The sequence below is a fragment of the Pseudoxanthomonas helianthi genome (assembly GCF_017939625.1).
GTDB classification, from domain to species: Bacteria; Pseudomonadota; Gammaproteobacteria; order Xanthomonadales; family Xanthomonadaceae; genus Pseudoxanthomonas_A; species Pseudoxanthomonas_A helianthi.
The window spans coordinates 821205-878875 of the sequence record NZ_JAGKTC010000001.1 but is presented as its reverse complement, the minus strand read 5'-3'; the positions used below and the strand labels follow the sequence as shown (position 1 = coordinate 878875).

Below are 57671 nucleotides of genomic sequence, written 5' to 3'. Positions count from 1 at the left end.
GGCGGCGCGCCTGCTCGACCGAGCGCAGGCCCTGGCGCCGCGCCGTCACCAGCAGGCGTTCGCCCATGACGAAGTGCAGCCAACCCACGTCCTGCTCGCAGCGTGCGTAGGACAGTTGCGAGTTGTCGACCCCGCCATGCTGCCAATCGACCAGCGCGCCGTGCGCCAGTCCGTCCTCCAGGTACAGGTTGGCATGGGCGTCATGGGTCAGCAGCGCTTCCTTGGCCGAATCGGGCAGGTCCAGTTGCTGCTCGATCACCCGCGCAGTGCGCGCATCGCCCTGGTTGAAGTGCAGCCACAGCCAGCCCGGCTGCCCGGCGCCGAGTTCGGCGGCATCGATGGCGGCGATGTCGAGAGGCTCGGCGCGGCCCTCGACGTCGAATCGGAAGGCCCAGACCAGCCCGGGCAGGCCCTTGAACGGCGGGATGTCGTGGACGGGCAACGGCATGTGGGCGTCAGGGAGTCAAGGCAAGGTTGCAAAAATATGCCGGTCGCATGTCAGTCGGATGACGGCCGGATTCGTGCAATCGCTACAATGAACTCCTGTCGAGTAGGGACTTTCGTTTGTCTGCGTTGAGCGATCCGACCCTGGAAACCTTGCTGCTGCCGTTCGCCACGGGTGCGCTCGCGTGGCCGGATGCGCCGGTGTTGTTCCTGCGCGCACGCGACGGATGGGCGTTACGCCAGTTCCCGTTGCAGCGGCTGGTCTGCGAACAGGGTTTCAAACCCGACGCGGATGCATTGGTCCGGGGCGGACTTGAAGTCGTCGAAACCATGTCGCCGTCGCAGGGCTCTTCGCTGGTGCTGGTCCTGCCACCACGCCAGCGCGACGAAATGCGCGCGCTGTTCGCACGCGCCGTTTCATTGGCGGCGCCCGGCGGCATCGTCGTCGCCTGCATGGCCAACGACGAGGGAGCGAAGTCGGGCGAAGGCGATCTGCAGAAGCTGACAGGACTCGGCGGCAAGCTGACCAAGAACCATTGCCGCGTGTTCTGGACGCCGCCGTTGCATGGCGTGCCGGATGCGGAATTGCTCGCGCAGTGGTTGCAGCTCGACGCGCCGCGTTCGATCCTCGATGGCCGTTTCATCAGCCGCCCGGGCGTGTTCGCGTGGGATCGCATCGATGCAGCGTCGGTGCTGCTGGCCGAATGCCTGCCGGTGGATTTCACCGGCGTCGGAGCGGATCTTGGCTCGGGCTACGGTTTCCTGTCCTCGGAAGTTCTGTCGCACAACGAAAACGTGTCGGCATTGCACCTATACGAAGCCGAGGCGCGAGCGCTGGATTGCGCGAAGAGCAATCTGGCGCCGTTCGCCGATACCACCGATCTGGATTTCCGCTGGCACGACGTCACCACGGGCTTGCCGCAGGCATACGATTTCATCGTGACCAACCCGCCCTTTCATGCGACGCAGAAGGCCGGTCGCCCCGACATAGGCCAGCGCTTCATCGCCGTGGCGGCACAGGCGCTGAAGCCGGGCGGTCGCCTTTGTCTGGTCGCCAACCGCCATCTGCCCTACGAACAGACGCTCGGGGCGAATTTCGGCAGCGTGCGCGTGGCAGCCCAACGCGATGGCTTCAAGGCCATAGAAGCGGTGAAGTCGCGATGAAGCTGGTCAAGCACATCGCCAACCTTGGCTACGGCAGCCGCAAGCAGGTCGAATGGCTGTTCCGCGAAGGCCGGGTCACCGATGCGGCGGGCGAGGTGCTGTACGCCGACGACAAAGTCGGGCACGACTTCATCCGCATCGACGGCGAGCCGCTCGACCCCGCGCCGGGTCTGGTACTGATGCTGCACAAGCCGACGGGTTACACCTGTTCGACCAAGGACACCGGTCGCCTGATCTACGACCTGCTGCCGCCGCGGTTCCGCGAGCGTTCGCCGGTCGTCTCCCCGGTCGGCCGGCTCGATCGCGATACCAGCGGCTTGTTGTTGATGACCGACGATGGCGCGCTGCTGCACCGGATCGTGTCGCCGAAATCGAAACTGCCGAAGGTGTACGAAGCGACGCTGGCCAACGATCTGCGCGGCGACGAAGCCGGTATCTTCGCCAGCGGCACATTGATGCTGGAATCGGAAACCATGCCCTTGCTGCCCGCAGGACTCGAGATCGTTTCACCTCGGCAAGCGCGACTGACCCTGCACGAAGGCCGCTACCACCAGGTACGGCGCATGTTCGCGGCGGTCGGCAACCATGTGACGGCTCTGCATCGCAGCGCCATCGGCGGTATCGCGCTGGACGGACTGGAGGAAGGCCGTTGGCGTTTGCTGGATGCCGGCGACCTGCGTCGCCTGTTCGGAGAACCCGCATGAGTCTGCCCGCGTTGCCGTTCGTACCCGAGGCGGTGATCTTCGACATGGACGGGCTGATGCTCGACAGCGAGCGCGCGATGCTGCGCAGCTGGACTGCGGCGGCGGCCGAAACCGGCCGCGACATCGATCCATCGCAATGGCTGCGCATGGTTGGCCATGGCGATGCGGTTTGCCTGACAATTCTGGAGGAGCGGATGTCCGCGGTGCAGGCGCGCGAGCTGATGGCGCGCTGCCAGGCCCTGTACGAGATGGAAATGGAAGCGGGCCTGCCGTTGCGCCCGGGCGTGCTGGAGTTGCTGCAATGGCTGGCCCAGCGTGGCATCCGTTGCGGCGTCGCCACTTCGACCCATCGCCCGCGCGCGCCGCGCAAATTGCAGGCGGCGGGGCTGGCGGACTATTTCGATGCGATCGCCACCGGCAACGACGTGACCAAGTCCAAGCCCGCGCCGGACATCTACCTGCTCGCCGCGCAGCGGCTGGGCGTGGCGCCGGCGCGTTGCCTGGCGCTGGAGGACTCGCCGACCGGCGTGCGCGCGGCGCTGGCTGCCGGGATGCACGCGGTGCAGGTGCCCGACCTGGTCGCGCCCGACGAGGAAGTGCGCGCATGGGGCCACACCATCATCGCCTCGCTGCACGACGTACGCGACATGCTGGAGCGCCGCCTCGCCGCATGAGGCCTGCGTGAGCGGTTCGGCCACGAATGCCTAAGCAATCGCAGCCATGGCCGCTCCCACGACGTTCGAATCAGTCTTCGAACAGCTTGTGCCAACCGGCGTGACCGAGTCCGTCCAGCGTGCGCAGGTTGCGTTCGACGATCGCGTCGGGGTCGGGGAAGGCTTCCACCGCGCGATCCACGCTGGCTTCGCGCAGCAGGTGCAAGGTAGGGAAGGGCGCGCGGTTGGTGTAGTTGCCGATGTCGTCGGGTGCGGTGCCGGCGAACTGGTAGTCCGGATGGAAGCTGGCTACTTGCAACACGCCCTGCAGGTCCAGCGCCTCGACCGCGGCGTCGGCGTTGTCGAGGAAATCGTTGTAGTCGAGGAAATCCGTCAGCACGTCCGGATGCACGATCAGGGTGGTGTCGACTTGTTCCGGATCGGTGTCGCGCAGCAGCACCAGTTCCTCGGCCAACTGTTCCAGCAGGGCTTCGGGCGTGGTGGCGTCGCTGAGCACGAAGCGTACCTGCTGCTTGACGTACACCGCCTTGGCGAAGGGGCACAGGTTCAGGCCGATCACCGCGCGCTCCAGCCAGCGGCGGGTCAGTTCGATGGGGTCGGGGGCGTCGGTCATGGCGTACAAGCGTAGCCGAAGCGGTTGCGATGGATAATGGGCGCATGCCCGCTACTCCATCCCGACGCGCCGCCATCGCGCTGATGCTGTTGGCCGTGGCCCTGTTCGCCTTCATGGACGCGGGGCTGAAGCTGCTGTCCGCACGCTACCCGCCGCTGCAGGTCGCGGCCTTGCGTGGCCTGTCGTCGTTGCCGCTGGTGCTGGTGTGGGCCGTGGCCAGTGCGCCATTGCGGTCTCTGTGCCGCGTGCATTGGCCCTTGCACTTGCTGCGCGGGATATTGAGCGTGGCGATGATGGTCGGTTTCGTCTACGGCATCAGCCGGTTGCCGATGACCACGACCTATGCGATCACCTTCGTCGCACCGCTGCTGGTAACCGCGATGGCAGGACCCTTGCTTGGCGAAAAGGTCGGATTGGGGCGCTGGATTGCGATCGGCATCGGCGTGCTCGGCATGCTCGTGGTGCTGCGGCCGACCGGCGAGGGCATGCTGACCCTGGCCGGGTTGTCGGTGCTGCTGGGCGCGGCCTGCTACGCCGGCAACGTGATCACCGTACGCATGCTGGCGCAACGCGACAGCACCCAGGCGATGGTGCTGTGGATGCTGGTGCTGTTGTCGCTGGGCGCGAGCCTGCTGGCATGGCCTTCGTGGCAGCCGCTGCAATGGCGCGACGGCTGGATCATCGCCGCGGTCGGGCTGTGCGGCACCTTGGCGCAGGTGGCGTTGACCGAGGCGTTCCGCCGCGGCGAAGCCTCGCTGATTGCCCCGCTGGAATACACGGCGCTGGTCTGGGTGGCGATGCTGGACGTCGCCTTGTGGGGCGTACTGCCCGCCGCACCGACCTGGGTCGGGGCGGCGATCATCGTGGCCAGCGGGCTGTACCTGCTGACCCGCGAACGCGTGCATGCGGAAGCGGAGCATCCCTGATGCCGTTGCTGCTGGTCCCGCTGATCGTCCTGTTGCTGCTGCTGGCATGGCTGCTGTTGCTGCCGCTGTCCCTGTGGCAGCGCTATCGCCTCGGCAAGATGCGACGGCGCGCGTTGCCATGGCTGGTGAAGCTCAATGCCTGGCTGCTGCTGTTTTCCACGCTGCTGTTCGGGTTGGGCATGCTGGTGACCGAGCATTGGTGGCCGGGCGCATTGCGCCATGCGGCCATCGGCCTGGGCGCGGGTTTGCTGCTGGGCTGCATGGGCCTGTGGTCGAGCCGGTTCGAACGTACCCCGCAAGGCCTGTATTACACGCCGAACGCGTGGCTGACATTGTTGCTGACCCTCGTCGTGGCCGCGCGTATCGCCATGGGTTTCGTCGAGCTGTGGCGTCGCTGGCGAGGCAGCGAAACGCTGGCCGTGCTGCCCTCCTTCGAGCATGCCAGCCTGTTCGCGGTCGCCGGCCTGCTGATCGGGTATTACCTGGCCTACCAGTGGGGTTTGCGCTGGCGCCTGCGCCGATGAAGGCCTCGCTTTTGTAGAGTCGAGCTTGCTCGACTGCCTTTCGCTCCTGTCGCGCGGAAGCAGAAGCAGTCGAGCAAGCTCGACTCTACAAGAGCGGGAAGATGCCGTTACGGCGTTCCTGGCGACATCTGCGCAAATGAAAAGCGGCGGAACCGAAGTTCCGCCGCCGTATTCTTGCCGCTTCGCCTGATATCAGAAGCGCGCGCCGAGGCCGATGCCGACCGTCCACGGGTCGTAGGTCATTTCCTCGCCGCTCTTCTCGCCGGCCACGTTGATGTCCGACTTGCCCTTCATGTAGCGCACGTCGGTACGCGCGAACCAGGTCGGGCTGATGTTGATGTCCAGGCCGGCGGTGGCGATGCCGCCCTTCGCCGTGTCGACGCCGACATGCAGGCCGTCGCTGCCGGCGATCTTCTCGCCGCTGTAGTTGGACTCGTAGTAACCCAGGCCCAGGAACGGACGGAAGGTGTTCGACGGCGCGCCGAAGTGGTACTGGCCGCTCAGCGCGATCGGCTGCGAGTCGATGGTGCCGATCTTGCCGGCGTCGCCGCGCACGCGGTGGTTGAACTTGTCCGCGGCGCCCCACAGCTCCACGGCGATGTTCGGGGTGGCGTACCAGCTGGCGCTGACGGTCGGGGCGACGTCGCCGTCGATGTCGATGCGGGAACCGGGGATCGGATCGGAATCCGGTTGCAGGATCGTGGCGCTGCCGACCACGGCGAAACGCTTGGAAGCGGCGTCGCCGTTGTCCTGCGCGAACGCGGCCGGAGCCAGCGCAAGGGCGGAAACGACAGCGAGACCCAGCGGGCGGAGCGAAGCCGAAAGGAAAGTCATGGGGGTTCTCCTCGTTGTTTGTTGGATGGCCCGGGGAGTGGGCGGCGACACCGTATTGGCGCGCGCATGAACCGTTGCCGGCGCGCGCATGCGTGATTCAGTTACGGGCTCAGGCGGGATTCATCGGCGTCAAAAAGAGCTGCCGGAAAGCCTTCAATGGCAAGGACTTGGCGTGATGATCCATCGCACAGCCATCGCCGCCATTTGGCGAACGCGTTCAGCATTCGACATGGGCGGAGTGTTGCCGCACCCGTGTCGGCAAGGGCGCGCGTCGCGTATCGTTCGTCGCCAGACTTCTAGGAGAACAAGATGAGTCCTACCGGCATCGCCCTGGCGATTTTCATCGGCATGCTGTTGCCGCTGCAGGCCCTGGTCAATGCGGCGCTCGGCAAGCAGAGCTTTGGCGCGCTGTTCGCTTCGCTGTGCTCGTTCGGGGTCGGGACGGTGGCATTGCTGTTGTGGTGGCTGTGCACGCGGCCCTCGTTCGAAGCGGCCACGTTGGCGCGGGTGCCCTGGTGGGCCTGGGCAGGCGGGCTGATCGGTGCGGTGTACGTCGCGTCGGCAACCCTGCTGGTGCCACGACTGGGTGCGGCGGCGCTGATCTGCCTGGTGGTGTTCGGCCAGATCGTCGGCTCGCTGCTGCTCGACCATTTCGGCGTGCTGCATGCGCGCCAGCCGGTCGATGCGGTGAAGCTGGGCGGCGCCCTGCTGGTGCTGGTCGGCGCAGTGCTGGTGGTGAAGCCATGGCGGGCCGCAGGCGGCTGATGCCTGCGACGGAGCTTCTCCAGAGCCTGCCGCCCCGGGTAGCCGCGGGTTGCCGCGTGTTGGTGCTGGGCTCGATGCCCGGAGCCGCGTCGTTGGCGCAGGCGCAGTATTACGCGCATCCGCGCAACCGGTTCTGGCCGCTGATGTCGGCGCTCTGCGGCTTCCCGGCGGGACTCGACTACGCGCAACGCCTGGCCGCGTTGCAGCAGGCCGGCGTCGGCCTGTGGGACGTGATCGGGCAATGCCATCGTCGCGGCAGCCTGGATGCCGACATCGTCCCCGGCAGCGAAATCGCCAACGCCCTGCCGTCGCTGTGGCGCGCGCACCCGGACCTGCGCGCGATCGCATTCAATGGCGGCAAGGCGGCGCAGGCTTTCGCGCGGCATTTCCCGCAAGGCTTGCCCGACGGGGTCGATGCCCTGGCGTTGCCCTCGACCAGCCCGGCCAACGCGTCGTATTCGTTCGAACGCCTGCGCATCGCGTGGGAACCGCTGCGCGCTTACCTGCGTTGACGATGCGGCGGCGTATTGCGACGCCGTTGCATCGGTAACCAAGGGCATACCAAAGCAGGGCCAATCACCGGATGCCGCAACGCATCATGCGCGTCGCCTGCGACCATCGGCGCAATGGGCGTTCATGGCGCTTGGCGCATCGCATCCGGATGTTCAGAATAGCGGTTCGTTCCCGCTACCCGGAGTTGCCGCATGGCCGAAATCAAGGAAGCCCGTGTTCCCGACATCGGCGATTACAGCGACGTCCCGGTCATCGAGGTCCTGGTCGCGGTCGGCGATACGGTGAAGAAGGACCAGGGCCTGGTCACGCTGGAATCGGACAAGGCGACGATGGAAGTGCCGTCGTCGGTGGCCGGCGTGGTCAAGGAACTGAAGGTCAAGCTCGGCGACACGCTGTCCGAAGGCAGCGTGGTCGCGCTGATCGAAGCCGCCGAGGGCGCGGCTGCCCCGGCACCGGCCAAGGCTGCGGAAGCGCCGGCGCCGAAGCCGGCTTCCGAAACCGGCGCGACGGTCCAGCCGGTCGCGGCCGATGCCGCGCCGGACAAGCTGACCCAGCGCGAAATCGCCCAGGAAGATGCCGCGCCCGTCGCGTCGCGCACGCTGGACAACAAGCCCGGCATCGACCCGGAGGCCGCGCCGCCGCAAAGCCCGCCGGTCGAATTCAATGCCGACCGCGTGCTGCCGGCCAAGGTGCCACATGCCAGCCCGGCGGTGCGCGTGTTCGCGCGCGAACTCGGCGTGGACCTGTCGAAGGTGACCGGCAGCGAGCGCGGCGGCCGCATCAGCAAGGAAGACGTGCAGAAGTACGTCAAGGCCGCGCTGGCCGGTGGCGGCGCGGTGGGAGCGGCTACCGCCGCGGCACCCGCGGGCGGCGGACTCAGCCTGCTGCCCTGGCCGAAGGTCGACTTCGCCAAGTTCGGCGAGGTCGAGGTCAAGCCGCTGTCGCGCATCAAGAAGATTTCCGGCGCCAACCTCGCGCGCAACTGGGCGATGATCCCGCACGTCACCCAGCACGACCACGCCGACATCACCGAACTGGAAGCGCTGCGCGTGCAGCTCAACAAGGAGAACGAGAAGGCCGGCATCAAGCTGACCATGCTCGCCTTCCTGCTCAAGGCCAGCGCTTCGGCATTGAAGAAGTACCCGGACTTCAACGCCTCGCTCGACGCCAGCGGCGAGAACCTGACGCTGAAGAAATATTTCCACATCGGCTTCGCCGCCGACACGCCGAACGGCCTGGTCGTGCCGGTGATCCGCGACGTGGACAAGAAGGGCGTGATCGAACTCGCCGCGGAAATGGGCGAACTGTCCAAGAAGGCCCGCGACGGCAAGCTCGGCCCGGCCGAAATGTCCGGCGGCTGCTTCAGCATCAGCTCGCTCGGCGGCATCGGCGGCACCGCGTTCACCCCGATCGTCAACGCGCCGGAAGTCGCGATCCTCGGCGTGTCGAAGTCCTCGATCCAGCCGGTCTGGGACGGCAAGGCCTTCCAGCCACGCCTGCTGCTGCCGCTGTCGCTGAGCTACGACCACCGCGTCATCGACGGCGCCGCGGCCGCGCGTTTCACCGCCTACCTGGCCCAGGTACTGGGCGACATGCGCCGCGTGCTGCTGTAACCACAAGGAGACGCGGACATGGCAACGATTGAAGTGAAGGTTCCCGACATCGGCGATTACGGCGACGTGCCGGTGATCGAAATCCTGGTCGCGGTCGGCGACACGGTGAAGAAAGACCAGGGCCTGGTCACGCTTGAGTCGGACAAGGCGACGATGGAAGTGCCGTCGTCGGCGGCCGGCGTGGTCAAGGAACTGAAGGTCAAGCTCGGCGACACGTTGTCCGAAGGCAGCGTGGTCGCGATCCTCGAAACCGAAGGCGCGGGCGCCGCGCCTGCCGCGCCGAAGGCGGAAGCGCCCAAGGCAGCTGCTCCGGCTGCGGCTCCCGCTGCGCCGGCGCCAGCCGCCGCAACGCCCGCGCCCGCAGGCGGTGGCGGCAGCGTCGAGGTCAAGGTCCCCGACATCGGCGACTACAGCGACGTGCCGGTGATCGAAGTGCTGGTCAAGGCCGGCGACACGGTCAAGAAGGACCAGGGCCTGGTCACGCTGGAATCGGACAAGGCGACGATGGAAGTGCCCTCGTCGGCCGCCGGCGTGGTCAAGGAAGTGAAAGTGAAGGTCGGCGATACCTTGTCGGAAGGCAGCGTGGTGGCGATCGTCGAAACCGGCGCTTCCGCCGCGGACGTTCCGGCCAGCAAGCCGCCGGTCGCGCCGTCGCATCGCGCGCCGGCCGAACCGCCCGCGCCTAAACCGGCGCTGTCCACCGGCAAGCCGGCCGACATCGAATGCCGCATCGTCGTGCTCGGCGCCGGTCCCGGCGGCTATACCGCCGCGTTCCGGGCCGCCGACCTCGGTTTGGACACCGTGCTGATCGAACGCTATGCGGCGCTCGGCGGCGTCTGCCTCAACGTCGGTTGCATTCCGTCGAAGGCGCTGCTGCACGCGGCCGCGCTGATCGACGAAACCGCGCATTCGGCCGACATCGGCGTCGAGTTCGCCAAGCCGAAGATCGATCTGGACAAGCTGCGCAGCTTCAAGCAGGACAAGGTCGTCAGCCAGCTGACCAAGGGCCTGGCCGGCATGGCCAAGCAGCGCAAGGTGCGCGTGGTGCAGGGCGTGGGCACCTTCGTGTCGCCGAACGAAATCGAGATCGTCGGCGCCGACGGCAAGACCCAGCTGTTGCGCTTCGAGCAATGCATCATCGCCGCCGGTTCGCAGGCGGTGAAGCTGCCGAACTTCCCGTGGGACGATCCGCGCATCATGGACTCCACCGATGCGCTGCAGTTGCAGGAGGTACCGAAGAAGCTGCTGGTCGTCGGCGGCGGCATCATCGGCCTGGAAATGGCTACCGTGTACCGCGCGCTGGGCAGCGAAGTGACCGTGGTCGAGTTCATGGACCAGCTGATGCCGGGCGCCGACAAGGACCTGGTCAAGCCGCTGGCCGACCGCTTGAAGAAGCAGGGCGTGCTGGTCTACCTGAAGACCAAGGCAGCGACGGTCAAGGCCGACAAGAAGGGCATCACCGTCGGCTTCGAAAGCGCGACCGAAGGCCAGAAGCCGGAGCTGGAATCCGGCACCTGGGACCGCGTGCTGGTCGCCGTGGGCCGCGCGCCGAACGGCAAGAAGATCGGCGCCGACAAGGCCGGCGTGCAGGTCACCGATCGCGGCTTCATCCCGGTCGACAAGCAGATGCGCACCAACGTGCCGAACATCTTCGCCATCGGCGATATCGTCGGCAACCCGATGCTGGCGCACAAGGCCACGCACGAGGGCAAGCTGGCCGCCGAAGTCGCCGCCGGCGAGAAGAAGGGATGGGTCGCGCGGGTGATTCCGTCGGTGGCCTATACCGATCCGGAAGTGGCCTGGGTCGGCGTCACCGAAACCGAAGCCAAGGCCAAGGGCCTGAAGGTCGGCGTGGGCAAGTTCCCGTGGGTGGCCAGCGGCCGCGCCATCGGCATCGGCCGCACCGAGGGCTTCACCAAGCTGGTGTTCGACGAGGACACCCATCGCATCATCGGCGGCGCCATCGTCGGCGTGCATGCGGGCGACCTGATCAGCGAGCTGGCGCTGGCCATTGAGATGGGCTGCGAAGCGGAGGACATCGGTCACACCATCCACCCGCATCCGACGCTGGGCGAATCGGTGGGCATGGCGGCCGAGGTCTACGACGGCACCATCACGGATTTGTACATTCCGAAGAAGAAGTGAGCACGGGAATGCGGTAAATCCGAACGCGCCGGCCTGCGATTCCGGCGCGTTCGTTTTGCGGGGATAGCCGTTGTGGGAGCGACCTTGGTCGCGAATGCTTTGGCTCCTGTCCAATTTTCCCGAAAGCATTCGCGACCAAGGCCGCTCCCACAGCCGCGTCGGTAGCTTGTCGGCCAGCCGGGCCCCCAGCATGATGCGCGGACCATCCCGTCCCGGAGTGCCCATGCGTATCCGTCTGCTTGCTCCCGTCCTGGCGCTGGCCTGCGCCTTTCCCGCCGCTGCCGCCGATACCGTCGTGGTCGATGCCGCGCGGATGATCGACGTGGTCGGCGGTCGCGTCGTCGACAGGCCGCAGGTCGTGATCGTCGATGGGCGTATCAGCGCGGTCGGCCGCCAGGGCGATGCGGTGCCCGAAGGCGCGCGGCGCATCGACCTGGGCGACCGCACCCTGCTGCCGGGTCTGATCGACATGCATGTGCACCTGACTTCCGACCCGACGATCAGCGGCTATCGCGAACTCGAGTTCACCGACAATTTCTGGACCGTGGTGGGCGTGGCGAATTCGAAGAAGACCGTCGAAGCCGGCTTCACCACCGTGCGCAACGTCGGCTCGGAGAACTACGACGACGTGGCGCTGAAGCAGGCGATCGACCGCGGCTACGTGCCTGGCCCGCGCATCGTGCCGGCGACCTACGCGATCGGCGCGACCGGCGGACACTGCGACACCACCGAGTTGCCGCCGTCGATGCAGGTACCCAGTCCAGCGGTGGCCGACGGCGCCCAGGCGATCCGCGCGGTGGTGCGCAAGCTGCGCAAGTATGGCGCCGAGGTGATCAAGTTCTGCGCGACCGGCGGCGTGCTGTCCAAGACCGATTCGGTCGGCGGGCAGCAGTACACGCTGGAGGAGATGAAGGCGCTGGTCGAGGAAGCGCACCAGCTCGGCATGAAGGTCGCGGTGCATGCGCACGGCACCGCAGGCATCAACGACGCGATCCGCGCCGGCGCCGACACCATCGAGCATTGCAGCCTGGCCGACGCCGAGTCGTTCAAGCTGGCCAAGCAACACGGCACCTGGTTCTCGATGGACGTCTACAACGACGATTACATCCTGTCCGAAGGCGAGAAGAACGGCGTGTTCGCCGAATCGCTGGAGAAGGAACGGCAGATCGGTCGCAAGCAGCGCGAGACCTTCAAGGCGGCGAACGCGGCCGGGGTGAAGATGGTGTTCGGCAGCGACGGCGGCGTATATCCCAACGGCGACAACGGCAAGCAGTTCGCCAAGATGGTGGAGTGGGGCATGACCCCGATGCAGGCGATCCAGGCAGCCACGGTCAATGCCGCCGAGGCGCTGGGCCGGCCCGGCGACGTCGGCGCGATCCAGCCCGGCCGCTACGGCGACCTGATCGCGGTCGACGGCAACCCGCTGGACGACGTCGGCCTGCTGGCCCGGGTCGCCTTCGTGATGAAGGGCGGACAGGTGGTCAAGGCCGCTCCATAAGAGCCTGTTCAATGCCCTCGCTTTTGCCCGTCATCCCGGCTTTCGCCGGGATGGCGGGCATTTTGGGCAGGTCCAGACCGGCAAGAAGAAGCCCCGGCGGGGCCGGGGCTTCGGGGAAGGTCTGCGGCGGGGCATTCGGACGAGGAAGTAGAGCGGCAGACCTTGGTCTGACTGACCGGCCCATCCCGGGGAAGTTCCCGTCCAGGGAAGGGCTTTTCCTGAACAGGGCAGCCTCCCTTCGCCGGGATCGGCCCGAGTGCCGAAATCCGGCCGAGAACCGCACCAAAAACGGTCGTTTACGACCATTGGCGGTTGCCGCTCAAATTTAACGGCTGTTATACTTTCGCGGCTCGGCGAGGCGCCTCTACCGGCCTTGTCTCACTCCACTCACCGGGTTTCGCGTGTGCTGAATTCCGTCGCCGCGGGCCGGCGGCTGGCATTGCGCGCGGTGGGTTGCCAACTGGTCGCGGTGATGCTGGTGGCGCTGGCCTTCCTCTTGCAGGGCCCGGGCGCCGCGCTGGCGGCCGCGATCGGCGGGTCGGGGGTCGCGCTGGGCAACGCTCTGGCTGCGCAGGTCGCGCTGGGCGGGGGCGTGGTGGTGGCAGGGGCGGCGTTCGCCCGGTTGCTGGCCGCCACGCTGCTGAAATGGCTGGTGGCAATAACGGTATTGGCCATCGCATTGGCTGTCTGGCGCCTGGCGCCGCTGCCGATGCTGGCGGGATTCGCGGCCGCGCTGGTCGTGTATCCGATCTCTTTGAACCTTTTGCGTCAGGGTTGAACGTGAGCGCTGAAAACACGACCGAAGCCGCCCCGGGCGGTTCGACCGAATACATCAACCACCACCTGCATCACCTGCAGTGGAAGGTGGGCGACAGCACGTTCATGACCTTGAACATCGACACGCTGTTCTTCACCCTGCTGCTATCGGCGCTGTTCGTGTTCTTCTTCCTGCGCACCTCGCGCAAGGCCACCGCCGGCGTGCCGGGCAAGTTCCAGACCTTCGTCGAGATCGTCGTCGGTTTCGTCGATGGCCTGGTCCGCGAAACCTTCCACGGCCACAGCAAGCTGATCGCGCCGCTGTCGATCACCATCTTCTGCCTCGTGTTCATGATGAACTTCATGGACATGGTGCCGGTCGACTTCCTGCCGTGGGCATGGGCCGCCGGCCACGAGGCCGCCGGCCACGATCCGGCGCACGCCTACCTGCGCGTGGTGCCCACCGCCGACCTCAACACCACGCTGGGCCTGGCCCTGGCCGTGTTCCTGCTGATCCAGGTGTTCGGCATCTCGCACAAGGGCGTCGGCGGCTTCACCAAGGAAATCTTCACCGCGCCGTTCCATGCCGAAGGCACCGTGATGAAGATCGTGCTGGCGCCGGCCAACTTCCTGCTGCGCATCATCGAGGAAGGCGTGCGTCCGCTCAGCCTGTCGCTGCGACTGTTCGGCAACATGTACGCCGGCGAGCTGATCTTCATCCTGATCGCGCTGATGACCCTCGGTTCCTCGCTGGCCAGCTTCGCCACCTGGCCGATGGGCATCATGCAGTTCGTGGCCGGCTTCGGCTGGACCGCGTTCCACATCCTGGTCATCACCCTGCAGGCCTTCATTTTCATGATGCTGACGGTGGTCTACCTCAGCATGTCGGCCGAAAGCCACTGATTTCACGAATCCTGTTTTTACGAAATCTGTTCACCTTCCCATCCACCTAGCAACGCAATCGGATCCAACCGGAGTACACCATGGAAAACGCAGCCCTCATCGCTGAAGTGTTGAAGTTCACGGTCATCGCGGCCGGCCTGCTGATCGGCCTGGGCGCCCTCGGCACCGCCATCGGCTTCGCCATCCTCGGCGGCAAGTTCCTCGAAGGCGCGGCGCGCCAGCCGGAACTGACCCCGATGCTGCAGACCAAGATGTTCATCGTCGCCGGCCTGCTCGACGCCGTGCCGATGATCGGCGTCGCCATCGCGCTGCTGCTGCTGTTCGCCAACCCGCTGCTGGCCTCGATCACCGGCTGATCCGGGCTCGTACCGAGCAAGCGATTCAGGCATAGCCGGCGACATCCTGTCGCCGGCACCAGGAGCAAGTCATGCTACCCAACCTCACTCTCGTCATTCAGGGCCTCGCGTTCTTCGCGGTGGCGTGGCTGGTGATGAAGTTCGGCTGGCCGCACATCATCGCGGCCATCGAAGAACGCCAGCAGAAGATCGCCGAAGGCCTCGCCGCGGCCGACAGCGCGCAGAAGAACCTCGCCCAGGCCGAAGAGAAGGTCGCCGAGGAACTGAAGCACGCCCGCGCCAAGGCCAACGAGATCATCGAACAGGCCCACCAGCGCGCCAACCAGATCGTCGACGCGGCCAAGAACGAAGCCATCGCCGAAGCCAACCGGCAGAAGGCGCTGGCCCAGGCCGAGATCGACGCCGCCGCGAACCGCGCCAAGGAAGACCTGCGCAAGCAGGTGTCCCTGCTGGCCGTGACCGGCGCCGAGAAGCTGCTCAAGCGCGAAATCGACGCCAACGCCCACAAGGCGCTGCTCGACGAGCTGGCGGCCGAGATCTGAACAGGACGACCTGATCGATGAGCCAGGCCCTCACCCTCGCACGTCCCTATGCCCGCGCCGCGTTCGCGGTGGCCAGGGATGAAGGCAAGTTCGCCGCGTGGTCCGATGCGCTCGGTCTGTCCGCGCGCATCGCCGCCGATCCGCGTGTCGCCGCGCTGCTGCTGAATCCGGAACTGGACGACGCCGGCGCGGTCGCCCTGCTGTCGTCCGAAGGCGCCGGCGAGTCGTACGCGCGCTTCCTCGGCCTGGTCGCGGAAAACCGCCGCCTGCCGCAGCTGCCGGAAATCGCCGCGCTGTACGAAGAACTGCGCGCCGATGCCGAACGCGTGGTCAAGGCCACGGTGACTTCGGCCGCCGCGCTGCCCGCCGGCGAGCTGGACGCGATCAAGGCCGCGTTGAAGCAGCGCTTCGGCCGCGAAGTCGAGGTCGCCACGGCGATCGACGATTCGCTGATCGGCGGCGCGGTGATCGATGCCGGCGACGTGGTCATCGACGGCTCGCTGAAAGGCAAGCTGGCCCGACTGCAGACCGCGCTCGCCAACTAATCCATTTGAACCGCGGCCGGCGACGGCCGCACCAGGGAAACCAAAGCAATGGCTACCACGCTCAACCCCTCCGAAATCAGCGAACTGATCAAGACCCGCATCGAGAAGGTCAAGCTCGCCGCCGAGGCCCGCAACGAAGGCACCGTGACCAGCGTGTCCGACGGCATCGTGCGCATCTTCGGCCTGGCCGACGTGATGCAGGGCGAAATGATCGAGCTGCCGGAAAACACCTACGCGCTGGCGCTGAACCTGGAGCGCGACTCGGTCGGCGCCGTGGTCCTGGGCGACTACGAGCACCTGCGCGAAGGCGACGTGGCCAAGACCACCGGCCGCATCCTCGAAGTGCCGGTCGGCAACGAACTGCTCGGCCGCGTGGTCAACGCGCTGGGCGAGCCGATCGACGGCAAGGGCCCGATCGACGCCAAGGCGACCGCGCCGGTGGAGCGCGTGGCCCCGGGCGTGATCTGGCGCAAGTCGGTGTCGCAGCCGGTGCAGACCGGCTACAAGTCGGTCGACTCGATGATCCCGATCGGCCGCGGCCAGCGCGAGCTGATCATCGGCGACCGCCAGACCGGCAAGACCGCGCTGGCCGTCGACGCCATCATCAACCAGAAGGGCACCGGCATTAAGTGCGTGTACGTGGCGATCGGCCAGAAGGCCTCGTCCGTCGCCAACGTCGTGCGCCGCCTGGAAGAGAACGGCGCGCTGGCCCACACCATCGTCGTGGCCGCCACCGCTTCCGAATCGGCCGCGATGCAGTACATCAGCGCCTACTCCGGCTGCACCATGGGCGAGTTCTTCCTCGACCGCGGCGAAGACGCGCTGATCGTCTACGACGACCTGTCCAAGCAGGCCGTGGCCTACCGCCAGATCTCGCTGCTGCTGAAGCGCCCGCCGGGCCGCGAAGCCTACCCGGGCGACGTGTTCTACCTGCACAGCCGCCTGCTGGAACGCGCCGCGCGCGTGTCCGAGGACTACGTGGAGAAGGCGACCAACGGCGCGGTGAAGGGCAAGACCGGTTCGCTGACCGCGCTGCCGATCATCGAAACCCAGGCCGGCGACGTGTCCGCGTTCGTGCCGACCAACGTGATCTCGATCACCGACGGCCAGATCTTCCTGGAAACCGACCTGTTCAACGCCGGCATCCGCCCGGCTGTGAACGCCGGCATCTCGGTGTCGCGCGTCGGTGGCGCGGCCCAGACCAAGATCATCAAGAAGCTGTCGGGCGGCATCCGCATCGCGCTGGCCCAGTACCGCGAGCTGGCGGCGTTCGCCCAGTTCGCCTCGGACCTGGACGAAGCCACCCGCAAGCAGCTCGAGCGCGGCCAGCGCGTCACCGAGCTGATGAAGCAGAAGCAGTACGCGCCGATGTCGATCGCCCACCAGGCGCTGTCGATCTACGCGGTCAACGAGGGTTACCTCGACGACGTGCCGGTCGGCAAGATCCTGGCGTTCGAAGAAGCGCTGCACGCCCACTTCGACAACACCCTGGGCGACGTGGTCGGCAAGATCAACTCGACCGGCGACTGGAACGACGAGCTGGAAGGCGCGTTCAAGAAGGGCATCGCGGACTTCAAGGCGACCGGCAGCTGGTAAGAGCATCGTAGAGCGGGGCTTGCCCCGCTTTCCGGAAACAGCAGCGGGGCGAGCCCCGCTCTACGGGAACAAGAAATGGCTGGCGGCAGAGAAATCAAAACCAAGATCAAGAGCGTGCAGAACACCCGCAAGGTGACCCGCGCGCTGGAAATGGTCTCGGCTTCGAAGATCCGCAAGGCGCAGGACCGGATGAAGGCCTCGCGCCCGTACGCGCGCGCGATGAAGCAGGTGATCGGCCACCTGGCCCAGGCCAATTCCGAGTATCGCCATCCGTACCTGGTCGAGCGCGAAGAGATCAAACGCGTCGGCTACATCATCGTGTCGTCCGATCGCGGCCTCGCCGGCGGCCTGAACAACAACCTGTTCCGCAAGGTGCTCGGCGACGTGCGCCAGTGGCAGGACAAGGGTGCGGGCGTCGACGTGGTCACCATCGGCCAGAAGGCTTCGACCTTCTTCCGCCGGATCAGGGTCGACATGCTGGCCAGCGTCACCCACCTGGGCGACCAGCCGCACGTCGACCAGCTGGTCGGCGTGATCAAGGTGATGCTGGATGCGTACGAAAGCGGCAAGGTCGACCGCGTGTACCTGGTGTACAACGATTTCGTCAACACCATGACCCAGCGCGCGGCGTTCGACCAGCTGCTGCCGCTGCCGCCGCACAACCACCTCGACACCAAGCACGACTGGGACTACATCTACGAACCCGATGCGCAGACCGTGCTGGAGCACGTGCTGACCCGCTACATCGAGTCGCTGGTGTACCAGGCGGTGCTGGAGAACGTGGCTTCGGAACACGCGGCGCGCATGGTGGCGATGAAGGCCGCCAGCGACAACGCCAGCAAACTGATCGACACGCTGAACCTGGTCTACAACAAGGCCCGCCAGGCGGCGATCACGCAAGAGATTTCGGAAATCGTCGGCGGCGCGGCAGCGGTCTGACGCGCACGGTCAACAGAATTCATCTAGAGGAATGCAGCAATGAGTCAGGGCAAGATCGTTCAGATCATCGGCGCCGTCGTCGACGTCGAATTCCCGCGCAACGAAGTGCCGAAGGTGTACGACGCGCTGAAGGTGCAGGGCACCGCTATCACCCTGGAAGTGCAGCAGCAGCTCGGTGACGGCGTCGTGCGCACCATCGCGCTCGGTTCCACCGACGGCCTGAAGCGCAACCTGGTGGCCGACAACACCGGCAAGGCGATCTCGGTGCCGGTCGGCACCGGCACGCTGGGCCGCATCCTCGACGTGCTCGGCAACGCCATCGACGAAGCCGGCCCGGTCAAGGCTTCCGACCATTGGGAAATCCACCGCAGCGCGCCTTCGTACGCCGACCAGTCCTCGGCCACCGAGCTGCTGGAAACCGGCATCAAGGTCATCGACCTGATCTGCCCGTTCGCCAAGGGCGGCAAGGTCGGCCTGTTCGGCGGCGCCGGCGTCGGCAAGACCGTCAACATGATGGAACTGATCAACAACATCGCCAAGGCGCACAGCGGCCTGTCGGTGTTCGCCGGCGTGGGCGAGCGTACCCGCGAAGGCAACGACTTCTACCACGAGATGATCGAGTCCGGCGTCGTCAACGAAGAGAAGCCGGAAGAGTCGAAGGTGGCGATGGTCTACGGCCAGATGAACGAGCCGCCGGGCAACCGCCTGCGCGTCGCGCTGACCGGCCTGACCCTGGCCGAGTACTTCCGCGACGAGAAGGACGCTTCGGGCAAGGGCCGCGACGTGCTGCTGTTCGTCGACAACATCTACCGCTACACCCTGGCCGGCACCGAAGTGTCGGCGCTGCTGGGCCGCATGCCGTCGGCGGTGGGTTACCAGCCGACCCTGGCCGAGGAAATGGGCGTGCTGCAGGAACGCATTACCTCGACCAAGACCGGTTCGATCACCTCGATCCAGGCCGTGTACGTGCCCGCGGACGACCTGACCGACCCGTCGCCGGCGACCACCTTCGCCCACCTGGATTCCACGGTGACGCTGAGCCGCAACATCGCCGCGCTGGGCATCTACCCGGCGGTCGATCCGCTGGACTCGACCAGCCGCCAGATGGACCCGAACGTCGTCGGCCACGAGCACTACGACACCGCGCAGCGCGTCCAGCAGACCTTGCAGAAGTACAAGGAATTGAAGGACATCATCGCGATCCTGGGCATGGACGAACTGTCGGAAGAAGACAAGCAGGCCGTGTCGCGCGCGCGCAAGATCGAGCGCTTCTTCAGCCAGCCGTTCCACGTGGCCGAAGTGTTCACCGGCTCGCCGGGCAAGTACGTGTCGCTGAAGGACACCATCCGCGGCTTCAAGGGCATCGTCGACGGCGAATACGACCACCTGCCGGAGCAGGCCTTCTACATGGTCGGCACCATCGAGGAAGCCGTCGAGAAGGCGAAGAAGCTGGCCGAGAAGGCGTAATAGCGGTAGGGCGGGTCATGACCCGCCGCAGGTTCACGCATGGCGGGTCATGACCCGCCCTACGCAGGAATGAATCAAGACATGGCATCCACCATCCGTTGCGACATCGTCAGCGCCGAACAGGAAATCTTCCATGGCGAAGCGACCCTGATCGTCGCCACAGGCGAAATGGGCGAACTCGGCATCGCGCCGAAGCACGCCCCGCTGATCACCCGCCTGAAGCCGGGCAAGGTGGTGGTGACCACGCCTGCCGGCGAACACCTCGACTTCGCCATTTCCGGCGGCATTCTCGAAGTGCAGCCGCAGCTGGTCACCGTGCTGGCCGACACCGCCGTGCGTGCACAGGACATCGATGAAGCCGCCGTGCGCGCCGCGAAGGAAGAAGCCGAGCGCATCCTCGCCGGCCGCGGCGAAGCGATGGAAGTCGCCGAAGCCCAGGCCAAGCTGGTCGAGGCCACCGTGCAGTTGCAGGCGCTGGAACGCCTGCGCAAGACGCTCAAGCACTGATGTATCCGGCCATGCGCACTTCCCGAGTGCGCAAAGCCCCCTGAAAACGCCGGCCTCTGTGTCGGCGTTTTTCTTTGCGCCGGGCTTCCGAAAGCCCGTATTTGCGCAAATTCACACTTTGCGCGTTCGTCAAACATGTCATTGAAATTACGGGTGTTTCAGCAAGCAGTTGATTTAACTGAACTCTAGCCAACAGTTGGTCCATTGGTTGGACCATTGCTGCACCGCAGAATGCAAATCCCTAATGACTGGTGCCGAAATGAGCACCGGAACCGGCGGTCCGGGGCCCTGGATTTAGAACGTTCCAAATCCAGAGTTGGATCGAACCAATACGCCGTCGGCAACCGCACACCGCCCGTCAACCGCTTTGGGGAATTCCATTATGTCCACGTCCACCCGACTGCAATACAGCCCCCTCGCCGCCGCGCTGTTCCTGGCGATGGCGGCCGCCCTGCCCGCCGCCGCGCAGGACGCGCCAGCGCAAGGTCCGAACCAGAACGAAGAATCGGCGAAAGGGGAAGCCAAGACCCTCGACACGGTCGCCGTCACCGGCTCGCGCATCAAGCGCGCCCAAGTCGAGGGACCGGCGCCGGTCACCGTGATCACCGCCGACCAGATCAAGAAGGAAGGCTTCGCCACCGCCTATGACGCGTTGGCCTCGCTGACCGAGTTCACTGGCCAGGTACAGGGCCAGGAAGGTTGGGGCTCCGCCAGCAACTCCCATCCGCTGAACCTGCGCGGCATGGGCCCGGGTCGCAGCCTGCTGCTGATCGACGGCCATCGCGCCCCGGACTATCCGGGCCAGACCGGCCCCATCTGGGACGTCAAGAGCTTCCAGAGTTACAACAACATTCCCGCCGCCGCCATCGAACGCATCGAAATCCTGGCCAGCGGCGCGTCGGCCATCTACGGTTCCGACGCCGTGGCTGGCGTGGTCAACGTGGTGTTGAAGAAAAACTTCGAGGGCAACGAAATCCGCCTGAAGGGCGGTGCGTCCACCCGCGGCGGCCGTAGCCTGTTCGACTTCTCGTATACCGGGGGCGCCAGCGGCGACAAGTGGAACCTGGTGTATGCGCTGCAGTTCGTGAAGCGCGACCCGCTGTTCGCCGGCGAACGCGATTTCACCAACAGCCCGAACGATGCGAATATCCAGGCATGGAGCGCGGAACAGCTCGCCCGCGGCAATCGCTACAACACCTCCTACGACATCGCGCGCATCAGCCGTACCGACACCGGCCAGCGCATCTCGCCGGCGGGCCTGGACTGTTCGGTCTACGGCACCGGCAGCACGTTGGAAGACTATCGCCAGTGGAACGGCTCGACGCTGGGCCCGGCCATGGGCAAATACTGCTCGCAGGGCGACTTCTTCAACAACTGGACCATCCTCAACGGCGAAAACAACAAGTCCCTGTACGTGCGCGGCAGCTACGACTTCACCGACAAACTGCAGGGCTACGCCACCGTATCGGCGAATGCGAACACCATCACCAATAGTGTGGGCGACTTCGCCCTGGGCTATTGGCCCGGCGTGACCTGGTATGACGCCGGCATCGGCGCGGTGGTGGAAGGCAAGCGCTTCTTCACCCGCAGGGAGATCGGAGACGCGCTGACCCGCAACAAGGAGCGCGCTTACGACGTGACCCTGGGCCTGCAGGGCACGCTGGGTCGTTTCGACTGGGATGCTGCGTACAACCACTCCGAATTCAAGCTGGACAAGTACTACCCGGCGGTAGTGCATGCCCGCATGAACGAGTACTACCTGGGGCCGCAACTGGGCGTGGATGCCGCCAGCGGCCAGCCGATCCACCGGGTAGATCTCAACAAGTTCTTCGCCCCGATCAATCAGGACATCTGGAAGCAGATTTCCACCACCGGCCACGACCACAACCTCACCAAGGCGGACCAGTTCCAGTTCACGTTCTCCGGCGACCTGTTCGAAGGCTGGGCCGGCCCGATCGGTTTCGCCGCGACGGCCGAAGCCGCGAAGCAGAGTTTCCGCCTGACCCCCGACCCGAACACCTACGTGGTCGGCAGCGGCGTCTTCAGCGGCGCCACCGGCAACGTGTGGAACACGCCGTACAAGGCCCCGCATTACGGTTATCTGCTCGGCGATGGTTCGCGCAATCGCTGGGCCGTGGGCACCGAGTTCCGCGTGCCGTTGTGGTCGCAAGCCACCGCCACGCTGGCCGCGCGCTACGACGACTACAGCCAGACCGTCAGCAAGGCCAAGACCACCTACATGGCCGGCCTGGAATGGCGTCCGACCGACAATCTGCTGCTGCGCGGCAGCTATGCCACCAGCTTCCGCGCACCGGAAATGTACCAGGTGTATTCGAAGGGCAGCGAAGGCCTGGCGCAGCGCGTCGATGCGCTGCGCTGCATCCAGAACGGCGACTTCAACCCCGAGCCGGGTTGCATCGCGGTCAACGGCGACAACGAAGACCCGGCCGTCAGCAACTGGTACGACATCATGATCAAGAGCCAGGGCTCGCCCTTGCTCGAGTACGAAGAAGGCGAATCCTTCACCTACGGGTTCGTCTGGGACGTCATGGACAACTGGTCGCTCAGCGCCGACTACTGGAACATCGAGCTGAAGAACGCCATCAGCACCGTTGGCGAAGACGAAGTGATCGCCGCCGAAGCCGGCTGCATCACCGGCAAGACCGTCGACAACACGACCTACCTGAACCCGAACACCGGTTCCGCACCGGACGGCGATTACTGCGCCAGCATGATCGCGCGCGTGCATCGCAACGGCCCGAACAATGCCATCACCATGGTGGAAGTCGGCCCGTTCAACAAGGCCGGCATGCGTCGTGAAGGCATCGACGTGTCTACCCGCTATCGCTGGGAAACCGACCTCGGCAACTTCACCTTCGCGTTCAACTACACCAACCTGCTGAAGGCCTCCGAACGCGCTTCGGAGGCCAGCGCGTGGTCGGATGGAAAGGACGGTGCGCACCATGGCAGCGACCTGCACACCAAGACCCGTGCCAGCATCGCTTGGGACAAGGACAAGTGGAACGCCATGCTGTTCGCGACCCGCTTGCCGCAGCGCCGCAGCGGCAACTTCGATCGCAACGGCTACCTGCCGGCGCAGGTGGTCGCCAACCTGACTGCGGGCTATCAGATCACCGACAACATGGGCGTCAACTTTGCCGTCAGCAACCTGACGGACAAGGTCTACAACGATCCGGCCGCGGGGGACTACGTGTACTACCGTGGGAACCCGACCGGCCGCGAAGTGTCGCTGGAGTACGTGTACAAGTTCGATTGATGTTGGACGCGGTGGCCACTTCCCTGGAGTGGCCACCGTTTTTTACGGGACCCGGTCTGCCTGGGTCCCTGCGGTTGCAAGTCCGGAAACTCCTGCTGTCCGTTTCGTCATCTGCCCGGGTGCATTTGCGCGTCCGGCCTTTCCATGTACGAAGTCTGCCTGGAGTAACAAGAAAATGACTTTCTCTCCGCCATCGCGGTCGATCTGCCGCGCATTCCTCTTCGCCCTTGTCGCATGCTGCGCCTTGCCCGCAGCGGCCACCAACTTCGCTCTCAACAAGTCCGCGACCGGTTCAACGGCCTGCGCAAGTTCCGAAGGGCCGGATAAAGCCGTCAACGGCAGCGTTTCCGGCGGCAACAGCGATAAGTTCTGCACGAATGCAGCGACGAAATACCTGCGGGTCGATCTGGGTGCGTCGCAGACGTTCTCGCACTTCGTGGTCAAGCACGCCGGCGCCGGCGGCGAACCCGCAAGCTTCAACACCAGGGACTACAACATCCAGGTGTCCAGCACTGGCAAGAGCAACTCATGGACCACCGTGGCCACGGTCAACGGCAACTCCGCCAACGTCACCACCACCAGCATCTCGGCGGTGACCGCGCGTTACGTGCGGCTGAACGTCACCGCCCCCGAGCAGGGCACGGGGGCGGTCGCGCGCATCTACGAATTCGAGGTGTACGACGTACTGCCGCCGCCCCCAGCCCCGGAAACGATCGTGCAGGTGTTCGACCAGATCCCGCAGTTCGGTATCTACCGCAGTACCGACCCAAGTTGGTACACGCCGCCGTCCGGCGTGCTGATGTGGAACCACGGCACCGAGTTCGCGCGCAAGCTCTCGGCAACGGAGAAGGCCCAGCTGGGCGCCGACCTCGCCCTGCGCATCACCTACCACGGCCAGTGCGACGAATACGACCGCTTCGCTTCGGTGTTCTTCATCAGCACCCAGCTCGGACTGACGCCGTCGGTCACCACACCGCGCGTGACCCTGGTGGACTTCATCTCGCCCTTCAGCAATGCGTGGCAGGGCAGCTATTCGACGCGTGTGTACCCCAACGCGCCGATCTGGCCATATCTGGACGCCATGAACGACCCCAACCGGGATATCTGGGTGGGCATCAGCGGCGGCTCCAACCCGCAGTACGGCAGCGACGCGTGCCAGCAACGCGGGATCACCGACCCGACCATCGCCGAAGTCGGCTTCAAATACTCGCTGTCGCTGGTGTCGACGCAAGCGGCGGGCACCGCGGGCGATCGTGACGTGATCAGCCTGCTGTCGCGTTCAGAAGAGAAGGACGACAACATCACGACCGCGCCGGCCAACACCACGTCCCAGCTCAACCTGGCGACGCTTGCGATCAACATCGCCGGTTATGGCCCCGACAGCGGTGGCCAGGAATACGCCAAGGCGAACATCACGATCTATCGCAACGGCGTCTCGCTGGCGATGTTCAACACCGGCGTCGACTGCTCTTCGCTGGCGGTCTACAGCCCGCGCGGCAATCCGGGCATCTTCCAGAACAACCTGACCACCAATCCGCGCAGCTGGTGCCCGGGCGGCGTGATCCAGACCCGCTACTACGATCTCGGCGCGGTGAACGGAACCGCTCAGAACATTTCGGTCAGAGTCGGTAACCCGTCGCCGTGGACGGCGCAATCCTTGTACCGGACCAGCTTGAGCATTCTGGAACACTGATCCGGGGGCGACGTGTCGAGGAAGGCCCCTCTGCGGGGGCCTTTCCTTTGTAACGGCATGCGTGGTCCAGCGCCCGGAACGGACGATTCCGACGTCGTCATGAGCTGGCGACCAACTTTTCTGCGCGCAGCTCGCGGGCTTCTGACGATGGAAGGCGCCACCAGGCCCCGTGTTCACTATTGTGAAAGTCCAATCAAACTTGCGCAATTCTGCGTTCCGCTGCCGGAGCGAAATTGTCATCAAAATTACAAGAACTTCGGCAAGCGGTTGATTTAACTTGACTTTAACGAACGTCTGGTCCATTGGCTGGACCATTGCTGCGCTGCAGAATGCAAATGCCCCCTGAGTGATGCCGAAATTGACGCCGGAACCGGCGATTCGGGTCCTGGGTTTAGAACGTTCCAAACTCGGGATTTAGATCGAAACAATATCGCCGGCGACCGCCCGCATCGTCATCGTCCTTGGGAATTCGTCATGTCCACGTCCACCCGACTGCAATACAGCCCCCTCGCCGCCGCATTGTTCCTGGCGATGGCGGCCGCCATGCCCGCCGCCGCGCAGGACGCGCCAGCGCAAGATCCGAACCAGCAGAAAACCGAATCCGCCAAGAGCGAGGCCAAGACCCTCGACACGGTCGCCGTGACCGGTTCGCGCATCAAGCGCTCCGAGATCGAGGGCCCGGCACCGGTTACCGTCATCACCGGCGAGCAGATGAAGAAGGAGGGCTTCGCCACCGTCTACGACGCGTTGCAGACGATCACCGAAGCGATCGGCAACGTCGAGCAGGACTACAACTGGGGCCAGTCCTCGGTCAACGCCAGCCCGCTCAACCTGCGCAACCTCGGTCCCGGCCGCAGCCTGCTGCTGATCAACGGACATCGCGTCGCCGACTATCCGATGCCCTACCAGGGCAAGAGCAACTTCGCCAACTTCAACAACATTCCGTCCGGCATCGTCGAGCGCATCGAAGTGCTGTCGGGCAGCGCCTCGGCCATTTACGGTTCCGACGCGATGGGCGGCGTGGTCAACGTGATCCTCAAGGAAAGCGCCGACGAGCACCAGTTGCGGATCCGGCTGGGCGACGCGACCCGCGGCGGACGCAAGACCGCCGATGTGGTGCTGTCGGGCGGCTTCTCCGGCGACAAGTGGAACCTGGTCTACAACCTGCAGCATTTCGATCGCGGCGAGCTGCTGGCCGGCGACCGTCCGTTCATGGACAGCGAAGACGACAAGCCGTACCTGCGGTGGGGACCGGGCGAGCGCCACTTCGGCATCGCCAGCCTGACGCCGTATACCGGTATCCGCCTGACCGACCTGGACAATATCGGACCGACCGGCCGTACCAACATCGGAATGCCTGCAGGCGCGTGCAGTCAGTACGGCAATCTGTACTACGCGGCCGAACGCCTGGGTTACGACCGCAACACCAACACCGAATACCACGACGGCCAGTATTGCGCGCAGCGCGTCTTCCAGAACTGGGCCCTGCGCACCGGTAGCCAGGACGACTCGCTGTACCTGCACGGCACCTACGATTTCAGCGACAGCCTGCAAGGCTGGGCCAACCTGGGCGTGTGGAAATCGACCGGCCGTTTCAACAGCTTCCTCGATGCGTTCGGTAGCGGGGCCTACTGGGATCCGCGCGCCAATGGCGGCGCCGGCGGCTCGCGCGAGATGGTGAAATGGTTCTCGCCGCAGGAATTCGGCGGACGCAACAAGATCCTGACCTTGTCGGACGAGCTGGCCCTGGACTTCAGCGCAGGCGTGAAGGGCACTCTCGCCGACCGCTTCGATTGGGAAGCGTCGGTGGGTCGCGCAACTTATGAAGTGAAGGAGTCGTTCCCGGTGTACAACCAGGGCGACATGTTCGATTACTTCATGGGCGCGCAGCAGGGTACGCAAGCGAATGTGCGTAATCCCGCCGTCAAACTCGGGGAGGAGGGCGATTACCGCGATTTGCCGATCTATTCGCCCGACTACAACAAGCTGTGGAACCCGATCTCGCCCGGCGACTTCGCCACGTTCACCGATCGTGGCGAGAAGAAGGCGCGTTCGTGGCTGACCCAGGCGCAATTCACGATCAGCGGCGACCTGTTCGAAGGTTGGGCCGGCCCGATCGGCTTCGCCGGCGTGCTGGAAGCCGGCAAGCAGGGCTACAAGCTCACTCCGGAACCGAAGACCCTGAACTGCGACGCCGACTGCTGGTACACGCCGTTCGGCAACATCGAACAGGGCGGCGGCGAACGCAACCGTTATGCCGCGGGCGTCGAATTCCGCGTTCCGTTGCTGGAGACGCTGACCGCCAATATCGCCGGCCGCTACGACAAGTACGACGCGGTGCGCAGTGGCGCGAAGTTCACTTACCAGACCGGCCTCGAATGGCGCCCGTTCGACACCCTGCTGGTCCGCGGCAGTTACGGCACCTCGTTCCGTGCGCCGGACATGCACTTCGTCTATGCCAAGGCCAGTTCGGGCATTTCCGACTTCACCGACTATGTCGCCTGCGCAAAGGATCCCGCGCACCCGGCCGGCCAGTGCCCGCGCGACAGCTACAAGATCGAAGACGCCGTGGTCAACCGCGGTGGTACGCCGGACTTGAAGTACGAAGAAGGCAAGTCGTGGACCGCCGGTTTCGTCTGGGACGCCTTCACCAATTTCTCGGTGACCGCGGACTACTGGAGCGTGCAGATCGACAACATCATCGACACCATCGACGTCGACGAGTTGCTGAAGACCGAGGCCTACTGCACCCAGAACGGCTTCACGCCGGACGGCGCGCCGTTGGCGGTGCCGCCGACCGCGGAATGGTGTGCGGAAGCGACGAGCCGCATCCATCGCAACGGGCCTGCAAACGTGGCGGGTAATGTCACCGTTGACATCAATCCGATCAATCGCGCGGAAACCCAGGTCGAAGGCTTCGACGTCTCGGCACGCTACCGCTTGCCGGATACCCGCATCGGCGATTGGAGCTTCGGTCTGAACTACACCGACATGCTGACCTACAAGTCGCGCCGCACGGTGACCGAGCCGCTGGAAAACACCCGCAAGGACCAGAACCCTCGTACCAAGCTCACCTTGAGCGCCAACTGGACGTGGGAGAAGTGGAACGCGACGCTTCTGATGTACCAGAAGTCCGGCGGCCGCATCAACAACTGGGGTGGCTGCATGCCGCTGGCCGATGGCAACACCGACCTGAGCTATATCGACAACGATACCTGCCAGGACACGAGGGCGGGCAGCCCGACCTTCGGCCAGACCTCGTCGCGGGTCTATGCTCATCGCGAACCGCGTCGCTACTTCAACGGCAGCGTCGGCTACCAGTTCACCGACGATCTGAAGGTCAACTTCTACGTCTCCAACATCTTCGACAAGATCTACGGAGACAAGTGGTGCGGTGATTTCGCGTACTGCATCGACGATCCGGTCGGTCGCGAAGTCGCGCTGGAGCTGGTTGCGAAGTTCAAGTAATCGGCAACGTCTCGGCAACAAGTCCACGGCCCCCTTCCGCAGATGCGGAAGGGGGCCCGGATCGGGATCGAAAAATCCTTCCCCAATCAAATTGGTAGAGGAATGGTCTTCGGTTGTCGGCAGGATTCGCCAGCCTATGCGATGGAGCCTGCCCGGAGTTTGCGCAAGTTGTTCTCCCGCGCACCAAGCCATCCCGCGATCTCGGCGCTTCGCCGCGAAGCAATTCTCTGATTCCACAACGACTTAATCGCAATCGGCGCGTCGTAGTCGCGAATTGCTGCGGCGCAGGATGCATTCCCTCCGCAAATGATGTCGAAATAACATTTGGCGGGGTTGTCAGGCTTTGAAAATTGGAACGTTCTAAATCCGGAATTTGAACGTTCAAATGATGCGGTCACAGGGCTCGCAAGAAAGGAAAACACGCATGAAGGTAAGGGTCCAGCACAGGGTCAAGTTCGGCATGCCAGGTACGGTACGTCGCATGGCGGGGCTGATCGGTCTGCTGGCCGCGATGGCGTGTCCGGCGCAAGCCGGCGACCTGGCGGCCGAGGTCAATACCTTCATCGGCACTCAGGACGAAGGCAACACCTATCCCGGTGCATCGGCACCCTTCGGCTTGATCCAGGTCGGGCCGATCACCGATCACTACGCCGGCTATCGCTATACCGACGCGAAGATCCGCGGCTTCGGCCATTCCTTCGTTTCCGGCGCGGGTTGCTGGGAGCAGGGTGGCGACGTGTCGGTGTTGCCGGTGACCGGCAGCATCGGGCCGGGCGGCGCGTTCGACACCAGCAAGAAGGCCGAGTCGTTCGATTACAAGAAATACGCATCCGCCTACACCCATGAAGGCGAAATCGGCCGGGCCGGCTACTACAAGGTGCGGCTGACCGACTACGGCGGCATCGACGCGGAAACCACCGCGCTGACCCGTGCCGGCGCCGAGCGCTACACCTTCGCGGCGGACCAGAAGACCGGGCACATCCTGGTCAATCCGGGCCAGGCCAACGAGAAGCACGAAGTCGTCGGCAGCGTGATCGACGTGGTCGGCGACCGCGTGGTCGAAGGCAAGCTGGTCACCAAGAGTTTCTGCGGCGGGCATCAGTACACCACCTGGTTCCGCATCGAGTTCGATCGCCCGTTCAAGGCCTTCGGCACCTGGGACAAGGAAGGTGCGGTTCCAGGTTCGCGCCACAGCATGGGCGAACAGTGGCAGGTGGCCAACGGCGCGTGGCTGAGCTTCGACCTGGGCAAGTCGCGCAGCGTGACCGCGGTTTCCGCGATCTCGCACGTCGATGCGGAAGGCGCGCGCAAGAACCTGACCGCCGACGGCAAGCGCAACGGCAAGCTGGTCGCGTTCGACGCGATGCGCCAGCAGGCGCAGGACGCGTGGCGCAAGGAGCTGTCGGGCGTGCGCGTGCAGGGCGGCAGCGCCGACGATCGCTCCGTGTTCTATACCGCGCTGTACCACGCGCTGCTGCAGCCGATGACCGGCAGCGATGCCGACGGCCGCTATCGCGGCTACGACGACAAGATCCACGTCGCCGACGGCTGGACCTATTACGAGTATTTCTCGCTCTGGGACACCTACCGTTCGCAGAACCAGTTGCTGGCCCTGCTGCGACCGCAGCGTGCGCGCGACATCGCGCGTTCGGTGCTGGCGATCCAGGAGCAGGGCGGCTGGCTGCCGCGCTGGGGCTATGCGAATTTCGACACCAACATCATGACCGGCGATCCGGTGACGCCGTGGCTGGTGGACCTGTGGCGCTTCGGCGCGCTGCAGGGACGCGAGCAGCAGGCGTGGGCGGCGCTGTGGCAGAACGCCTCGGGCCGTCCGCCGATGGGTTCGCGCGCGCAGGGCCGCGCCGGCAACGACAGCTACCTCGCCAACGGCTATGTCGAATACGACCGTGCGTACCCGTCGAAGGGCATGGATGTCGACCAGCACCACGGCGGGTCGGCGACGCTCGAATACGCACTGGGCGATTGCGCGCTGGCGCAGATGGCCACGGCATTGGGGCACGAGAAGGAAGCGGCGTTGCTGCATCAGCGCGGCCGCAACTGGCGCAAGGTCTGGGATGCGGATACGGTAGATGCGGAGCTCGGTTTCAAGGGTTTCCCGCGTCCGCGCATCGAAGGCGGCGCGTTCTACTCGCCTCCGCAGGGCGGCTACAGCCCGCGCTCCAATCACGGTTTCCACGAAGGCACCGCGTGGCAGTACCAGTGGCTGACCCAGCAGGACGTGCCCGGTTTCGTCGAAGCGGTCGGCGGCAAGGACAATGCGCTCAAGCGCCTCGACGCGTTCTTCGCCTACGACGATCTGGTCAAGGATCCGGCCAATGCCGCGCGCAAGGACTGGGTGGTCGGGCCATACAGCTACTACAACCAGTATCGCTACAACCCGAACAACGAACCCGACCTGCACGCGCCGTGGATGTACACGCTGCTCGGCCAGCCGTGGAAGACCGCGACCGTGCTGCGCGCGGCGCAGCGCCTGTTCACCAATGCGCCCAACGGCGTCACCGGCAACGATGATCTGGGCACGATGTCGGCGTGGTACCTGTTCAGCGCGGTCGGCCTGTACCCCGCGGTGCCGGGCTCGGGCCAGTTCCTGCTGCACACGCCGCGCTTCGAACGCGTCGAACTCGACCTGGGCAACGGCAAGACCCTGCGGCTCGAGGCCCCCGGCGCCGATGGCGGCAAACTGCAGTATGTCCGGTCGGTGCAGTTCGACGGCGTCGATTACACTCCGGTCTGGCTGGACTGGTCGCGCCTGAGCCAGGGCGGCACGGTCCGCTTCGATCTTGGCGCGGAAGCGCCGACGACCGGTTGGGGTACCGCGCAGGCCGACTTGCCCGCGCCGCTGTGCGCGGCGCCGGGCGCGGGTGCGCGGTGATGCGGACGGACAGCGGCGCGAATCGACGGGGGTAATGCGGGCGTGGCGGAGAAAAAGGCACGAAACACGGCTTCCTCGGCCCGCCGCGCGGTGACGGTCAACGACATCGCGCGGGCCGCCGGCGTGTCGCGGGCCACCGTATCGCTGGTGTTGCGCGAAAGCCCGCTGGTCCATGCCGACACCCGCGCACGCGTGCAGGCCGAACTGGCCCGCCAGCGCTATGTGTACAACCGCGGCGCCGCCAACCTGCGCCGGCGCACTTCCTCCAGCGTCGCGCTGGTGATCAACGACCTGTCGAATCCGTTCTTCGCCGAATTCGCCGCCGGCGTCGACCAGACGCTCGCGGCCAAGGGTTACGTGACCCTGCTCGGCAGCGCCGGCGAATCGCCTGAACGCCAGCAGGCGGTGCTGGCTTCGCTGATGGAACACACGCCGGCCGGGCTGATCCTGTCGCCGGCCGAAGGCAGCGACGGCGAGAGCCTGCGCCAAGTGCTGGGCCACAGCAACGTGCTGCTGTTCAACCGCGCCGTGGCTGGCACCGATTGGGACTTCCTCGCGCTGGACAACCGCCACGGCGCCTACCTGGCGACTTGCCACGTGATCGGGCTGGGCCATCGGCGCATCGCTTTCTTCGGCGGCCACGCCGACTCCAGCTCGTGCCAGCAGCGACGCGAAGGCTTCGCCCAGGCGATGGCGGAGGCCGGGCTGGAAGTGCCGGAAGCTTCGCTGATCGAATCGGCGCCCAATCGCCTCGAAGCCGCCGCGCGCACCGCCGAGTTGTTTGCGGGTGACGCCGCGCCGACCGCCGCCGTCTGCTACAACGACAACGTCGCGCTGGGCCTGATGTTGGGCCTGGCGTCGCGCGGGATCCGCGCGGGCCGGGATTTCTCCATCACCGGCTTCGACGACATTTCCGAAGCGGCGGCGACCACGCCGGCGCTGACCACGATTGCGGTGAATCCGCGCGAACGCGGCCGCCAGGCCGCGGAGCTGTTGTTGCAACGCATCGACCATCCCGAAGCCGAACCCCGGCACACGGTGGCGACGGTGGAACTGCGCATCCGCGAAAGCTGCGGCGCGCCGAAAAGAACCTGACCGGCGCCCTGCGTCCGTCCTCCCGATGAGCGAACCGATGTCGAAAATTGTGTGTTTTGGCGAGGCTTTGATCGATCTACTCGCGCAACCGCCCGCCACCCCGGACGCGCCGCGCGCGTTCCTGCAATACGCGGGCGGCGCGCCGGCGAACGTCGCCGTGGCTGCGGCCAGGCTCGGCGCCGACACGCATTTCGCCGGCATGCTCGGCGAGGACATGTTCGGCGACTTCCTGTTCGACAGCTTCACCGCGATGGGCGTGGCCACCGATTGCATCGTGCGCACCGACGAAGCGAAGACCGCGCTGGCCTTCGTCGCGCTGGACGCGGACGGCGAACGCAGCTTCAGCTTCTATCGCCCGCCGGCGGCGGACCTGCTGTTCCGCGCCGAGCACTTCCATCCGGCCTGTTTCGATCGCGCCGGCGTGTTCCACGTCTGCTCGAACAGCCTGACCGACGAGGCGGTGGCCGAAGCCACGCTGCATGGCATGGCGCGCGCGCGTGAAGCCGGCGCCGTGGTCAGCCTGGACCTGAACCTGCGTCCCGCGCTGTGGCCGCACGGCGTCGATCCGTCGCCGCGCCTGTGGCAGGCGCTGGAACGGGCCGACCTGGTCAAGCTGTCGCGCGAGGAGCTTGAGTACCTTGCGGGTCCGCTGGGAGGCGAAGGCGAGGTGCTGTCGCGACTGTTCGCCGCGCAAGCGCAGTGCGTGGTGGTCACCGATGGTGCCGCGCCGGTGCGCTGGTTCACCCGCGAATCGAAGGGGCAGGTGACCGGTTTCCGCGTCGACGCGCTCGACACGACCGCCGCCGGCGACGCCTTCGTCGGCGGTTTGCTGGTGCGCCTGGGCGAACGCGGTGGCGATGGCCGCGGCTTCGCCGGATTCTGCCGCGACCGTGCCGCCATCGAGGATGCGATCCGTTTCGGCGCCGCGGTCGGCGCGCTCGCGGTGACCCGCAAGGGCGCGTTCGCCGCCATGCCCAACCACGACGAAGTGCAGCGACTGCTGCAGGAGCAAGCCCCCCATGCTGCCTGAGACCCCCACGCCCGATTTCCGTTCGCCGCATTTCCTGCGCGCGCACATCGCCGACACCATGGCGTTCTACCATCCGCACTGCATCGATCCGGCGGGCGGGTTCTTCCACTATTACAAGGACGACGGCACGGTCTACAACGCCAGCCATCGCCACCTGGTCAGCAGCACGCGCTTCGTCTTCAACTACGCGATGGCGTATCGCGAATTCGGCGATCCCGAATACCTGGAGGCGGTGAAGCACGGCCTGCGCTTCCTGCGCGAGAAGCATCGCAACGCGGCGAGCGGCGGCTATGCGTGGACGCTGCGCGACGGCCGCGTCGAGGACGACATGAACCATTGCTACGGCGTGGCCTTTGTCCTGCTGGCGTATTCGTGCGGGCTGAAGGCCGGCATCGAGGAATCGCGCGGCTGGATGGACGAGACCTGGCAGTTGCTGGAACGGCACTTCTGGGAAGCGGAGTTCGGCCTGTACAAGGACGAGGCCGACGCGCAGTGGAATTTCACCCGCTATCGCGGCCAGAACGCCAACATGCACATGTGCGAGGCGATGCTGGCCGCGTTCGAAGCCAGCGGCGAACGCCGCTACCTGGAGCGCGCGCTGACCCTCGCGGACAACATGACCCGCCGGCAGGCGGCGATGGCCAGCGGGCTGGTGTGGGAGCACTACGATCCGAGCTGGAACATCGACTGGAACTACCACCTGGACGATCCCAAGCATCTGTTCCGTCCGTGGGGTTTCCAGCCGGGCCACCAGACCGAATGGGCCAAGCTGCTGATGATCCTCGACCGCCACGTCGACGCCGACTGGCTGGTGCCGACGGCGCGCCATCTGTTCGATACCGCGGCGAAGCATTCGTGGGACGACAAGCGCGGCGGCCTGTACTACGGCTTCGCGCCGGAATCGCGACGCCAGCCCGACATGACCGGGGCGCCGATCGGCGATGGCATGTTCGTCTGCGACGACGACAAGTACTTCTGGGTGCAGGCCGAATCGCTGGCTGCTGCGGCGTTGCTGGCCGCGCGCACGGGCGACGCCGCTTACTGGGACTGGTACGACCGCTTGTGGGCGTATTCGTGGAAGCACATGGTCGACCACCGCTACGGCGCGTGGTACCGGATCCTCGATGCGGACAACCGCAAGTACGACGACGAGAAGAGTCCGGCCGGCAAGACCGATTACCACACCATGGGCGCCTGCCACGAAGTGTTGAATGTCGTGCGCAAGTGATGGATGCGGAGATGTGCGGAGTATCGAAGGACAGGAAAGAACGGGTCAGGGACCGATGTCGAAAGAAGCGTAGTCGGTTGCTTTTAATTTAGATCGTTCAAATATCGGAAAAATGCGGTATGGAGTGGGAAGTGGCGAGGCCGGGTGGTTGTATCGGCCATTGCATTTAGATCGTTTCAGCCATCAACGACGCAAGAATTCCTGGGAGGGAATGCAATGAAAAGAAACGCAAGATTGACCACGAAGCTGCTGGTCGTGGCGATGAGTTCGGCGCTGTACGGCATGGCCGCCCAGGCACAGGCCCAGGACGCACCGCCCGCGCAACAGCCGACCGCGTCCCAAAGCGCCACCGACCTCGACAAGGTCACCGTCACCGGCTACCGCTATTCGATCGAGAAGAGCCTCGACCAGAAGCGCAACGCCAATGCGGTCGTCGAAGTCATCACCGCCGAAGACGTCGGCAAGTTCCCCGACAAGAACGTCGCCGATGCGTTGCAGCGCGTACCGGGCGTGCTGATCGACCGCGATGGCGGCGAAGGCAAGTACGTCAGCGTGCGCGGCCTGTCCTCGGAGCTGGTCCTGACCGAATTGAACGGCAACTACATCGCCACCGCCGAATCCAATGGCGATCCGGCCCGTTCGTTCAACTACACGCTGCTACCGGCGAACCTGCTGGGCAGCGCCGAGCTGTTCAAGACGCCGGAAGCGCGCATCGACGAAGGCGGCGTCGGCGGCACCGTGATCCTGCACACGCGCCGTCCGCTGGAACTGGAATCGAACACCGGTTTCGTCTCCGTCGAAGGCACCCGGTCCGACACCAGCAAGAAGAACGACGGCCAATTCTCCGGTTCGTATTCGTGGCACGACAAGGACAATCGCTTCGGCGTGTTCGTGGGCTACACCCAGCAGAAGCGCACCACGACTACCATGGGCGCCAGCACCGAGAGCTGGCAGTGGTATGGCCGCGACGAAGGCGGCACCGCTGTCGACGTCAACGGCCGGCCCTCCGACTTCAATTCGAATTGGTGGGGTGGCACGGGCTTCTGGGACCAGAACGGCCATTACTACACCGGCTTCATGATGCCGACCTCGGTCAACCTGAACGTCAAGGAAGAGGAACGCGAGCGCAAGGGTGGCCAGCTGACCTTGCAGTTCAAGCCAACCGACAATCTGACCCTGACCGCGAACTACTTCCGTTTCGACTTGTCGCAGAATTCGCAGACCCACACGATCAAGGTTCCGGAATGGAACATCGCCCGCTACTACGGCGATGGCAACTGGCCCGGCGGCCGACTGCTGGACGGCCTGCACTTCGATCCCAGCGGCACCATCGTCACCGGCGCGGACTACAGCCTGCATGCCGGCAAGGCCTACTACTGCAGTGAGGAAGAGGCCGCTGCCGCCGGCATGGCTCCGGGGGGATGGGGTTCGGACGACTGCACCGTGCCGACCCCGCAGATCACCGGCAGCTACAACATCGAGAAGTCGCGCTCGCAGACCGCCGACCTTGCGGTCGAGTGGCACGGCGAAGCACTGGACCTAGCCTTCAAGGGCGGCCGCACCTGGGCCAAGGGCGGCCCGTCGCTGCAATTCTCGGTGCCGCTGAAACCGCGCAAGCAGAATGCCGACGGCAGCTGGGTCAACGGCAACTTCGCCAGTGCGTGGGACCTGACCCGCACGCCGACGATGACGTTCTCGCCGGAACTGATGCAGAATCTGAAGAACGGCATCTTGCAGGTCGACACCGGTTCGACCGGCTCGTCCTGGACCCGCAACAACAACGAGCAGAAGTACGCCCAGATCGATGGCACCTGGCATACGGAAGGCGGTTTCCTGGAATCGTTGCAATTCGGCGTCAAGGCCCGTGACGGCAGCATCCACCGCAGCACAGGCAATACCTACTGGGTGTGCCCCGGCACCGATCCGAGCGACTACGAGAACCGTTATTGGAATGGTGGCTGCGCCGCCCTCGCCAGTCAGTTCTCGCCGGATTTCATTTACGCGTTGGGTGGTCTGGCCGGTGGCATCAGTGCTAGCGCATTCCCGGCGATCAATTACCCGGCCTATATCGCCTGGTTGAACAGTACGTTCGGCGACCAGCAGACCCGCGAGGAAGACAACTTCGTCTACAACGTCGAAGAGAAGATCGCCTCCGCTTACCTGCAGGCCAACTTCAGCACCGAACGCCTACGCGGCAACCTTGGCGTGCGCGTCGCCAGGACCAAGCAGCATGCCGATTCGACGGACAAGGTCACTTCTTACAATGACTACTTCTTCGACGACGCCAACGGCAATCCGCTGGCTTGCGTGTTCGGCAATTCCGGCCCGGTGCCCGCCGGGGCCCCCGCAGGCACCCAGTGCGGTAGCGAAGGCTACTGGAAGCTTTCGGACAGCGTGCAGCACCCCGAGTCGTTCACCGTTGCCGCGGTCGACCGCACCTACACCGATGTACTGCCAAGCTTCAACATTGCGTACGACCTGACCGACAACCTGGTGCTGCGTGGCGCCGCGTCGAAGGTGATTTCGCGTCCGAGCTACGGTGACATCGCCTCCCCTGGCAGCCTGAACTACTTCAGTCAGGAATATGTCGACGACCGTCGCCTGACCGGTGGCGCTGGTGAACTTGGCTGGTATGGTTCGGGTAGCAACAAGTATCTGGAACCGTTCAAGGCTGTCCAGGTCGACGTGGGCCTGGAGTGGTACTGGCAACCGGGTTCGGTGATTGGCGCCGGACTGTTTCGCAAGGACATCAAGAACTTCTCGGTGCCGGTGATCAACGATGTCACCATGGTCATCAACGGTGAAACCGTTACGGTGCAGAACTACGACACCCGTGCTGGCGGTCAGGATGCGGTTTCGCAGGGTATCGAACTGTATGCGCAGCACACCCTGGATTGGGGCTTGGGCTTCCAGTTCAACTACACCTACAACGATGCCAACAAGGCGAAGGTCGTTCTGGATGATGGCACCGTCATCGGCAAGAGCTCGATGCCCGGCACCGCCAAGAACCAGGTCAACTTGACCGTGTTCTACGAAACCGAGAAGCTGTTGCTACGCAGCTCGTTCAACCGTCGCGGTGAGGTGGTGCAGGGCCTGGTTAATGGCCTGAGCCTCTACGATCAGCCGTACTACCAGCTCGACGTGAATGCCGCGTACAACATCACTCCGGCGCTCAGCATCAGCGCCTCGGTGCTGAACCTGACCGAGGAAAAGACGCGTTCCCATCTCGGTAACGACACCGTGGACCGCTTCTACTCCAACGGCTACGCGGGTCGCGTTGCCTATCTTGGCCTGACCTACAAGTTCTGACCTGCAAGGTGCGGTATCCCCCTCGTGCCACGTGGCACGAGGGGTTTTTTGGGCGAAACTGCCCGCCTTCGCGGCCGCCGATGGCTCGGACGGCCGCGATCCTGTTTCTGCGACCATCCTTCGGTTGCCTGGCAAGAAGGGATCTGCAGTGACCTCTACCGACAAGCGGATCAAGAGCATCGTCGTCGTGGGCGGCGGCAGCGCCGGCTGGATGGCGGCGGCGGCGTTGGCCACGTACGTGGGGCAGGGCACGGACGTCCGCCTGGTCGAATCCGAGGAAATCGGCATCGTCGGCGTGGGCGAGTCCACCGTGCCGTACATGAAGACCTTCAATACCCAGGTGCTGGGCATCCGCGAAGCCGACTTCGTCGTGCAGACGCAGGGCACGTTCAAGCTCGGCATCCAGTTCAACGACTGGGGCCGCATCGGCGACAGCTATGTGCACGGCTTCGGCACGATCGGACGTTCGCTGGGCCCGCTTCCGTTCCACCAGTATTGGTTGAAGCTGTTCCTGGCCGGCCGCGCGCCGGAGATCGGCGCCTATTCGCTGCCCACTGCGGCTGCGCCGCTGGACAGGTTCATGGTCAGCCCGGCCGACGCGGCGCCGGGATCGCCGTTGGCGGACATCGCCTACGGCTACCAGTTCGATGCGGGGCTGTATGCGCGTTACCTGCGTGGCGTTGCCGAGCACAGGGGCGTGAAGCGCATCGAAGGCAAGATCGTCGACGTGGTCCAGCGCGGCGAGGACGGCTTCATCGAAGCGGTGGTGCTGGAAGGCGGCGAGCGCGTCGAAGGCGAGTTGTTCATCGACTGCTCGGGTTTCCGCGGCTTGCTGATCGAGCAAACCCTGAAGGCGGGGTACGAAGCCTGGAACCAGTGGCTGCCCTGCGACCGCGCAATGGTCGTGCCCAGTGCTAGCGCCGGGCCGCTGACCCCGTACACGCGCGTGACCGCGCAGGCGGCGGGCTGGCAATGGCGCATTCCGACGCAGCATCGCGTGGGCAACGGTTACGTGTATTCCAGCCAGCACATCAGCGACGACGAGGCTGCGGCGACCTTGCTCGCCAACCTCGACGGGCGCGCACTGGCCGAGCCCCGGCCGTTGCGCTTCACACCCGGCAGGCGCAGGAAGTTCTGGGAGAAGAACGTCGTTGCCGTGGGCCTGGCCGGCGGCTTCATGGAGCCGCTGGAATCGACCAGCATCTACCTGGCCCAATCGGGCATCCAGCGTCTGCTCGGCCTGTTTCCGGATCGCGATTTCGCCCCGATGCTGTCCGACCGCCTCAATCGCGAATCCGCTTTCGAACACGAGCGGGTCCGCGATTTCCTGGTCCTGCACTACAACGCGACCGAACGCGACGACACGGCGTTCTGGGACCAGTGCCGCACGATGTCGATCCCCGACACTCTGCGCGAGACCGTTGAGTTGTTCCGGCTGGACGGCCGCTACTTCCGCAACGCCGAGGACTTCTTCGCGTTGCCGAGCTGGGTCCAGGTGATGCTCGGCCAACGCATCATCCCCCGCGGTTACCATCCGATCGTGGATCAGATGCCCGAAGACAAGCTGGTGCAATTCGTCGAGCGCGCACGCCAGGCCGTGGCCAGCGGCGTGGCGGCGATGCCCTCGCACCAGGCCTTCATCGACCAAAACTGCAAGGCGCCCCAACCATGACCCGAACCTCTCCCCTCCGCGCTTCGTCGTTCCTGCGATTGTTGGCGGCCGTGGTGCTCGCCGCCGCCGCGCTGGCAGCGACCGCGAGTCCATACGACGCCCGCGAGGTGGGCGGCGAATGGCGGTTCCGCCTCGTCCCCGGCGACGCGCAGGCAGAAGCGCATCGCGACGCCGTGGACTGGCACGCGGCGACGGTACCCGGTTCCGTGCATACCGATCTGTTCGCCAACAAGCTGATCCCCGATCCCTATGTCGGCGCGCCGGAAGCCGGCCTGCAATGGATCGGGCTGGCCGACTGGGAATACGAAGGCCGCTTCGACGTCGATGCCGCCACGCTGCAGCGCAAGCACGCCGCCCTGGTGTTCGATGGCCTGGACACGTTTGCGACCGTCGAACTCAACGGTCGCAAGATCCTCGATGCCGACAATTACTTCCGCACCTGGCGCGTGCCGGTCGATGGCCTGCTGAAGGCGCAGGGCAACGAACTGCGCATCGTGTTCCGTTCCCCGATCCGCAAACTGCTGCCGCAGGTGCTGGCCATGCCGAACAGGATCGCCGGCAACTATCCGTCGCCCTACGGCGACGAGCCGAAGGACGCGATGACCGGCAACTTCGCGCGCAAGCCCGGTTACCACTATGGCTGGGACTGGGGTCCGCGTTACGTCACCGCCGGGATCTGGCGGTCGATCCGGGTGGAAAGCTGGAACGATACCCGCATCGCCGATTTCGTGGTGAGCACGAAGGCGCTGGATGAGAAACGAGCCGAGCTCGCGCTTGCGCTGTCGGTAGCCAGCGACGTTGCGCAGCATGCCGCAGTCGAAATCGACATCGTCGACCCCGACGGCAAGCGCGTGGACACGCTACGTCGCGACTTCGAGCTGAAGGCCGGCGACAACGAGTTGTCGTTGCAGGCCGGCATCGACCAGCCCCGTCGTTGGTGGCCGGTCGGTTATGGCGAACAGGCGCGCTATCGCTTCGCCGCCCGCGTCGTCGATGCGCGTGGGGAGACGTTGCGCACCGAGTTGAAGACCGGCCTGCGCACCGTCGAGCTGCGCCGCGACAAGGACGACGATGGCGGCCAGGGTTTCGCCTTCGTCATCAACGGCGTGCCGGTGTTCGCCAAGGGCGCCAACGTGATCCCGTTCGACGCCTTCCCGGCGCGTGTCACCCGCGAACGCCTGCGCCGCGACCTGCAGGCGGCGCGCGACGCCAACATGAACATGGTCCGCAACTGGGGCGGCGGCTATTACGAATCCGACGACTTCTTCGACCTGACCGACGAGCTGGGCCTGCTGGTGTGGCAGGACTTCATGTTCGGCGGCGGCATGCCGCCGGCCTACGATCCCGCATTCCGCGCCAACGTCGTTGCCGAGGCGCGCGACAACGTGCGCCGCCTGCGCCACTACGCCAGCATCGTGCTGTGGAACGGCAACAACGAGGAAGAAACCGCATGGAAGGACTGGGGCCACCGCAAGAAGCTGGTGGAAGCCGACCCCGTGTTCGCCGCGAAGGTCTGGCAAGGTTACGTCGATTTGTTCGGGCATGACCTGCGCCAGGTCGTGGCCGAGGAAGGCCTGGGCGTGCCGTACTGGTCCAGTTCGCCGAGCAACGACCTCGACGAGAAGGCCAACGATTCGAAGCGCGGCGACAAGCATTACTGGGACGTGTGGGGCGGCCCCGCGCATCCGCCGGTCGCCTATCTGGACGAAACGCCGCGCTTCATGTCCGAATTCGGCCTGCAGGCATGGCCGGCGCAGCCGACCGTCGATGCGTTCGCCAAGCGCGACGAGCAATCCGTCGATGGCCCGGTGATCCGCGCCCACCAGAAGTTCATGGCCGGCGAGGGCAACACGCGGTTGATGTTGTATGTCGAGCGGGAATACGGCAAGCCACGCGACTTCGCCGACTTCATCTACCTGAGCCAGGTGATGCAGGCCGACGGCATCGAACTGGCGGCGCTGCACCATCGCGCCTCGCGGCCGTACACCATGGGCTCGCTGTACTGGCAGCTCAACGACGTGTGGCCGGGCGCATCGTGGTCCAGCGTGGACTACTACGGCCGCTGGAAGGCGCTGCACTACCATGCTCGCCGCTTCTTCGCGCCGGTCGCGGTGGCCGCGTTGCGCAAGGACGGCACGACCACGGTGTCGCTGCTCAACGACCGCAACAAGACGCTGAAGGGCGAATTGCGCCTGCGCGTGTTCGACATGGACGGCAAGCTGCTGCACGAGGAGAAGCGCATGGACGAACTGCCGGCGCTGTCGTCGAAGGCCGTCGGCAAGTTCGTCGATGCCGACCTTCTGCATGGCGCCGACCCGAAGCGCAGCGTGGCGGTGTTCGAGCTGCACGTCGCCGGCGAACCCGTGTCGCGCGGCGTGGTGTATTTCGACGCGGCGAAGTCGCTGGCGCTGCCGGAGCCCGGCCTGCAGGCCAAAATCCAGAAGGCCGGGAACGGCTATCGCGTGACCGTTTCCGCGCGGAAGTTCGCGCGGGCGGTGTGGCTGGATTTCGGCGACGCCGAGGTGCAGTTGTCCGACAATGCCTTCGACCTGGTTCCCGGCGAACAGGTCGTGATCGCCCTGCGCAGCGACGCGAACCTGGAAGCCTTGCGCAAGGCCCTGCACGTGCGCTCGCTGGCCGACGCGCGCTGAACCCTCGGAGGTGTCAGAAGCCATGGTTTCCGTACCGTTGTTCTCCACGCATCGTCGAGTGCTGACGGTTGCCGTCCTCGCCACCGCGCTGGCCGCCTGCGCGACGCAAGCCGAAGCGCCGGGCCGGGCAGCGCCAGCTCCGTCGACACCCCGATTCTGGACATCCTTCGAAACCGGCGAACCGCAGGTCGGCGAAGGCCCGGCGGAGCGTGCCGAAGATGCGAGTCTCGATGTCCGTGCGGGCGATGGTCCCGAGACCGCGTATACCGCACGCCCCCGTGTCGGGTTCACCGGGGTGCATGCACTGGGATATTCCGGAAAGACGACAGCCTCCGCCGGTGGTCGTGCGGACACGAAACTGTTCGATGTCTCCATCCCGGTCACCGCCGCGACCGAGTTGTCCTATCAAGTCTTCCCGCAGTTCGAAGAGGCCGATCAACGCTATCCGGCGACCTACGTGGCGATCGACCTGCATTTCACCGATGGCACGCGGCTGTCCGATCTCGGTGCACGCGACCAGCACGGTTTCGTGCTGTCGCCGCGCGGGCAGGGCGATTCGAAGTCGCTGTACACGCAGCAGTGGAACCATCTGCAGTCGCGCATCGGCGAGGTGGCCGCGGGCAAGACCATCGACCAGATCCTGGTCGGCTACCAGAGTCCGTTCGGGCCCAGCGCGTTCCGCGGCTGGATCGACGACATCAGTATCTTCGACGGCAGCATTGCCCACGTGGCACGTTCCGCCCCGTCGAAGCGTCCCAGCGACCACGTGCTGACCACCCGCGGCACCAATTCGAGCGGCGACTTCTCGCGCGGCAACAACATCCCCGCCACGGCAATGCCGCATGGCTTCAACTTCTGGGCGCCGGTCACCGACGCCGGTTCGTTGAGCTGGTTCTACGAATACGCCAGGCGCAACGACGAGAACAACCGGCCGAAGCTGGAAGCGCTCGCCCTGAGCCACGAAACCAGCCCGTGGATGGGCGATCGCCAGACCTTCCAGGTCATGCCGTCGCTGGCCAGCGGCGTGCCCAGCGCCAATCGTGCCGAACGCGCCGTGGCTTTCCGCCACGAAAACGAGATCGCACGCGCGCACTACTACCAGGTCAAGCTGGACAACGGCATCGTCGCCGAAATCGCGCCGACCGACCATGCCGCGATGTTCCGCTTCACTTTCCCCGGCGATGACGCGAGCCTGATCTTCGATAACGTCACCGACCAGGGCGGTTTGACCCTCTCGCCCCAAAGCGGCGAATTGACCGGCTACACCGACACGCGCAGTGGCTTGTCCAACGGCGCGGCCCGCATGTTCGTCTATGCGAAGTTCGACCGCCCGGTAACGGCCGGCGGCAAGCTGGTCGCCACCGATGGGCCGAAAGGCGGCAAGCGCAGCAAGGTGGCGGGCTACTTCCGCTTCGAGGCCGGCCCGCAGCGCAGCGTCGGCATGCGCATCGCCACTTCGCTGATCAGCGTCGAGCAGGCCAGGCGCAACCTCGAACTGGAAATCGCCGACCAGGACGGTTTCGACGACGTGCGTGAGCGGGCGCAGCGCGCGTGGGACGAGAAGCTGGGGGTGATCGAGGTCGACGGCGCCACGCCGGATCAGCTGACCACGCTGTATTCCAACCTGTACCGGCTGTTCCTGTATCCGAACTCGGCGCACGAGAATACCGGCAGCAACGCGGCCCCGGTCTGGCGCCATGCGGTGCAGTCCTCCGCCAGCAAGGACATCCCGCCAGGCACGACCGAGACGAAGACCGGCGCAGCCATCGCCGCTGGCAAGGTCTACGTCAACAACGGCTTCTGGGATACCTATCGCACGGTGTGGGCGGCGCAATCGTTGCTGGCGCCGCGCCAGGCCGCGGAGATGGTCGACGGCTTCCTGCAGCACTACCGCGACGGCGGCTGGGTGCCGCGCTGGTCATCGCCGGGCTATGCCAACCTGATGACCGGCACCAGTTCGGATGCATCCTTCGCCGATGCCTACGTGAAGGGCGTGGCCGGCATCGATGCCGCCGCGCTCTACCGTGCGACGATCAGGAACGCCGCCGTCGTGCCGCCGAACGACAACGTCGGCCGCAAGGGCATGGAGGTCGCGCCGTTCATCGGCTACACCCCGAGCTCGGTCGGCGAAGGCGTGTCGTGGGCGCTGGAGGGTTACATCAACGACTACGGCATCGCCAACATGCTGGCGGCGATGGCGAAGGATCCGGCGCCGCCGGTCGCGCGCGAACGGCTGGAAGCGGAAAGCGCCTACTACCGCAACCGTGCGCTCAACTACGTGCGCATGTTCGATCCGGCGATCGGTTTCTTCCAGGGCCGTGCCCTCGACGGCAAGTGGAAGTCGCCGGCCCGCGACTACAACCCGGAAGTCTGGGGCCACGAGCACGACTACACCGAAACCAATGGCTGGGGTTTCGCCTTTCTCGCCCCGCACGATGGCCAGGGCCTGGCCAATCTGTACGGCGGCCGCGATGCGTTGGCGCGCAAGCTGGATGCGTACTTCGCCACGCCGGAAACCGCGGGCCATCCGGGTTCCTATGGCGGCGTGATCCACGAGATGGTCGAAGCGCGCGACATACGCATGGGTCAGTGGGGTTTCTCCAATCAGGTCGCGCACCACGTGCCGTGGATGTACCTGTACACCGGGCAGCCGTGGCGCACGCAGGAAATCGTGCGTGAAGTGCTGGCGCGGATGTACATCGGTTCGGAGATCGGCCAGGGCTATCCCGGCGACGAGGACAACGGCGAGTCGTCGGCCTGGTGGCTGTTCGCCGCGCTGGGCTTCTATCCGCTGCAGATGGGCAGCGAGAACCTGGTGATCGGCTCGCCGCTGTTCACCAGGGCGACCGTCCGGCTGGACAACGGGAAGAAGCTGGTGATCAGCGCGCCGGACAACAGCCGCGAAAACATCTACGTCGCCGGTCTCACCGTGAACGGCAAGGCATGGGACAGGACTTTCATTCCGCATCGCCTGCTCGCGCAAGGCGGCGAGGTCGAGTTCAGGATGTCGGCGAAACCCGGCACGTGGGGACGTGATGCCGCAGCGCTGCCGCCGTCGCTGACCGCCGGCGATGCGCCCGCCGCGCCGTTGGCCGATCTCACCGGCCCGGGTCGGGGCATTGCTTCGAGCAGCGTTCCCGGCGTGAAGGCGGGTGCATTGTTCGACGATACTTCGGGGACCGAATCGGTCTTCTCCGCCAAATCGCCGGTATCGGTGGTCTATGTTTTCGACAAGAAGCCGGCCGAAGCGGTGAGTTTCTATACGCTGACTTCGGGCAACAGCAGCGGCCATCCGACTGCATGGACGCTGGAAGGATCCGATGACGGCAAGGACTGGAAAACGCTGGATCGCCGCAACGGCGAGACCTTCGAATGGACGCGCTATACGCGTCCGTTCCGATTGGCTTCGCCCGCCAGCTATCGCCAGTACCGACTGGTCGTCAGCGCGGCCAGCGATCCGACGCGGTTCTCGTTGGCCGAAATCGAGCTGCTCGGTGCGCCGATGTCTGCGCAAGCGGACAAGACACCCCGCATTTCGGACGCGACCACGATGGAACAGGCGGGCATGGCCGATATCCGCAGCCTGGTGCCGGACATGTCGCAGTCGATCGCCTATGCCGGCAGCGACAACTTCGTCGGTGCGCCGGTCGATGGCTACGAAGCCCCGCGCTGCTGGCTGAAGCGCGAAGCGGCCGAGGCCCTGGCGCGGGTGGATGCGGCGCTGCGCGAACGGCACATGCGCCTGCGCGTGTTCGACTGCTACCGCCCCGCGCGTGCGGTGGCCCATTTCGTGCGCTGGGCAGCCGACCTGGACGACCAGCGCACCAAGGCCGCGCATTACCCGGACCTGGACAAGTCGAAGCTGCTTGGCGAATACATCGCGCCGGTATCAGGCCACAGCCGCGGCGGCACCGTCGACCTCACCGTACTCAAGTGCGATGCGCGCGGCGCCAACTGCAAACCGTTGGACATGGGTACCGATTTCGACTACTTCGGCACCCGCGCCAACACCGATTCGGCGGAAGTCAGCGCCGAACAACGTGCCAATCGCCAGTTGCTGCTCAAGGCAATGGATGCGCAGGGCTTCAGCAACTATCCGATGGAGTGGTGGCATTACAGCTTCCGCTTCCAGCCGCCGCTGGAAACGCTTTACGACGTGCCGCTGAGGTAGGCCGAACCTTGAACGGCTCTTCTCGTAGGAGCGGGCCCTGCCCGCTCCCACATCGCGTGTTGGATCAGTTGCGCGCGTGCAACAGCGCGTCAGCCGCGACCGCTTGCGGCGCTTCGCCTTCACGACCGATCTTCAGGCCCAACGAGCGGCCGCCACCGCCCTGGAAATAGTCCAGGTCGATGCGATGCAGGCCGGCCGACAACGCGGCGCTGCCGTACGACTCGCCGGGGCTGCGGCCGCCATCGCGGTCGATGACGGTTTCGCCGTCGATGCGCAGCACCGATCCATCGTCGCTGTCCAGCACGAAGCGATAGATCGCATCGGCCGACACGCGCAGGTAGCCGTCGAAGCGCAGGCCGAAGGCTTCCGGGCGCGCCTGTTCGGGGATCGCGATGGCCGGCGCGACGTCGGCGCGCACCACGGGCAATGTCTCCAGTCCGGCCACCTTGAGCACGCTGCCTTCGTAGTAGCGGCGGTTCAGGCCGGCCTGCAGCTTGCGCGCATCGACCTTCGCCGCCGGGCGCAATGTCGCCTGGCGGAAATTCGCGCTGGAGACGACGCTGCTGCGGCCGTCGGCGAGGAAGGCGCGCGCGTTGACCTGGGTGCCCGTGGGTACCAGCGCCAGTTCGATCGGGCCGGTGTACTGTGGCGACTGCGCGGTCGGCTCGCTGCCGTCGGTGGTGTAGCGGATCGTCGCGCCCGGAATCGGCGTGGACAGCGCCAGCGTCGTCTTCGGCTGCAGGCTCAGCACGTCGGCTTCCAGTCCGCGCACTTCGGGAATGCGATAGTGGACCTTCAGCCGGTCCAGCGTCGCCAGTTGCGCACCCATGCGTTGCTGGAAGCCGTTCCAGTCGCGCGCCGCGCTCGGCGCCCAGGTCACGTCGGCCACGGCCAGCGCGCGCGGCCAGTATTTCGCCTCGGTCTGTTCGGTGCTGGTCACATACTCAGTCCACAGGTTGGCCTGCCCGCCGAGGATGTGCCTGGCCTGTTCCGGGGTCAGCGACGCCGGCACCGGTTCGAACGCGTACACCTGCTTCAGCGGCAAGTAGCCGACCATGCAGTCCGGCTCACGCGGCGGCTTGCCTTCGCAGTAGTCGAGGTAGGCATAGTCGGTCGGCGACATCACCACGTCGTGGCCGAGCTGCGCGGCCTTGATGCCGCCGGCCATGCCGCGCCACGACATCACCGTGGCGGTGCGCGAAGGCGTGCCGTCGAGGATCTCGTCCCAGCCGATGATCTTGCGCCCATTCGCGTTGACGAACTTCTCGACCCGGCGCAGGAACCAGCCTTGCAGTGCGTGTTCGTCCTTCAGCTTCTCCCGGCGGATGATCTCCTGTGCCAGTGCGCTCTGCTGCCAGCGCACGACCGGGGCTTCATCGCCCCCGACATGGACGTACTTCGACGGGAACACCTGCATCACTTCGGCCAGCACGCCGGTGACGAACGCGAAGGTCTGCTCGCTCGGGCACAGCACGTCGTCGGACACGCCCCAGATGGTCAGCGTTTCGAACGGACCCGGCGTGCAGCCCAGCTCCGGATATGCGGCCAGTGCGGCGACCATGTGCCCGGGCATGTCGATTTCCGGAATCACGGTGATGTGGCGCTGTTTCGCGTATTCGACGATCTCGCGGGCCTGCGCCTGGGTGTAGTAGCCGCCATAGGGCTTGCCGTCGCCGACGTAGGGATCGAAGTTGCGGCCGACGATGGTCTCCTTGCGGTAGGCGCTGATCTTGGCCAGCTTCGGAAAACGCTTGATCTCCAGGCGCCAGCCCTGGTCGTCGGTCAGGTGCCAGTGCAGGGTGTTGAACTTGTAGCGCGCCATCAGATCGAGATGGCGCTTGATGTAGTCGAGCGGCTGCATGTGCCGCGCCGAGTCCAGCATCAGGCCGCGATAGCCGAAGCGCGGCGCATCGTCGATGCGCAGCGCGGGAATGCCCGCTTCGCGGCTGCCCGGCTTGGCCAGCTGGCGCAGCGTCTGCAGGCCGTAGAACAAGCCGGCCGCGGTCCGCGCGGACAGGCGCAGGCCTTGCGCATCGACTTCCAGCGAATAGCCTTCACTGTTGGCCTGCGCGTCGGGACGCAGTTGCAGGCTCAGCGTCGCGGGCTTGTCGCCGCGTTGCGCCTTCACCGGTACATCCCAGGCCTCATGCAGGATCGACGTCGCCAGTTCGCCCAGGTCGCGCGCCTCGGCACCCTGGACGCCGCTGACGGAAACGCTGGCTTCGGCCGCAGGCTGGAAGCGGCCCTCGCGCAGTTCGACGTGTTCGGGTTGCGGCAACAGGCCCAGGCTTTGCGAGGTGGTGGCCTGTGCGTAAGAGAGCGCGGGGGAAAAGCACAACAAGGCGAAGAGGATGCGGCGCATGGGTTTCCTTGGGGCTTGTTCAAAGTTTCAAAAATGCTTCGTCATCCCGGCTTTCGCCGGGATGACGGACAAATGCAAAAGCAGAAGTGTCGAACCAAGGTCAGTAACGGTCGTCGAAGGCGAAGATCGGCTTGCGGTCCTTCCACTTGCCTTCGGTGAAGTCGGGGAACGGCAGCGTGCGGTAATCCTCGGCGATCGACTGCTCGGACAGCGGGGTGATCGCGCTCCAGGCCACCGCGTCGTAGATATCGATCGGCATCGGCGCACCGGCCTTGACCGCTTCGACGAAGGCGTGCACGACGAACCAGTCCATGCCGCCGTGACCGGCGCCAGCGGCCTTGTCCGCGTACTTGCGCCACAGCGGGTGGTCGTATTCGTCGTAGTACTTCTGCGCGTCTTCCCACTTGTGCGGCGGGCTCTTGCCTTCGATGTGGATCGACTTGTTCAGGTCCATCCACAGGCCGTCGGTGCCCTGCACGCGGAAGCCCAGCGAATACGGCCGCGGCAGCGAGGTGTCGTGCTGCAGCAGGATGGTTTCGCCATTCTCGCAACGCAGCGTGGTGGTGACCACGTCGCCGAGCTTGAACTTGACCTTGGCGTTGGGATGGTCGGGGCCACCCTTCGGATTCTTGACGATGTAGTCGTGCAGGCCGCGCGACTTGGTCGCGAAAGCATTGATGTGGGTGAAGCGGTTGCCGCGATGGATGTTGGCGTACATCGCGCAGGGCCCGATGCCATGGCTCGGATACAGCTCGCCGTTGCGGTCGACCGAGTGCTGGGTGCGCCACTGCGCTTCGGAGAAGCCCTTCTCGCCGAATTCGACGCCGCTGTCGTAGGGCTCGTTCGGGTTGCCGGAATTGAGCTTCACCCCGCGCAGGTCGTGCTGGTAGCCGGCCTGCATGTGGATCAGTTCGCCGAACAGCCCGGCGCGGACCATCTGCAGCACCGCCATCACGTCGCGGCGGTAGCAGACGTTCTCCATCAGCATGTACGGCGTGCCGGTGCGCTGCTGCGCACGCAGCACGTCCCAGTGGTCCTGCAGGGTGATGCCGGCGACCACTTCGCAGCCGACCGCGACCTTCGCCTCCATCGCCGCGATCGCCATCGGTGCGTGCCATTCCCATGGCGTGCAGATCAGCACCGCATCGATGCCCTTCTGCGCCAGCAGCGCCTTCCACGCGTTCTTGTCGCCGTTGCCGCCGTACACCTTCGGACGCTTGCGGCCGGTCTTGTCGATGATCGCCAGGGTGTGGTCCAGCATCACCTGCTGGGTATCGGCGATGGCGACCAGCTCCACGTCGCCGCGGCTGAGCAGCGGCCCAAGTTGCGACTGCCCGCGCAGGCCGGTGCCGATCATGGCCACGCGCAGGCGGTCGCGCGGTTTGCCCAGCGCGTTGAAGGCCGGCGCAAGGGCGAGCGCGCCTAGGGCGGCACCGGTCTGGAGGAATTCGCGGCGTTTCATCGAAGAAGCTCCGTGCAGGAAGGTGGAAGGCGTGACAGGGGAAGGCCGCGCCGGAACGGGGATTCCTTCGCGTTGACAGGCGAGGGAACGCGGCCAAGAATGCAATGGTCCAACCATTGGGAAGGCTAGGGCGATGCACGTCGAGGGTCAAGCGAAAATGGCGGAAAACAGGCTTTTTTCGCGTATGCGAAAGAACGAAAGATGGTTGCGCGTGGTCTTTTCGATTGCCCTGTTGTTGCCGGTCTGCACCGCGAACGCAGCCGATGCGGACACGCGTCCGCATCGCAACGTGGTGCTGGTCACGCTGGACGGCGTGCGTACCCAGGAAATCTTCGGCGGACTGGACGTGGACCTGCTGCGCAGCCGCTTGGGCAAGGGCAAGCAGCTCGCGGACGACCCGCTGTACCGCCGCTACGGCGCCGACACGCCGCAGGCGCGGCGCGAGAAGCTGATGCCGTTCTTCTGGGGCACGCTGATGCGCGAACACGGCTCCATCGCCGGCAACGCCGCGCTGGGCAGCCGCGTGCAGGTCGGCAACACGATGCGCTTTTCCTATCCGGGTTATGCCGAACTGCTGACCGGGCGTGCGCGCGACGAGGCCATCGACAGCAACGACCACATCCAGAATCCGTTCCCGACCGTGCTGGAGTTCGTCCGCGAACGCCTCAAGCTGCCGCAGGGCCAGGTCGCTGCGTTCGGGTCGTGGGACCGCTTCGAGGTGATTCCCGAGCATCGGCCCGGTTCGATCTTCGTCAACGCCGGCTTCATGGCCTACAAGTCGCCCGATCCCGGCGTGCGCCGGCTGGACGCGATGCAGGACAAGGCGCTGGCCTGGACCGAAGAACGTTTCGATGCGTTCACCGAGGCCTTCGCCCTGGACTACCTGCAGCGTGAGCGGCCGCGCCTGCTGTACGTGGGCCTGGGCGATACCGACGAGTGGTCGCACGCCGGCAATTACGAACTGGTGCTGCGCGCGCTGCACGACACCGATGCCTTCCTGCGCGAACTGTGGACCTGGCTGCAATCGCAACCGCAGTACCGCGGCAACACCACGTTGATCGTCACCACCGACCACGGCCGCGGCCGCGGCATGAAGGACTGGACCGACCACGGCGCCGACGTCGAAGGCGCACAGGACATCTGGATCGCCATCGCCGGTCCCGACGCCGTGCGTCGCGGGGAGTGGCGCGACGCCGCGCCGTTGAAGCAGGGGCAGGTCGCGGCGACCGTGGCGCAGGCGTTCGGGCTGGATTTCAGCGCGCTCGAACCGCAGGCCTATCCGCCCATTCCAATGTCCCCGCGGGCCAAATAGAAAGGCGCGCAGGCCCTATACTTTCGATCAGCGCGGCGCGTCACGCCGCAAACCCCCAAGCCACGACACCATGCCCGTCCAGAGCATCCGCAGCCGCCGCCTCTACCAGCAGATCGCCGACCAGTTGCGCGGCATGATCGAGAGCGGCGAATTCCCGCCCGGCAGTTATCTGCCGGCCGAGCGCGAGCTGTCGCAACAGTTCGGGGTCAGCCGCACTTCGTTGCGCGAGGCGCTGATCGCGCTGGAAGTGATCGGGCTGGTGCGGGTGAAGGTGGGCGATGGCGTGCAGGTGATCGATGCCGCCCCCGGCGCCGCGAAAGCGGGCGTGCTGTCGCAAGCCGCGCGCAGCGCGCCATGGGAGCTGGATCCCGAGTTGTCTGTCGAGCCGGATTTCGATGCGGAAGTGCCGCCGTTCTCCCTGTTGCAGGCGCGCCGGTTGGTCGAGCCGGAGGCCGCGGCACTGGCCGCCGAGAACGCCAGCGACGAGGAACTCGCCGGCATCCGCGAAGCCTACGAGCAGAACAAGGCCGACAATGAGGCCGGTTCCACCACCCACCCGGGCGATCGCCTGCTGCACGTGCGCATCGCCGACGCCAGCGGCAATCCCGCCTACGCGTTGCTGATCCGCCACCTGCTGGGGCACAAGTACGGCGCGATGTTCCAGCGCATGCAGGAGCTGTATACCCCGCGCGACATGCCGCACCGTTCCGAGGACGAGCACCGCGCCATCGTCGATGCGATCTGCGCGCGCGAACCGGCGGCGGCGCGCAAGGCGATGCGTACGCACCTGGATTCGGTGATCCGGATCTTCTCGCGCGAGCAGCGCGGCTGAGGTTTCGCGACGCGATCTTTCAGCGGAAGCGCAGGTTCCCGCGCGACAACTGATCGATCGAGGTGCAGCCCATCAGCCGCATGTCGCGTTCCAGTTCGATGCGCATCAGCTCCAGCGCGCGTTCGACGCCGGCCTGGCCCGCGGCGGCGAGCGGGAACAGGTAATAGCGACCCAGGCCGACGGCCTTCGCGCCCAGCGACAAGGCCTTGAGCACGTGGGTGCCGCGTTGCACGCCGCCGTCGATCATCACGTCGATGCGGTCGCCGACCGCATCGACGACTTCGGCGAGCTGATCGAACGCGGAGCGCGAACCGTCGAGCTGACGGCCTCCGTGGTTGGACAGCACGATTCCGCTGCAGCCGATATCGACCGCGCGTCGCGCATCGTCCACCGACATCACGCCCTTGAGGCAGAACCGCCCGTTCCAGAGCCGGACCATTTCGGCTACGTCTTCCCAATCCATGGCCGGGTCGAGCATTTCGGTGAAATACCGGCCGATCGACATGGCGCCGCCGCTCATGTCGACGTGCTCGTCGAGTTGCGGAAGCCGGAACGATTCACGGATCAAGTAGTCGATGCCCCAGGACGGCTTCAGCGCAAATTGCAGCAGTCCGCCGAGATTGAGCCGGAAGGGAATCGAGAAGCCCGTGCGCTTGTCCCGCTCCCGGTTTCCGCCGGTGATGCTGTCGACGGTGAGCATCATCACTTCGACGCCGGCGGCCTGGGCGCGTTCGAGCATCGCGCGGTTCAGGCCGCGGTCCTTGTGGAAGTAGAACTGGTAGCACTGCGGGCCGCCGCCGCAAAGCCGGCGCGCTTCCTCCAGGCTGGTGGTGCCGAGCGAGGAAACTCCGAACAGGGTGCCGTACTTGCCCGCCACCGCGGCGACCGCGCGCTCGCCTTGGTGATGGAACAGGCGTTGCAGCGCGGTTGGCGAGCAGTACACGGGCAGGGCGAGCTTCTGCCCCATCACGGTCACCGAAAGGTCGACGTTCTCCACGCCGCGCAATACGTTGGGCACCAGGTCGCAGCGCTCGAACGCCGCGGTGTTGCGCCGGTAGGTCGTCTCGTCCTCGGCCGCGCCGTCGATGTAATCGAAGATCGGGCCGGGCAAACGCCGTTGCGCCATGCGGCGGAAGTCGTGGAAGTTGTGGCAATCGTCGAGGCGCATGGCTTTACGATACGGTTTTGTGTAGGCGGCCGCGGCCCATGACGGGCGATTCGGCCGAGCGGGGCGGAAGCCTCAGCCCAAAGGATGCCGCCGCGCGAACATGCCGTAAATCGCGACGACGATGAAACATGCGGTCGCGACCAGATAGGCGATGTGCGTGCCGTGGTGGTCCGCCACCCAACCCATGAACGGCGGGAGCAGCGCGCCGCCGACGATGGACATGACGATGAAGCTGGCGCCGCGCTTGGTCTTCGTGCCCAGGCCTTCCACGCCCAGCGCGAAGATGGTCGGGAACATGATCGACATGAAGAACGAGACTGCGACCAGGGCGAAGACCGAGATCCAGCCCAGTCCCGCGGCGACGATGAGCGTCAGCACCACGTTGATGACGGCGTACAGGATCAGCAGCTGCACCGGACGGATCTTGCCCATGATCGCGGTGCCGAAGAAGCGGCCGACGACGAAACACAGCATCGGCGCCGCCAGCAGATAGGCGCCGGCCTGCGAGGTCACCCCGACCTGTTCGGTCACGTAGTTGATGAAATAGGCGTTGACGCCTACTTGTGCGGCGACGTAGAAGAATTGCGCGATCACCGCGCCGACGAAATGGGGTTGCGCAAGCAGCGACGGGCCTGCCTCGATTGCATCTTCCGAATCGCGCTCGCGGATGTCCGGCATCGGCGTGCGCAGGATCAGCAGCGCCAGGCAGACCACCACGATGGCGATGGCGACATAGGTGCCCTGCACGCCGGAGAAACCGGCGTGCGCCGCACCGGCACCGGAACCCTTGAAGAACAGCGCCCCGCCGACCAGCGGGCCGAGGAACGAAGCCAATCCGTTGAACGATTGGGCGAAGTTCAACCTGCGCGCCCCACTCGATGCATCGCCGAGCACGGTGACATACGGATTGGCCGCGGTTTCCAGAAAGGCCGCGCCGCAGGCGATCACGAACAGCGCGAACAGGAAGAAGTTGAAATCCAGCCGCGCGGTCGCGGGAATGAACAGCAGTGCCCCGGCCGCGAACAGTCCCAGCCCGAACAGGATGCCGAACTTGTAGCCGCGCCGTTGCATCAGCCACGCAGCCGGCAGGGCCATGAGGAAGTAGGCGCCGAAATAGGCCATCTGCAGGAAACCTGAGCGCGCCCGGGTGACGTGCAATGCTTCCTGGAAATGCTTGTTCAACACATCCAGCAGGCCATAGGAAAAGCCCCACAGGAAGAACAGGCTGGTGACCAGGACGAAGGCAAGGCGCAGGTTGCCGCCCGCGGCGGGCGCGGGAGCGGATTGCGGGGAAGCGGGCAGCGTCGGCATCGCGGGTTCCTCGGAAGGTCAGGCGTCGGTCAGGCGGAAGATGTTCTGCATCGGCGTCCATTTGGCGCCGGCGGGCGTCCACGGCGTGGCCGCCTGGAACTTCCACATCAGGTCTTCCCACGCGCGCAGGCGCGGGTCGTCGCGTTCGGCCGCGGCCATGCGCGCGGGATCGAACACGGCATCGTCGGTGTCCATCACCATCACCATGCGCGTGCCGAGGCGGAAGATCTCCAGCTCGCGCACACCGTGCTCGCGCAGATGGACCAGCACTTCCGGCCACACTTCGCGGTGATGGCGTTCGTACTCGGCGATCAGCGCCGGGTCGTCCTTCAAATCGAGCGCAAGGCAATGGCGCATGGTCTGTTCCTAGGCAGTGGGCCTGGCCGCATCCGGCCAGGCATCGAGCAGGGCCAGCACTTCGCCAGCGAGCGCGTGCGACGATCCGCTCGCGGTGATCGGATAGTCCTCGCGGCCGTGCGCCCACTCGTCTTCCGTCGCGAACCAGTCGATCGGTTCAGGCTTGGCACCGGTTTCCAGCGAGATTTCGAGGCTGGCGAAGAAACGTTGCCAGCGTTGCAGGTACAGGCCGCCAACCATGCCCGCCCATTCGCGGTTGGCGTAATCGCGCAGCCCCGCCTGGTCCGCCGCCGGGCGAGGTCCCCACACGGTCAGGATGCTGCGCGCGTCGTATTCGAACTGGATGCGCTCGGCTTCGTCCTTCGCGGCTGCGCGCGCCTGTCGCAGCCATGGACCGAGCAGGAAGTGCGGGTGCGTGGCGAGCAATCGATCCTGCAGGCGCATGCAGTCGAGCCAGTGCGCGGAGAGTTTCGCGAAACCGTCGCGATCGCCTTGCTTGTAGCGCTCGGCGATCCGCGGCAGCAGGGCGCGGCCGTGGTTGGCCAGGCATTGGCGGGCGACGTCGACCAGGTCCAGGCGGTAGGCGTCGCTGCCGCGCAGGGACTCGGTCACCTGCAACAGCTCGCGCAACGCCTTTATCACCTGCTGCGGATCGTACGGAACCGATTCCGGCGACCATTTCGCCGCAGTCGCGGTATCCAGCGCCGGCCGCGCGCAGAACAGGCTATCCGGCGGTTCGCTGTACTCGTCGGTCTTCAGTTGGTAGACGCTTTGGGCCAGCGCACGCCAGGCGCGTTCGGCATGCGCGTCGGCCGCGCCGTAGCGGAACCGCGCATAGCGCGCGAACCACGAAGGCAGGTCGTCGATGGGCGTTTCGCGCCAGGCCAGTTCGTTGAACAGCTCCATCGCCGCGGCATCGCGGTAGGCGCCCTCGGGCATCCAGGCGATGCCGCGCAGCGCATTGCCCGGTTTGCGGCGCGCGGCGTGAAAACGTTCTACCCACGCATTCGCCTTCGCGCCGAAGGTGACGTGGCCGCCGAAGTTGGCGATGGAGCCGAAGGCGTACGGCGTGCCGTTCCAGTCGCGCTCGCGATCCGGCGCGGGCGCGTACCGGTCGCCGATGCCGTCGACGATCAGCATGCGTTCGCGATCCACGCCTTGCAGCACTTCGGCGGCGGGATTCTTCTGCCAGCCGAGGATCACCCAGCATGCGCCGGGATGGGCGCGTTCCAACGCCTGCTGCACCGCGCGCGATGCGGCCGGCACGTCCACATCGCCGCGCTTGCCGCCTTCGTGGAGCAAATCCATCTTGAAGAAACGAGCGTCGCCGAACAACTCGCGTTGGTGGCGATAGAACGCAGCCGCCACGTCGGCGAACGGCGGCGAGGTCGGGTCCAGCCAGTCGGGTCGTTCGAAACCGACCCATTCGCCCTGCGGTACGACGCGCGCTTTGGGATTGCGTTCGACGAAACCGCCGGGCACGGTGCCGAAGTAGCCGGGGAACACCGGTTCGATGCCGAGTTCGCGGGCGCGACGGCAGATCTTCCGGCCCAGGGCGATGCGCTCGTCCAGCAATCGCGTCGACACGGGGCCGCCGAAGCCGGACATGTTCTGCAACAGCCACCATGGCTGGTGCGCCGGCGCCGGGATCCACGCGCGTAGTTCCGCATCGTTATAGCCGAACTCCTGCAGCAGGCGGTGGTAGACGGCTTCCTGGCCGACGGTGACCAGCATTGCCGTGGTGCCCTGCAAGGCCGCGAGGTCCAGCAGCCGTTCCCAGTCGTTCCAGTTGCGGTACGGGCCGGAATAGCCGTCGTCCGTATCGTTGAGCAGGTAACGGTGCGGCAATTGCGCGGCCATCGCGATGCGCCGAGCCGGCAGAGGCAATCGCGCGGGCAGGTCGAGCTGCGTGCCGGTCCAGGAAAGGTGCGCGTCGGCGACGTACTTCAGGTACCAGTGCAGGCCGGCGAGGCCGGACAGCGCGCGGTTGCTGCGGATCAACAGGCGGTCGCGATCGCGATCGATCTCGAAACGGTCGATGCCATCGTGCGTGGCGATTGGCTGCCAGACGATCTGTTCCGCATGATCGGGCAACAGTCGCCCGAGCGCATCACGCAGGGGCCGTACATCGGCTTCGCCGTCGATCGCGGCGCGGGCTTCCGGCCACCAGCGCACGCCGGCGATGGCGATGCCCGACAGCGCGGCGCCCTTGAGCAGGCGGCGGCGTTCGGGATTCGCCGGCGGACTCGCGCGCATGTCAGGTCAGCGCACGGTCGAGGTGGGTGTAACCGCCGTCGACGAACAGCCATTGCCCGGTGACATGGCTGGCGCGCGCGGACAGCAGGAACACGG

General features: G+C 65.6%; 41 protein-coding genes and 1 pseudogene (2 of these 42 cut by a window edge). 32 read left to right on the top strand and 10 right to left on the bottom strand.

The window, feature by feature from the left end; translation table 11 throughout:
• Positions 1-448, bottom strand: partial view of a CorA family divalent cation transporter gene (locus tag J5837_RS03950; RefSeq protein WP_210535406.1) — the beginning only. 593 nt of this gene lie to the left of the window's left edge; the window shows 448 of its 1041 coding nt (coding positions 1-448); the start codon lies at positions 446-448; its stop codon lies off the left edge, out of view.
• A 116-nt stretch (positions 449-564) separates the two neighbouring features.
• Between J5837_RS03950 and J5837_RS03945 the strand changes: the two genes are divergently transcribed.
• The 3 genes from J5837_RS03945 to J5837_RS03935 are packed head-to-tail and all read left to right on the top strand — an operon-like array spanning position 565 to position 2986.
• Positions 565-1608: a class I SAM-dependent methyltransferase gene (locus J5837_RS03945; RefSeq protein ID WP_210535405.1), complete on the top strand. Its 1044-nt coding sequence runs from the start codon at positions 565-567 to the stop codon at positions 1606-1608.
• Entirely contained in the window at positions 1605-2312 is a 708-nt protein-coding gene (locus tag J5837_RS03940) for a pseudouridine synthase (protein WP_210535404.1), read from the top strand. Before J5837_RS03945 ends, J5837_RS03940 begins: the two co-directional genes overlap by 4 nt.
• Complete coding sequence (locus J5837_RS03935) at positions 2309-2986, top strand: HAD family hydrolase (protein WP_210535403.1); 678 nt, start codon at positions 2309-2311, stop codon at positions 2984-2986. The genes J5837_RS03940 and J5837_RS03935 overlap by 4 nt, the downstream gene beginning before the upstream one ends.
• A gap of 70 nt (positions 2987-3056) precedes the next feature.
• Here J5837_RS03935 and J5837_RS03930 read toward each other — a convergent pair whose 3' ends face one another.
• Positions 3057-3599 carry a DUF1415 domain-containing protein gene (locus J5837_RS03930; RefSeq protein WP_210535402.1) on the bottom strand — a complete coding sequence of 181 codons (543 nt, stop codon included), beginning with the start codon at positions 3597-3599 and terminating at the stop codon, positions 3057-3059.
• Positions 3600-3643: 44 nt separating this feature from the next.
• Between J5837_RS03930 and J5837_RS03925 the strand changes: the two genes are divergently transcribed.
• Together J5837_RS03925 and J5837_RS03920 are read left to right on the top strand one after the other, a co-directional pair.
• On the top strand, positions 3644-4525 hold the full coding sequence (locus J5837_RS03925) for a DMT family transporter (protein WP_210535401.1): 882 nt from the start codon (positions 3644-3646) through the stop codon (positions 4523-4525).
• Positions 4525-5049, top strand: a complete 525-nt coding sequence (locus J5837_RS03920) for a CcdC protein domain-containing protein (protein WP_210535400.1) — start codon at positions 4525-4527, stop codon at positions 5047-5049. The genes J5837_RS03925 and J5837_RS03920 overlap by 1 nt, the downstream gene beginning before the upstream one ends.
• A 192-nt stretch (positions 5050-5241) precedes the next feature.
• Here the strand turns inward: J5837_RS03920 and J5837_RS03915 are convergent, their stop codons facing one another.
• Entirely contained in the window at positions 5242-5883 is a 642-nt protein-coding gene (locus J5837_RS03915) for an OmpW/AlkL family protein (RefSeq protein WP_210535399.1), read from the bottom strand.
• A gap of 309 nt (positions 5884-6192) precedes the next feature.
• Between J5837_RS03915 and J5837_RS03910 the strand changes: the two genes are divergently transcribed.
• The 25 genes and pseudogenes from J5837_RS03910 to J5837_RS03790 all read left to right on the top strand — a co-directional run bounded on the left by J5837_RS03910 (position 6193) and on the right by J5837_RS03790 (position 46515).
• Positions 6193-6648 (top strand): DMT family transporter, encoded by a 456-nt coding sequence (locus J5837_RS03910; RefSeq protein WP_210535398.1) that lies wholly within the window; start codon positions 6193-6195, stop codon positions 6646-6648.
• Positions 6648-7160, top strand: a complete 513-nt coding sequence (locus J5837_RS03905; RefSeq protein WP_210535397.1) for a DNA-deoxyinosine glycosylase — start codon at positions 6648-6650, stop codon at positions 7158-7160. Before J5837_RS03910 ends, J5837_RS03905 begins: the two co-directional genes overlap by 1 nt.
• 192 nt (positions 7161-7352) lie before the next feature.
• Positions 7353-8774 carry a dihydrolipoyllysine-residue acetyltransferase gene (locus J5837_RS03900; RefSeq protein WP_210535396.1) on the top strand — a complete coding sequence of 474 codons (1422 nt, stop codon included), beginning with the start codon at positions 7353-7355 and terminating at the stop codon, positions 8772-8774.
• A gap of 18 nt (positions 8775-8792) precedes the next feature.
• The gene (gene lpdA, locus J5837_RS03895) at positions 8793-10919 is read left to right on the top strand and encodes a dihydrolipoyl dehydrogenase (protein ID WP_210535395.1); all 2127 of its coding nucleotides are present in this window, start codon (positions 8793-8795) and stop codon (positions 10917-10919) included.
• A 223-nt stretch (positions 10920-11142) separates the two neighbouring features.
• On the top strand, positions 11143-12417 hold the full coding sequence (locus J5837_RS03890) for a Xaa-Pro dipeptidase (protein ID WP_210535394.1): 1275 nt from the start codon (positions 11143-11145) through the stop codon (positions 12415-12417).
• 403 nt (positions 12418-12820) lie between these two features.
• A complete protein-coding gene (locus J5837_RS03885; protein ID WP_210535393.1) occupies positions 12821-13195 on the top strand; it encodes a hypothetical protein in 375 nt (124 codons plus the stop codon).
• Positions 13196-13197: 2 nt separating this feature from the next.
• A complete protein-coding gene (atpB, locus tag J5837_RS03880; RefSeq protein WP_210536196.1) occupies positions 13198-14076 on the top strand; it encodes a F0F1 ATP synthase subunit A in 879 nt (292 codons plus the stop codon).
• Positions 14077-14156: 80 nt separating this feature from the next.
• Positions 14157-14432, top strand: a complete 276-nt coding sequence (gene atpE / locus J5837_RS03875; protein ID WP_162373355.1) for a F0F1 ATP synthase subunit C — start codon at positions 14157-14159, stop codon at positions 14430-14432.
• 71 nt (positions 14433-14503) lie between these two features.
• Positions 14504-14974 carry a F0F1 ATP synthase subunit B gene (locus J5837_RS03870; protein WP_210535392.1) on the top strand — a complete coding sequence of 157 codons (471 nt, stop codon included), beginning with the start codon at positions 14504-14506 and terminating at the stop codon, positions 14972-14974.
• A 17-nt stretch (positions 14975-14991) separates the two neighbouring features.
• Entirely contained in the window at positions 14992-15519 is a 528-nt protein-coding gene (locus J5837_RS03865; RefSeq protein ID WP_210535391.1) for a F0F1 ATP synthase subunit delta, read from the top strand.
• A 48-nt stretch (positions 15520-15567) separates the two neighbouring features.
• Entirely contained in the window at positions 15568-17115 is a 1548-nt protein-coding gene (gene atpA, locus J5837_RS03860; RefSeq protein ID WP_210535390.1) for a F0F1 ATP synthase subunit alpha, read from the top strand.
• A 75-nt stretch (positions 17116-17190) separates the two neighbouring features.
• A complete protein-coding gene (gene atpG, locus J5837_RS03855; RefSeq protein WP_210535389.1) occupies positions 17191-18054 on the top strand; it encodes a F0F1 ATP synthase subunit gamma in 864 nt (287 codons plus the stop codon).
• A 39-nt stretch (positions 18055-18093) separates the two neighbouring features.
• Positions 18094-19521, top strand: a complete 1428-nt coding sequence (gene atpD / locus J5837_RS03850) for a F0F1 ATP synthase subunit beta (RefSeq protein ID WP_210535388.1) — start codon at positions 18094-18096, stop codon at positions 19519-19521.
• An 81-nt stretch (positions 19522-19602) separates the two neighbouring features.
• Entirely contained in the window at positions 19603-20028 is a 426-nt protein-coding gene (locus J5837_RS03845) for a F0F1 ATP synthase subunit epsilon (protein WP_210535387.1), read from the top strand.
• 382 nt (positions 20029-20410) lie between these two features.
• Positions 20411-23305 carry a TonB-dependent receptor plug domain-containing protein gene (locus J5837_RS03840; protein ID WP_210535386.1) on the top strand — a complete coding sequence of 965 codons (2895 nt, stop codon included), beginning with the start codon at positions 20411-20413 and terminating at the stop codon, positions 23303-23305.
• Positions 23306-23549: 244 nt separating this feature from the next.
• On the top strand, positions 23550-24998 hold the full coding sequence (locus J5837_RS03835; protein WP_210535385.1) for a discoidin domain-containing protein: 1449 nt from the start codon (positions 23550-23552) through the stop codon (positions 24996-24998).
• Positions 24999-25472: 474 nt separating this feature from the next.
• Complete coding sequence (locus tag J5837_RS03830; RefSeq protein WP_210535384.1) at positions 25473-28466, top strand: TonB-dependent receptor plug domain-containing protein; 2994 nt, start codon at positions 25473-25475, stop codon at positions 28464-28466.
• 460 nt (positions 28467-28926) lie between these two features.
• A complete protein-coding gene (locus J5837_RS03825; RefSeq protein ID WP_425504827.1) occupies positions 28927-31359 on the top strand; it encodes a GH92 family glycosyl hydrolase in 2433 nt (810 codons plus the stop codon).
• Positions 31360-31401: 42 nt separating this feature from the next.
• Entirely contained in the window at positions 31402-32454 is a 1053-nt protein-coding gene (locus tag J5837_RS03820) for a LacI family DNA-binding transcriptional regulator (protein ID WP_342345500.1), read from the top strand.
• A gap of 25 nt (positions 32455-32479) precedes the next feature.
• On the top strand, positions 32480-33484 hold the full coding sequence (locus tag J5837_RS03815) for a carbohydrate kinase family protein (RefSeq protein WP_425504812.1): 1005 nt from the start codon (positions 32480-32482) through the stop codon (positions 33482-33484).
• Complete coding sequence (locus J5837_RS03810) at positions 33474-34712, top strand: AGE family epimerase/isomerase (RefSeq protein WP_210535381.1); 1239 nt, start codon at positions 33474-33476, stop codon at positions 34710-34712. Before J5837_RS03815 ends, J5837_RS03810 begins: the two co-directional genes overlap by 11 nt.
• Positions 34713-35006: 294 nt before the next feature.
• A pseudogene (locus J5837_RS03805) lies at positions 35007-38021 on the top strand (TonB-dependent receptor); the annotation flags it as partial.
• Positions 38022-38169: 148 nt separating this feature from the next.
• A complete protein-coding gene (locus J5837_RS03800; RefSeq protein WP_342345499.1) occupies positions 38170-39693 on the top strand; it encodes a tryptophan halogenase family protein in 1524 nt (507 codons plus the stop codon).
• A complete protein-coding gene (locus tag J5837_RS03795) occupies positions 39690-42344 on the top strand; it encodes a beta-mannosidase (RefSeq protein ID WP_210535379.1) in 2655 nt (884 codons plus the stop codon). The genes J5837_RS03800 and J5837_RS03795 overlap by 4 nt, the downstream gene beginning before the upstream one ends.
• Before the next feature lie 22 nt (positions 42345-42366).
• A complete protein-coding gene (locus tag J5837_RS03790; RefSeq protein WP_210535378.1) occupies positions 42367-46515 on the top strand; it encodes a GH92 family glycosyl hydrolase in 4149 nt (1382 codons plus the stop codon).
• A gap of 64 nt (positions 46516-46579) precedes the next feature.
• On the opposite strand, the gene J5837_RS03785 is transcribed toward J5837_RS03790, so the two are convergent.
• Positions 46580-48877, bottom strand: a complete 2298-nt coding sequence (locus tag J5837_RS03785; protein WP_210535377.1) for a family 20 glycosylhydrolase — start codon at positions 48875-48877, stop codon at positions 46580-46582.
• Positions 48878-48977: 100 nt separating this feature from the next.
• On the bottom strand, positions 48978-50339 hold the full coding sequence (locus J5837_RS03780; RefSeq protein WP_210535376.1) for a Gfo/Idh/MocA family protein: 1362 nt from the start codon (positions 50337-50339) through the stop codon (positions 48978-48980).
• Positions 50340-50550: 211 nt separating this feature from the next.
• On the opposite strand from J5837_RS03780, the gene J5837_RS16530 reads away from it, so the two are divergent.
• Together J5837_RS16530 and J5837_RS03770 are read left to right on the top strand one after the other, a co-directional pair.
• Positions 50551-51651 (top strand): alkaline phosphatase family protein, encoded by a 1101-nt coding sequence (locus J5837_RS16530; RefSeq protein WP_210535375.1) that lies wholly within the window; start codon positions 50551-50553, stop codon positions 51649-51651.
• Positions 51652-51721: 70 nt separating this feature from the next.
• On the top strand, positions 51722-52483 hold the full coding sequence (locus tag J5837_RS03770) for a FadR/GntR family transcriptional regulator (RefSeq protein ID WP_210535374.1): 762 nt from the start codon (positions 51722-51724) through the stop codon (positions 52481-52483).
• A 19-nt stretch (positions 52484-52502) separates the two neighbouring features.
• On the opposite strand, the gene J5837_RS03765 is transcribed toward J5837_RS03770, so the two are convergent.
• From J5837_RS03765 to J5837_RS03745, 5 genes are all read right to left on the bottom strand, one after another.
• Complete coding sequence (locus J5837_RS03765) at positions 52503-53651, bottom strand: alpha-hydroxy acid oxidase (RefSeq protein WP_210535373.1); 1149 nt, start codon at positions 53649-53651, stop codon at positions 52503-52505.
• A 72-nt stretch (positions 53652-53723) separates the two neighbouring features.
• Complete coding sequence (gene fucP, locus J5837_RS03760; RefSeq protein ID WP_210535372.1) at positions 53724-54962, bottom strand: L-fucose:H+ symporter permease; 1239 nt, start codon at positions 54960-54962, stop codon at positions 53724-53726.
• Positions 54963-54980: 18 nt separating this feature from the next.
• Positions 54981-55319: an L-rhamnose mutarotase gene (locus J5837_RS03755; RefSeq protein WP_210535371.1), complete on the bottom strand. Its 339-nt coding sequence runs from the start codon at positions 55317-55319 to the stop codon at positions 54981-54983.
• Between the two features lie 9 nt (positions 55320-55328).
• Positions 55329-57575: an alpha-N-acetylglucosaminidase gene (locus tag J5837_RS03750; RefSeq protein ID WP_210535370.1), complete on the bottom strand. Its 2247-nt coding sequence runs from the start codon at positions 57573-57575 to the stop codon at positions 55329-55331.
• A 1-nt stretch (position 57576) separates the two neighbouring features.
• On the bottom strand, positions 57577-57671 hold the end of the coding sequence (locus tag J5837_RS03745) for an SDR family oxidoreductase (protein WP_210535369.1). It continues 682 nt past the right edge of the window; only the last 95 of its 777 coding nucleotides appear in the window; its start codon lies beyond the right edge, outside the window; it ends in the stop codon at positions 57577-57579.

What these genes read in the sequence shown, in the direction of transcription:
- J5837_RS03940 (WP_210535404.1), top strand. Translation starts at nt 1,605, where the DNA reads ATGAAGCTGGTCAAGCACATCGCCAACCTTGGCTACGGCAGCCGCAAG.
- J5837_RS03935 (WP_210535403.1), top strand. Translation starts at nt 2,309, where the DNA reads ATGAGTCTGCCCGCGTTGCCGTTCGTACCCGAGGCGGTGATCTTCGAC.
- J5837_RS03930 (WP_210535402.1), bottom strand. Translation starts at nt 3,599, where the DNA reads ATGACCGACGCCCCCGACCCCATCGAACTGACCCGCCGCTGGCTGGAG.
- J5837_RS03925 (WP_210535401.1), top strand. Translation starts at nt 3,644, where the DNA reads ATGCCCGCTACTCCATCCCGACGCGCCGCCATCGCGCTGATGCTGTTG.
- J5837_RS03920 (WP_210535400.1), top strand. Translation starts at nt 4,525, where the DNA reads ATGCCGTTGCTGCTGGTCCCGCTGATCGTCCTGTTGCTGCTGCTGGCA.
- J5837_RS03915 (WP_210535399.1), bottom strand. Translation starts at nt 5,883, where the DNA reads ATGACTTTCCTTTCGGCTTCGCTCCGCCCGCTGGGTCTCGCTGTCGTT.
- J5837_RS03910 (WP_210535398.1), top strand. Translation starts at nt 6,193, where the DNA reads ATGAGTCCTACCGGCATCGCCCTGGCGATTTTCATCGGCATGCTGTTG.
- J5837_RS03905 (WP_210535397.1), top strand. Translation starts at nt 6,648, where the DNA reads ATGCCTGCGACGGAGCTTCTCCAGAGCCTGCCGCCCCGGGTAGCCGCG.
- J5837_RS03900 (WP_210535396.1), top strand. Translation starts at nt 7,353, where the DNA reads ATGGCCGAAATCAAGGAAGCCCGTGTTCCCGACATCGGCGATTACAGC.
- lpdA (WP_210535395.1), top strand. Translation starts at nt 8,793, where the DNA reads ATGGCAACGATTGAAGTGAAGGTTCCCGACATCGGCGATTACGGCGAC.
- J5837_RS03890 (WP_210535394.1), top strand. Translation starts at nt 11,143, where the DNA reads ATGCGTATCCGTCTGCTTGCTCCCGTCCTGGCGCTGGCCTGCGCCTTT.
- atpE (WP_162373355.1), top strand. Translation starts at nt 14,157, where the DNA reads ATGGAAAACGCAGCCCTCATCGCTGAAGTGTTGAAGTTCACGGTCATC.
- J5837_RS03870 (WP_210535392.1), top strand. Translation starts at nt 14,504, where the DNA reads ATGCTACCCAACCTCACTCTCGTCATTCAGGGCCTCGCGTTCTTCGCG.
- J5837_RS03865 (WP_210535391.1), top strand. Translation starts at nt 14,992, where the DNA reads ATGAGCCAGGCCCTCACCCTCGCACGTCCCTATGCCCGCGCCGCGTTC.
- atpA (WP_210535390.1), top strand. Translation starts at nt 15,568, where the DNA reads ATGGCTACCACGCTCAACCCCTCCGAAATCAGCGAACTGATCAAGACC.
- atpG (WP_210535389.1), top strand. Translation starts at nt 17,191, where the DNA reads ATGGCTGGCGGCAGAGAAATCAAAACCAAGATCAAGAGCGTGCAGAAC.
- atpD (WP_210535388.1), top strand. Translation starts at nt 18,094, where the DNA reads ATGAGTCAGGGCAAGATCGTTCAGATCATCGGCGCCGTCGTCGACGTC.
- J5837_RS03845 (WP_210535387.1), top strand. Translation starts at nt 19,603, where the DNA reads ATGGCATCCACCATCCGTTGCGACATCGTCAGCGCCGAACAGGAAATC.
- J5837_RS03840 (WP_210535386.1), top strand. Translation starts at nt 20,411, where the DNA reads ATGTCCACGTCCACCCGACTGCAATACAGCCCCCTCGCCGCCGCGCTG.
- J5837_RS03830 (WP_210535384.1), top strand. Translation starts at nt 25,473, where the DNA reads ATGTCCACGTCCACCCGACTGCAATACAGCCCCCTCGCCGCCGCATTG.
- J5837_RS03825 (WP_425504827.1), top strand. Translation starts at nt 28,927, where the DNA reads ATGCCAGGTACGGTACGTCGCATGGCGGGGCTGATCGGTCTGCTGGCC.
- J5837_RS03815 (WP_425504812.1), top strand. Translation starts at nt 32,480, where the DNA reads ATGAGCGAACCGATGTCGAAAATTGTGTGTTTTGGCGAGGCTTTGATC.
- J5837_RS03810 (WP_210535381.1), top strand. Translation starts at nt 33,474, where the DNA reads ATGCTGCCTGAGACCCCCACGCCCGATTTCCGTTCGCCGCATTTCCTG.
- J5837_RS03795 (WP_210535379.1), top strand. Translation starts at nt 39,690, where the DNA reads ATGACCCGAACCTCTCCCCTCCGCGCTTCGTCGTTCCTGCGATTGTTG.
- J5837_RS03790 (WP_210535378.1), top strand. Translation starts at nt 42,367, where the DNA reads ATGGTTTCCGTACCGTTGTTCTCCACGCATCGTCGAGTGCTGACGGTT.
- J5837_RS03785 (WP_210535377.1), bottom strand. Translation starts at nt 48,877, where the DNA reads ATGCGCCGCATCCTCTTCGCCTTGTTGTGCTTTTCCCCCGCGCTCTCT.
- J5837_RS03780 (WP_210535376.1), bottom strand. Translation starts at nt 50,339, where the DNA reads ATGAAACGCCGCGAATTCCTCCAGACCGGTGCCGCCCTAGGCGCGCTC.
- J5837_RS03770 (WP_210535374.1), top strand. Translation starts at nt 51,722, where the DNA reads ATGCCCGTCCAGAGCATCCGCAGCCGCCGCCTCTACCAGCAGATCGCC.
- J5837_RS03765 (WP_210535373.1), bottom strand. Translation starts at nt 53,651, where the DNA reads ATGCGCCTCGACGATTGCCACAACTTCCACGACTTCCGCCGCATGGCG.
- fucP (WP_210535372.1), bottom strand. Translation starts at nt 54,962, where the DNA reads ATGCCGACGCTGCCCGCTTCCCCGCAATCCGCTCCCGCGCCCGCCGCG.
- J5837_RS03755 (WP_210535371.1), bottom strand. Translation starts at nt 55,319, where the DNA reads ATGCGCCATTGCCTTGCGCTCGATTTGAAGGACGACCCGGCGCTGATC.
- J5837_RS03750 (WP_210535370.1), bottom strand. Translation starts at nt 57,575, where the DNA reads ATGCGCGCGAGTCCGCCGGCGAATCCCGAACGCCGCCGCCTGCTCAAG.